Source organism: Paenibacillus vortex V453 (assembly GCF_000193415.1).
Taxonomy (GTDB): Bacteria; Bacillota; Bacilli; order Paenibacillales; family Paenibacillaceae; genus Paenibacillus_AQ; species Paenibacillus_AQ glucanolyticus.
Genome location: NZ_ADHJ01000025.1, coordinates 346,028 through 403,698, shown reverse-complemented (window position 1 = coordinate 403,698; position 57,671 = coordinate 346,028). Strand labels below are relative to the sequence as shown.

Sequence of the window (57,671 nt, the reverse complement as noted above, 5' to 3'; positions counted from 1 at the left end):
CCAATATGGTTAAAATTATTGAAAACGAAGATTTCGACGTGTTCTACTAGTGATAGAGATATAATTCGATCCGACTCTTGTAAGCGTTTACTTAAATATTTAAATATGAGAAAAAAAACGAAAGATTGGACAAGTTAATTTGAGGATGTATCAAAGCGCCGTTCTTTATCTTAAAGATGGCGTTTTTGTATGCGTAAATTCAGGCGGAGTTCTAATTGTGTCTTACGAGAACTGGAATGAGAACGAATTGCTATCGGTTAGGATTTCTGGACATAGTTCGGGAGTTCTAATACCTTTCTTTATGTAGACCCACGGAGTGCCGATTGAGATGGGGCGGCCCCTGACGGGCGGTTTACCCTCGACCCCTGCCAAGTTTTTCCGATCTCAATGTGCGTACACAGTGGGGCAGCAAGAAGCTGAGTAATGAATCATGTTTCACCTATTTTAGAATGCTTACTCTACTTAGAGATATTTGTGGTAGAATATTACTATAGTTCCGATTCAGATTTAGGTCTTGGTGCCTAATTTTTAATATTGATTATAGTTTTTTTGATGAGCATTAATTCAAATTTTAGTTTGAAAGGAATGTTGAAAATGCATATATCCAATATTAAAATCAAGGGATTTAGAAACTTTAATGAAGCAAATGTAAATTTAAAACAAAAGTCGCTTATAATTGGCTCAAATGACATTGGAAAATCAAACTTAATTTATGCCCTTAGACTACTACTTGATAAAAAAATATCTGACTCAGATTTAGAACTAAAGGATTCGGATTTTCACGTATATGATGAAAGTAATAATGAGATTTTTATACAAATCAAATTCGAGAGTGTTGTGGAGGATTGTGTAATAGGGAAAGTGGGTAAATATGTTAATTCAGAAGGCGAGCTTTTTCTTGCTTATGAGGTAAAGAGGGGGGAGTCTGGAGAAAAAAGCTATCAATTTTACATTGGTCAGCGGGAAGATGATCTACAACCTATAGAATCTCGTTATTACTTAAAAGTTTTGAATATGGATTATATTGAAAGCAGTAGAGAACTTAATTCATATATCAGAAAAGAGAAGAAAAATTTGCTTTTAGAATCTAGGAAGCAACGAACTAAACAAATAGTACAATCTGATGATAAAATAACTAAAAAGATTGAAAAGTCAATAAATATCTTGAATAACAGAATAACGAAATTATCATACATAAATAGTGCTACAAGTAGTTTAAATGATGAATTATTGAGTCTATCATTTCATCATATTGCTAGTACGATTGATTTTGATACAGGTGGTATAGATGTTGAAGATTTTATAAATAGTGTTAATCTTGTTTCCAAGGTCAATGGGAAAAGTTTGTCTGTTGGAGGAGACGGACGTAACAATCAAATTTATCTTGCACTAAGAACTGCAAAAAACAGAATTTTGGACGATACTCCATTAGAAGTGACTATTTGTTGTATTGAGGAGCCAGAAGCCCATTTGCATCCACATCAACAGAGAAGATTATCAAAATATCTAGTTGAATCACTCAGAAGCCAAGTATTGATAACATCACATTCACCACAAATAGCAAGTGAATTTTCTCCTGATTCAATAATTAGGCTCTACAACGAAGCTGATTCTTCAACTCAAGCGGCTAATGATGGATGTAGCACTGGACTGGAAAAATCAATTATTGAATTTGGTTATAGATTAAATATTGTTCCCGCAGAAGCATTCTTTTCTAATGTTGTTTTACTTGTTGAAGGGCCTTCAGAAGTATTGTTTTATAAAGCATTAGCCGCAGACATTGGCATTGATCTTGATAAATATAATATCTCAATTTTGATGGTTGATGGTGTAGGGTTCGAGCCTTTTGTTAATGTTTTAAATAGTCTAAATATTAGTTGGGTAGTCAGAACTGATAATGATATTATAAAAGTTCCACACAAGGACTACTATTACTATTCAGGGATATCGCGTTGTTTAAAGATTGTGGAGAATCATTGTAGTTATGAAGATACAGACCCCATAACTCAATTAATAAGTACCAAAAAGAATTTGCTGGGAAATGTTAATTCAAGAGAAAATTTAACTAAATCTGAAATAGAACTAGGTCAAGAGTTTATAGTTGCTTTAGGGGATGTAGATTTGTATTTATCTAACATTGATTTGGAGAACGATATTTTAAACTCACCCTTGCGTGAAGTGGTTGAAAATTATTATGGAGAAAAAGATTATGAAAGTTTGCTAATGAAAATGCAGAAAAGCAAAGCAACATTTATGTACGATTTTTTATATAAAAATCAAGGGGGATTAAAAGTTTTATTGGAGAACGATTTATCGCTTCCTTTAATTAGGTGCAAAGAAATTGTGGAGGAGATGTTTAATGAATCCGACACCAGAACAAAAGGAGATTATTGACTATACTGGACATATCGTAGTTATTGCTAATCCGGGAAGTGGAAAAACTTTCACAATATCACAGAAAATTATTAGTATATTAGGCGAATTAGAATTTTATCAAGGTGTTATAGCTATCTCATATACAAATAAAGCAAGTAGAGAGCTTGAGAAAAGGTGTTTGGGGAATGGAGCCGATAGGAAAAGCTCGTTCTTTGGCACAATGGATAAATTCTATATCACAGAAATTGTTTTTTCTTTTGGGAGACACATTTTTGGTACTCCTAAAAAAGAACTTGAAATCATTGACGTGAAGAATGAATTTTTCAAGGCATTTACGGGATTTGAGGATTTAGAATCTGAGAATGCAGAAAAGGATATTGATGCATGGATAAATAACAATTTTGCATCACTAGTTAAGTTATATGTAGAAGGTTATGTACTGCTTGAATCAATATCCAAACTTGCTCTGTATATAATTGACAATTGCATCTCCTGTAGAAAATATTTAAAGGCAAGGTATAAGTATGTATTTATTGATGAATATCAAGACTCTGGTTCTGACCAACATGATGTCTTTATTAAGTTAAAAGATTTAGGCATAATTTCTGTAGCGGTTGGGGATACAAATCAATCAATATTTGGATTCTCCAAAAAATCATCAGAGTTTCTAGTAAGACTAGCCCAGAATGCTGACTTTAAACTATTTCATTTAACAAAGAATAGAAGGTGTCACCCTTCGATTATTAACTATGCGAGCAAATTAATATCAAAGGGGTTCACGGACTATATTTCCTCAAATGAAACTCGTATATTTTCTAAATCCATCAATGGGGGAGAAAAAGAAACCGCTGAGTGGCTAAATGCTGTGATTCCTAAGGTTATTACACATTTCGGAGTCGAATCGAGAAATGAGATCGGAATACTTGTGAGAAATAGTAGAACAGGGAAAATGCTACAAAAAAATCTAACGCTAGAAAACAAGTTTTTTGGTAGTACTCCGTTTGATGGGAATAGGAGTCTTTGGGGAAGTATTTTTGAAAGTATTCTTAATTTTATATATGATGATTCTTTAACGAAGTATGAGTTAGTCGGAAATTATTTAGACATTGAGTTACAGGCAGGAAAAGCTAGAGAATTTATGCGTTTACTGAGTGCGGTCGAATGTTATAAAGATAATATATTGGAAATGCAGAAAAGTAGTCCTATATTCATTAAAATTGCAAGAATTATATACCCTCAAGCTGAAAATATAACTGCTGTAACGACATTGAATATTGTTCTTAACAGCCCTGAATTACTTGAGTTTTTTAAGCCTGCAGATAAGAATCAGATTCAAATTATGTCTCTCCATAAATCAAAAGGCCTTGAGTTTGAAGTGGTATTCCACCTTGATCTTCATAGATATGTTTTACCCAAAGAATTTAATGGGGAATATCCCGAAGCAATTCAAGATTTGAATTTGCACTACGTTGGCATTACAAGAGCGAAAAAGTGTTGTGTTCTATGTACAAGCACGGTAAGAGTAAATGGAAAAGGTGAAACCAAAACAGGCGACCCTTCAATATTTTTGCAATTGAACAGATTGTATCCTTTGAGAAGCCCATTCATGTATTAATAACGTGTAATTGATAAGCCTTTTAAGGAATCTACCTCGACATTGCTTATGAGACAGGTTCCTTTTTATACTTTTGGGTTAAAAATCCAGTTATTGTGCCTTCAACTCTTGGTGCTGAAGCATCAGATACAACGATTTTATCGGCATGCGGCAGCGCAGGGTAAATGACGGGCACGTATTGTGCTTCGATCCGCCGACCCTCGTTCAGCACATCAGATGTTAAAGGCTTACCTTGTGCATCCACGATCTGTGTGTCCCCATCGATGGCGAGCACCACGTATTCATATCCGTCAGGATTCGATGGTTGGCCGCTAATCGAAATTCTGCCATCTGTTTTCTCCGTAAGGATACCGTTAATGCCGGCCTCGGTTTCCTGTTCGTCATTGGCGGAATCCGTGTTCACCAGAATATAGTTTGTAGAGGATTGAGGAGGGAAACTTAACGCAACATATGGACCGTAGAAGGAACGAACGGTCATGCCGGCTTTCAGGTCACTTGCTTTCAGTGTCTTTCCATTTTGATCGATAATGGTCGTTTTGGGATCCGGATGAAGCCAAATGGTCTCTGCGTTGTCACCGTACACGTTGCTTCCTTCTACAAGAAAACCTCGTTCGTTTATTTCGGAGATGGTCCCGTCTATAGCGGCAAAGTCATGGTCCGAGACAATGATGGTAAGTGCAGCTCCTTGAGCCGGGAGGCTTTTGGTGATATTCGGGCTATAGAAAGCTTTAATGGCTTTGTTTTTATCTACGATGGTCTGAAGCTGGACTTTATTTCCCTGTGCATCCACGTATTTTAGTATCTTTGGAGATGGAAAGCTTGATTTCACGTTGATACGGTAGCAGCCAAGCCGCGGCCGGTAACCATAATCGATTTGCCTGTTTTGTCATTTACATAATCCGTAATGTAACCCAGGGTTCCAGGCACACGCTTCACCTGATTCACATTGCTGCCTTGTTCCGAATGGATGGAAGCAGGAGGAGCGCCCTGTGCACTTGCTGCGATCGGCAGTGCGGTCATGGCGAGTATCGTAGTGGTTGTTAGTACTTTGTAGATTTTGTTCATTGTTGGTATCCTCCAAATAAAAGATAATCCTAACGAGCCAGGATACAGCCAAGCGATATTTCAATTGGTAAATTGTACTTGCTGCACCACTATAGACGGGAGAAGGTCTCAAAGGTTGCACAGCTGCTGAAAAATCGTTCTGTAATTCCAACGGTCAAGTCCAGATAGACATAAAAAACCGCCCGAAGATAAGGCTTCGGGCGGTCTAATGGCTTATTAAGCTGCAGTCTTAGTTTCTTCTTGTTTAGGAGTGCGAATCAGCATTGCCAGCACCGTAATGATAGCTGTAAATACGAAAATCAAATTAAATCCAGGCTGAATGCCAAAAGCATCCGATATTTCACCGATCAAGAGTCCGACTACCGCGCCTCCGAGACCGGATGCAACATAGATAACGCCTTGCAGTGATCCGGCTTGCTTCGTCAGCTTGGAGGCGATGCCTTGAGCCGTCGGGAACAACACGGACAGGGCAAGTCCGAACAGCATCATTAAATAACTGGCATTCACAACCAGCAGACGGCCGAGAATCAAGGCGAGAAGGGCGAATACGGAGAAGCCGATCAAGGTGCGTCTCTCACCAAGCTTGTAGATGATGAACCCGCCTACAAAACGTCCAATGGTAAAGAGAAATGCAAAGCTGGCGATGATATAGGCTGCGGTTGAAGCTTTTTGCGCTGCATCCATCCCGGCAATGTCCAGCGACGTATAGAAAATCGGGAAGAAATTCAGGAAGCCGGCTTCCGCTGCAACATAGAACAGAATGAACAGAATGACATATAAGATTTGCCGGTCTTTAAACAACCTCGCGACAGACATTAAGCTGACTTTATCTTGCCCTTCAGTTGCAGCTCCCTGTTCGGGTTTAAACATCATGAGTGCAGCCAGAATGATGGCAATCACGACGGCTACACCAATGTAGAAGGCGCGCCAGCTGATGTTATGAGAGAAAATCGCGTTCAGAACGAGCGGAGTAACAATCATACCAACTCCGAACAGTGCATTGGCAAGGTTAAACACCACGCCGGACCGTTCTTTGAAATAGGTCGGAATCAATGTCGCAACCGAAACGGTCATGGACCCGATACCGACACCCACGATCAGATAGAATCCGAGAAAGAAGGCAACGGTATAAGCGGAGCCGGTACCAATTAAACCAATGATCATCAGAATGGTTCCGAGGGTCATAACCGCCTTGATTCCCTTGCGGTCGGCGAATATGCCGGCGACCAGACTGGCTAACAAAAATCCCACCTGAAAGACGGATACCATGATACCGACTTGACTGAGATCCAGATTGATATCCGTCTGAACTTTCTCAAGGATGAGACCCTTGGTGTTCTGAATTCCGCCGAGGACAAACATGGTGGCAAAGATGAGAAAGTAAATGATCGGACGCTGTATTTTTTGCATGTTAGTTCATTCCTTTCTCTCGATAGGTCTGTAAAGCCTCAAACAACTCGTCAGCCGCCCAGCCGTAACAGTAATACAACAGCTCATCTGCTGCGCTGTTCTCACCGGCTTGTACCGCTTCAATCAGATTCTGCGGCGAAATGTTCCACATCTGGATTCCGCTATAGATACGTGTATTGGGGTCGGACAGGCTGCGAACCTTGTTATTCTGATCCGCGACGAATTGAATGGGGAACCCTTCCTGCTTGAACATCTCATACGTCAGATCATAGGGAAGCGCAAAGAATCTTTTGAAGGCCTGGAATGCTTGTTCCTGCTCATCGGCGGTATGCGCCAAGTAATGGATCAAACCCTGTACATCGGCCCCGCCGCCCAGCTTATGGTAAGGAAAATGTTTCAATGCAGGTGAGCATTTGGTGATGCTCGCATAATCCTGGCCAAGCATCCAACTGTAAGCGGGTGGCCAGAGGTCCAGCCACAGCGTAAAGTCCTCGTTTACAGTTCTTACGCGTTCGATGAGACGTTCCACAAAGCCGGTTACACTCTGTTGTCGAAATGCGATCCATTCTTGAATCAGCGCATTGTTTTCCGCAAACGTGACGGCGTCATCGAATTTCTTCTCTGCGAAGAGCGTGATCCATTGACGCAGGTTATTCTTGAGCGCGCTTACATCAATGTGCTGTTCCTTCATTTTTCTCTCACAATGCGGACAGAAGCAGGTTAACAATCCTCTTGGATTCACTTCCTCTCCGCCCCAATCGGGATACCGGATCCGGTCGATCATGTAGGTGGTATAACCGTAACGTTGGCGGAGGTCAATCAGTGCTTGTTCCCAGAAGTCGATGACATCCGGCGCATTGGGACAGAGCCAGTGCGGAATGACTTGTCCATCCAGATCCGTAACCAGATTATGAGCAAGCAGAGGGCCTTCGAAATGACCATTCAGAATATTGAGCCATGGGATGATCTCGTAATGTTCCTCCTGAAGCGATTCCTTAATGATCATCAGGGGATCCTGTTCATCCCTAAGGCCGGGTTCTCTTCGCTGATCAAGCCCTTGATAGGAGGGGAGGATAGCATGCATGGTTCCTGTACCGAACACGACTTCATGTACGGCATTCCTTGGCAGGTTGCCAACAGGGTTCGGATTTCGTTCGAAGATGGTATTCACCTCCGGGAAGATATAGCGTACATCCTTCAGCTTGCGGATATACGACATGATCTGCGGCATACCTTCATCTAAAATATCATGCGGGTGCAGCTGAATTCCTGACATTGCTGATCACGCTCCTGTTAGTAGAGTTGTTTGTCTTTCATATATTGAAGTGAGGGATAAGCTTGCTTCAGCCCTAGAATGGCTATACCCTGGAGAGCCGACTGATGCTGCAAGGTCGAAATCTCGATGGCTACATTGGTTACATTCGAAGTATGAAGACCCACTTTAGCAGTCAGACTCTGGAGTGAGAGCGATTCGGTTACGCCGCCCATGAGCAGGATTTTCTCCGGATTCAGCAGGGATATAATATTCAGGATGCCCATCGCGAGATGCTCCTCAAATCGGGATACAAGATGTCGTGCCTGAATATCTCCTTGCAGAGCCATTTCGAATACTTCTTGTGCTGTGAGGTCCTTATGAAACATACCGTGTGCTGCAGCCTCCAAACCAGAACCGGAACATATGATTTCAAAATGTCCCTTGCCTGAAGGAGCATACAATTGGTGCTGCTGGAACAGCATGTAACCAATCTCGCCGGCTGCGTTCCGCGCACCGCGTATCACTTTGCCATCTATCAGAATGGCGGATCCGAGTCCGGTTCCAATTCCAATCAGTACGGCAGAGTTCAGATCCTGAAGGGCCCCGGCATACATCTCGCCAACGAGTGCGGCACGGACATCATTCTCAACTGTGACGGGAACATGAAATACGTTATGAAAGTACCGGCCAAGATCGATGTTCTTCCATTCCGGCAAGTTAGGCGAGCCTTCGAGAACCATGCCGCTGGAAGGGTCAACGATTCCTGGAGTGGCTATACTGATGAAGGCAAGGCGGGTTTCCGGTTGCCCGGATTGTTTAATGAATTCTTTGATATCGGCCGCCATATGCTCCAAAAATTCTTGACTTGTCTGGTGTTGATACGTAGCTACCGTATGCTTCGCAGTGCATTCGCCTGCCAGATTGAATAGTCCAAAATGGAGTGTGGTCCCGCCGAGATCAACGGCGATGCCGAAGGCAGCATGTTTGGCAAAATGAAGTCTCGTGCCGCGTTTGCTTAAATCAGCGTCATCTTTTTCGTCGTAGATCAATTTCTCTTCAATAAGTGTCTTGACGATATCCGATACGGTGGCTTTGGTAATTCCGGTCTGTTTGGCAATTTCGGTCCGGGCAATAGGCCCCATATCTTTAATGGTATTAAGCACAATCTCTTTGTTCATTCTGCGGATCGTGCTGGGCAGATGTACTTCCATTGGACGTGATCACTTCCTTTTTAGCATCAAAGTTTCTTTTAAGTTTACTATATAAACTTAAAAGGTGTGAAAAAGTACTCATAAACAAATTATTTATAGATTCGGATATTGTTAACCTCTTTATAAGTTTATATTATATCCTTAATGAAAACGATGTCAATGGAAATTAGTAAACAATAATTGGATGAAGATATGCTGAAGGATGCATAATCCCTAATTGATAGTTATTCTGATAACATATAATTATGGAATGAAGCAATGAATGAAGTAGATGGGAGTGGCAGCATGAAGAGAATGAAGCTGGAGCAATGGATGGATATCTGCAAGCTTATGAACGATAATTTGGGGCTGCCTATGCATTATTGTAATCCACATCGGAGAATTGAATACTCCTTAATGCCTGCCGGAATATCATCACAGGGCCAGAAGGAGCTTCAGGAGCGAATGATACAGCTGATCTCGAGTTCCCATCGTGGCGAAGTTCAGGGTCCATACATGCTGGGCACATCCCTGTTGGAAAATTTTATCGAAACACGAATCGAAGAAAATGGCGTTTATATGGGAAGTTTGATAGCCGGTCCGAGCATTTATTCACGCATCCGGAAGGATATGCTGGTTGGCTTGGCGCGTGATCATCGGATCACGGATAGAGATGCGCTTGAGCGTTATTACGATAGGCTTGTAATCATGGATAAGAAGAAGCTTCTTCATGCCGCAGCCATGCTGCACTACCTGGTCTATCACACCCGGATCGATATTACGGACGTCATGCAGCATAATCACGGGGGATCGCGATATCAGGGTCTGGGCGAAAATATAGATATTCAGGTCTCGGAGCAGCGGATCAATGTCTCCTTTCACCATGATCCGATCTATGAGAAGGAGCTGATGCAGCTTGTTACCGATGGACGTCCGGAGGAACTTGTGAACAAGTTGGAGCTCATTCAGACGACGGAGGGGATAGGAACGCTGTCCAGAACAAGCCATGTTCGGCATCAGAAGAATCTAAGCATCGTGGGGATAGCGCTGATGACACGTGCAGCGGTGGAAGGTGGCTTGCATCCAGAGATTGCGTATACGATGAGTGACCTGTATATTCAGCAAATGGAGGAGATGACGGATGCAAACGAAGTGAATACGGCACTTCAGCAGGCGATTTACGATTTTGCAAACCGGGTGAAGGAATGTAAAGAGGGTGATTTCTCGAAAGCCGTCGTGAAGTGCAAACAGTATATTTTTAACCATCTATATGAGGATGTCTCCCTACAGCAGCTGTCTCGCTCAGTGCATATGAATTCCAGTTATCTGTCCAGACGGTTCAAACAGGAAACCGGGGTGTCTATTAGTGAATATATACAAGGGCAGCGCATTGAGGAGGCAAAAAAATTGCTGGTCCTGACTGATCTGCCTATATCGGTGATTTATGCCCGGCTGAACTATCATGATCAAAGCTACTTTACGAAGGTATTCAGGAAGCTGACAGGCGTAACCCCTAAACAGTACCGTGAAGGCCGCAGGTTAAAGAGTACGCATTCAGGCGAGGATGACCCAATATAGTCTGCAATTATCATGATTGCGCTTTATAAAGAAAAGAAAATACCAAGATTCCAATGAAATTACAATAAAGTTAGGAGCAACCTTCATATAATAGGGTCAGCATTGAAAACTGTTTAATGTGGAGGCTGACGATATGAGTGAACAACGTGATATAGAGAAGATCATCAATCAGATGACATTGGAAGAAAAAGCGGGAATGTGCAGCGGGCTTGACTTCTGGAACCTAAAAGGGGTGGAGCGTCTGGGCATTCCATCGATTATGGTGACGGATGGACCGCATGGACTGCGCAAACAACGGCAGGGTGCTGATCATCTCGGCATATTCGACAGCGTTCCTTCCACGTGTTTTCCTTCCGCTGCCGGACTTGCCAGCTCATGGGACAGAGAATTGATCCGGCAAGTGGGTGTAGCGCTGGGAGAAGAATGTCAGGCAGAGGACGTTGCTGTATTGCTTGGACCTGGTGCGAACATTAAACGCTCCCCTGTGTGCGGAAGAAACTTTGAGTACTTCTCGGAAGATCCTTATCTTTCGTCGGAGCTCGCTGCGAGCCATATCCAGGGGGTTCAAAGCCAGGGCGTGGGTACGTCGCTCAAGCATTTTGCCGCTAATAACCAGGAGCATCGGCGGATGACAACGGATGCAGTCATTGATGAGCGTACGCTGCGGGAGATTTATCTGGCCAGCTTCGAAGGAGCCGTCAAGAAAGCGAAGCCATGGACGGTGATGTGTTCCTACAATCAGGTGAATGGTACTTATGCTTCGGAGAATCCAAGATTATTAACGGAAATTTTGAAGGATGAATGGGGCCATGAAGGGTTTGTGGTATCGGACTGGGGCGCTGTCAATCAGCGGGACGATGCGCTTGCAGCGGGGATGGAGCTCGAAATGCCTTCCAGCAATGGACTTGGAGAACGTAAAGTGATCGATGCCGTGCAGAGCGGGAAGCTGACAGAAGAAGCGCTGGATCGTGCCGTTGCCCGTATCTTGCGAATTATTTTCATGGCGATTGATCATAAAAAAGAAAAGGCAGTCTATGACCAAAAAGAGCATCACGCCTTAGCGAGAAAAGTTGCTGGCGAGAGTATGGTGCTCCTCCAGAACGAGGACCAGCTGCTGCCTCTTGGGCAAGACAGCAAGATTGCCGTCATTGGCGCGTTTGCTAAAACACCGCGATTCCAGGGAGGCGGCAGCTCCCATATCAATCCGACTCAGCTTGACACGCCTTATGAGGAAATCGTTGCACTGTCCGGACACGTGTCGAACGTGACCTATGCGCAGGGCTATCAGCTGGAGAATGACGCCGTGGATGAGACTCTCATCCATGAAGCGTTGCAGGCTGCACGCCAGGGGCAAGTGGCCGTGGTCATAGCCGGTCTGCCGGATCGTTATGAATCTGAGGGCTATGACCGCACACATCTTTCCCTTCCGGCGAATCAGACTCAACTGATTGATGCGATTGCGGAAGTGCAGAATAATGTCGTGGTGGTGCTGCTCAACGGCTCGCCCGTAGAAATGCCCTGGCTTCATCGAGTGAAAGCTGTAATTGAAGGCTATCTCGGTGGGCAGGCTGTCGGCGGAGCGATCGCTGATGTGCTGTTCGGGAAGAAGAACCCGTCCGGCAAGCTCGCAGAGACCTTCCCCGTTAAACTGAGTGACAACCCCTCGTTTCTGAACTTTCCTGGCGAAGGGGACCGAGTAGAATATAAAGAAGGGATTTTTGTTGGATATCGTTATTACGACAAAAAAGAAATGAAGACACTGTTCCCTTTCGGCCATGGGTTAAGTTATACCACCTTTGAGTATAGTAATCTAAAGTTCAGTCGAACGGAGCTGACGGATAACGAAACGGTGGAAGTGAGCGTAACGGTCACCAATACCGGTCATCTCGCGGGCAAAGAAATCGTGCAGCTCTATGTTCGGGATGTCGAGAGCTTAGTGATCCGTCCTGAGAAGGAACTGAAGGGGTTCGCCAAGGTCGACCTTGAGCCAGGCGAGCATAAGACGGTTAGTATTACACTGGATAAACGATCCTTTGCCTATTACAATGTTGAACTGAAGGATTGGCATGTGGAATCGGGAGATTTCGAAGTACTCATAGGCAAATCTTCGCAGGAGATTGTGCTGAAGGATACACTGCAGGTGCAGTCTACAGTGAGATTGGAACAGCAATATACACTGAATTCGACCATCGGAGAACTGTTAAGTGATCCTGTGACCGCGGAAACCACGGGCCAATTGCTGAAGAAATTCCAAGAAGCCAGTCCCATGTCGGGCATGGCGGAAGACGATTCCCATTCCGAATTGTTTGCAGCCATGATGAAGGATATGCCGCTTCGTAATCTCCTGGCCTTTGGGGGCGGGGCAGTGAAAGAGGAAACACTGCTTCAGCTGCTGGATGGATTGAATCGACGATGAAACTTCATGTCATTTTAATGTAAAAATCTCCTTTTTGAATCAATATGAAGGAATTTGATTCTTCTTAACGAACATACACAGAGTAATCTGTACACATAAGAAAGAGGGTGACCTGGCGTTATCAAGTTATACTTGTATACACGGCGACTCGCATTTGCCACTGTATTGAAGTGCCAAGGTAAGTTATAACACTTAAATACAACTGGAAGAGGAGTATGGCAAATGCATATCGTTACAGAAAGATTGGTTATTCGCGAGTTTGATCCGGGCGACTGGCAAGATGTTCTTCTATATACATCAGACCCCGTTGTGATGAAGTATATGCCGGAAGCGGTGTTTACGCAGGAGACAGTGAAGTTATTTTTGGCCGAAAACAGGGGAGATCAAGCTAGAAAATACGCGGTTATGTTGAAGATGGAACAGCAAGTGATCGGTCACATCGTGTTCCATCCCTGGTTCGGGGAGCTTACGTATGAAATCGGCTGGATCTTCAACTCATCCTATCAGAATAAGGGCTATGCCACGGAAGCAGCCAGAGCAGTGCTCCAGTATGGCTTCGAGGTACTGAACATACACCGGATTATTGCGACGTGCCAGCCAGAGAACACCCCCTCCTACCGCGTGATGGAGAAGCTGGGTATGAGAAGAGAAGGACATTTTAAGCAGTGCATTCCCCAAGGCGATGTGTGGTGGGATGAGTATTATTATGCGATGTTAAGGTCTGAATGGGAAACCATGTCATAGTTTTTTTGCGATAATATAATATGTGCCCAATATATCTCATGATTGACAATGAGATATATTGGGCTGTTTGATTTGTATCGAAAGGTTTGCCCTGGATATGAGAATGAGTATATGACATCGTTGAAAAGCGCCATGATCATGGCAGAAGACGTGGAGATGAAGGCCAGCCCTTCGCCAGCCTCCCGGAGCGACGTATCAGAGCAGGCGCAGGATAATCCCTTTTTTTAAATTACGGGAGATCTTCTATTATATTGGCTACAATCCGTTTCGCCATTCCGATGATCGATTCTGCGAAGAGAAGGACAAAAGTTATGACAGGCTGTCCAGATCAAGGGCCAGCATGTTTCGGCTCTCTTGTTCAGTGACCTTATCCAGATAGGATCCTGCCGATTCTTTGGATGCCAGAGCGCGCTCCTTATCCCCTAAGACCAGATAAGCACGGGCTTCCGCTTCATACCCGTATCCGATGTAGAACGGTTCGAGACTTGCGGATGAGCCAACGGTGATGCAGCGCTTGGCATAACGCAGCGCTTGATCGCCTTGCCCCACTACCGCATACACTCTGGAGAGCTGCCAATATCCAATCGAAAGGTTGCGCTGTGTATGATCTTCGACCCGGGTCCAATGCCAGAAAGAACTGTGACACATATGAATCATGTCCTCTTCTTCTTGGGGTGTACGCTGTTTGTTCTCTAAGATATCCCACACCTGATTGAAGCAGTCCATTGCAAATTGTTTATGGGTATTTGGATTCTGATTATCCATACCGTATTCCTCCAATATTGGGTGATTTCATAAGGCGGGTAATTGAATCGTAAAGGTTGTCCCATGATCAGGCACGCTCTCCACGTTCATCGTTCCGCCGTGATTGTGAATAATGTTCTTGGTTATCATGAGACCGAGTCCCGTTCCTGTATCTTTGGTTGTGAAAAAAGGCTGTCCCAAGGATTGGATCTGCTCAGGAGTCATCCCAATCCCTTCGTCCTGCACTACAATTTGAACATTGTGGCCGCTGCGCAGCATGTCTACGGTGATGGTTCCCCCTTGATTCATCGCTTCCATCGCATTTTTCAGCAGATTGATAAAGACTTGCTTAAGCTGATTGACCTCACCCTGAACGGATATCGGGACATCCGGGTAATGAGGAATGATTTCGATATTTTTGAGTGCGGCTTGAACCTTCATCAGTGTAATAATCTGCTCCAGAATCGGCAGTACTTCGATTGGACCGCTGACATGAACCCCTTGCGGCTTGGAGAGCACCAGCAGTTCGTTGACAATCAGCTCAATGCGTTTAAGCTCCGATTCAATAATTTCAAAATATAGCTCGTTGCTGCTTTCCGAAGATCGTAGCAGCTTCACGAATCCGTTAATGGATGTTAACGGATTCCTGATTTCATGGGCGATTCCTGCGGCCAGCTGTCCAGCGGTCGTTAGCTTCTCAGACTGCATTACGCGGTCCTCTTCTATCCGCTGCTCGGTGATGTCTTTGAAGATGCCCAAGGCGGCTGTATCACCTTCATAATGGACCATTATCGTGCAGCCGCTGACAATCTTCTCTTGCCCGTCCAGGCAGCGGATCAGATAGTTGACGCTTCCAATAACCCCATCTTTCTCATATCGCATACGGCGCTTGATCAGGTCATTATGAGACGATACATCGACCACTACATCTGTTGAAATGCCAAGAACATCACGGGGATGCGTGGCTTTTACCATTCTGAGCGCTGCGGGATTAACGTACTGGACAATACCCTTCTTGGTGATGAGTACTGAGAGGGGGAGAATCTCCAGCAGCTGCAGGAATGTATGTTCTTTCTCGAAGAGTTTCTGTTCCTTCTGTTCGAGCCGCTCCATAAGCTGACGGTGCAGGGTTCGATCCTCAAGCTGTACCCAGTACGACTTGGGATTCTTCTCCGTATCCAGCTCAATCCCGGTATGTATGTTGAGGTAGAGCATGTGCTTCTCTGGATGATGATAGGTATGTTCAAAAGGGTTTATGGATTGCTGATGATCTTGAGACGCCTTTACGTTCTGAACGATACAATTCAATAGCATGCGTATGCTTTCCGCTTGCTGCGCCCCGGCAGTTAACGCTTGCTGCGTGTAACCCAATAGATCACTTAGTGCCGTATTGGCCTTAAGTAGAGTTCCATCAAGTGAAACAATTGCCATTCCAATTACAGCTTGTTCAAAAGCAAAATCAGGATTTTGGTTGGGATAGGGCAGCACTGCAAGTCTCCTCTCAAATATCTGCAAGGATCGAAGTTACCCATATTATATGTTGGTCCCTATCTTTCATCAATCCTATTCTATTGATCTTTCGCTTTGGCTGTCCGCCATACAGAAAAGGCAAGGCAACAAATCCTCCTTGCCTTTTTCTTAGAGCAACTTACTGCTCAACGCGTGTGAAAGAACAGATTTCGCAGGACCTTTTCAAAGGATAGCTTTAGCTCCTCCGAAATGGGTGCCATCGGCAGACGAAGAGTGTCATTAGAGATGAGCCCTTGCTTGGCGAGCAGCCATTTGAGTGGAGCGGGATTAGATTCTGCGAACAGCTTCTGAATACACGGAATCAGCACTTCAAATTCCAGTTCAGACCGAAAATAGTCCCCTTGGGCAGCTAATTGATACATGCGAATGTAGGCCTCGGTATTCACGTTGGCAGACGCCAGAATCCCGCCGGAAGCGCCATGATACAGCATTTCCTGGAAGTGAATATCATCCCCGCAAAGAACAGGCTTCGAACGATTCTGTGATAATTCCTTCATTAACTCCGTACTTGAGGTGCTATCCTTCATGCCAATCACACCAGGCAGATCCATGATTCTTCTTATGGCATCGACCGGCAGCCGGATACCTGTACGCGAAGGAACTTCATATAAGATAACCGGTATACCGACCTCGGACACTTGACGGAAGTGTTCCATGATCCCTTCTATTGAAGGACGGCTGTAGTAAGGTGTGACTACCAATACGGCATTGGCACCGATAAGCGCTGCCTGTTCCGTCCGTTTCACGCTGGAGACCGTATCGTTCGTTCCTGTACCGATGACCAGCGGCAATTGCCGCTTGCCCAGAATTCTCCGGGTTTCACCTGTAAGCCGAACAACCTCCTCCCACGTAACCGTTGGCGCCTCGCCGGTGGTACCGTTGATGACCAAACCCTGAATGTCATGGGTTAACAAGTTCTCTACATAACGTTGATACGAAATAAGGTCCAGCTCATAATCCTGTGAAAAGGGTGTAATGACAGGCACATAAATTCCATGCAGCTGCTGCTCATTCAACATGGCCCTTCCTCCATTTCATTGGTTGTGGTTATACTGTATCATGGCAATCAGAATCAGTGTTATCTATAATAATAGATAATTATTATCAATATTATTGATAAGGAGAGCGAGATGGAACTCATCTACCTGCAAACATTCAAGGAAGTGGCGGATCGTCAAAGTTTCACGAAAGCTGCGGAGGAGTTAGGATATGCTCAATCCAGCGTAACCACTCAGATTCAGAAGCTGGAGAAGGAATATGGCGTCAAGCTGTTTGAGCGATACGGCAAAGGTCTGCGGTTGACGAAGTCCGGAGAGGAGCTTCTGAAGTATGCAGTTCAGATGCTGGACCTGTTCCAGCAGTCGAAGGAAAAGCTGACCAAACAAGGCGGGGGCACCGTTATCGATAGGGACCATCGACTCGTTAGCCGCTTATTTTCTTCCGCCGGTCGTACATCGGCTGAGACATCAATATGAGGATCTTTCCATTCGTTTGCAGCCAGATCGTGAAGACCGCATTGTGAGTAAAGTGAGGGAAGGCGAGTACGATATGGGTCTCATGCTGGAACATAACCCGTCTGATTCATCCTTAACATGGATTCGAATCAGGGAGGAACCTCTATTACTGGTCGCTCACCCGAATCATCCTCTTCATGTTCATCCCGTCATTAAGCTTGAACATCTGGCTGATGTAGAATGGATTATGACCGAGGATAGCTGCAATTATCGTATCATGCTGGAAAAGGTCCTTCGTGCCCGCGGCGTTCCCTTACGTATAGGATTGGAATTAGGCAATCCCGAAGCGATTAAGCGCTATGTCATGTCCGGTTCGGGGATTTCGTTGTTGCCCCGCATGGTAGCCGAAGCGGAAATCAAGCGGGGAGAGCTGGCTGTTCTTCCCTTTATCCATCCGGATATCCGACTGGATATACAGATGGTGATACATCCTAAGAAATGGATCTCGCATGCGCAGAGAGATTTCATCGATATGATGATATCCAAACCCTAGAAAAAGCTCTGTTCGATGATATTGCATTTAAGGGAAAGATTAAGTATGATTTAGCTAACAATGTATAGGTTTATGTGTGACTGGCGTAGCATGGGGGACCATGAGGGAGCACATGGATGACAACGGCCGTACGCCTGGGCAGAGGTAAGGGAAGCTTATTTCCCTTACCTCTTTTATTATTCTAATGACTTCTATCATCTCTGAAACTATGAAAAAAAGGGGATATCACAACGATGTTGAAAACGAAGAAAATACTGCTGCTAGGATCAGGAGAACTGGGAAAAGAGGTTGTCATCGAGGCACAGAGACTGGGCGTTGAAACCATCGCCGTTGATCGTTATGCCGATGCTCCCGCCATGCATGTCGCCCATCGCAGTTATGTCATTGATATGCTGGATGGGGATAAGCTGCGCGAGATCATAGAGCAGGAGAAGCCGGATTTGATCGTTCCCGAGATTGAAGCACTGGCAACGTCGGAGCTTGTGAAGCTGGAGGAAGAGGGATACCGCGTTATTCCTACCGCGAGAGCCGCGAAACTGACGATGGATCGGGAAGGCATCCGCCGACTGGCGTCGGAGAAGCTGGGGCTGCCGACTGCGGGTTATCGGTTTGCCGATACGTATGAGGAGTTTGTTCAGGCTGTGCGGGAGATGGGATTTCCGTGTGTCATTAAACCGCTTATGAGCTCTTCCGGAAAAGGCCAGAGTGTCTGCCGCTCAGTAGATGAGATCGCGTCCTGCTGGAATATTGCCATGGAAGGCGGCCGGGTGCAGAACGGGAGAGTGATCATTGAGGAATTTATTACGTTTCAATCCGAGATTACACTTCTGACGGTTCGCTCTGTGAGTGGGACAAACTACTGCGCGCCAATCGGGCATATCCAGGAGAGTGGAGACTACATCGAATCCTGGCAGCCGCATAACATGTCGGAAGAGCAGATTGAGGAAGCCAAAGGTATAGCAAAGGCGATTACCGACGAGCTTGGCGGGTTCGGATTGTTTGGGGTAGAGCTGTTCTTGACCGAGAATAAAGTGTACTTCAGTGAAGTATCTCCAAGGCCGCATGATACCGGCTTGGTTACGCTTGTCACACAAAACCTGTCCGAATTTGCGCTTCATGTACGTGCCATTCTCGGGTATCCGATACCCGAGATCGAATGGATCACGCCTGGAGCCAGCCGGCCGTTGAAAGCACCGAAAGAGCTGGAACATTATACGGTTACCGGTGCTGAGCGGGCACTTGCCGTTCCGAACACTCAGCTGCGCATTTTTGGCAAGCCTGTAACCAAGGTCGGAAGACGCGTCGCGGTTGCGCTGTCCACGGCCAGCCATGTAGAAGAGGCACGTTCACGTGCAAAAAAAGCATGGGAGATGCTTGCTGTAGAAGAAGTTTAAACGCTTAAAGTGTAACCCTTCTTGCTTGTCCCTCTTGATCATGCTCTAAGGTCAACCGGCACTTCCCGGTTGGCCTATTTCTATAGGAAGCAGCCGCGAGCATCCGTTTCGCTATTGCCGTGCCGTGGTGCCGAGACGAGTATATGTAATTTAAAAATTAATAATAAATATGCAGAAATTTACGATCGTTCATGATAAGATACACAGGAATACGATGGTCCACATCCCGATAATCCCATCATTTGGGGCCTTATCACGGGATTCATTTCAACATATAAATAGAACGCTCTACAGGCATAGGAGAAATAACATGAGAGATATGTACACAGGGAAGTCCGATCAAGCTGATCGTGATGTTTACGATACCGCTCTTAATCGGTAATGTTTTTCAGCAATTTTACAATATGGCAGATACACTCATCGTGGGACGGACGATTGGGGTGGACGCACTTGCAGCCGTAGGTTCGACAGGCAGCATTTTGTTCTTTGTCATCGGTTTTGCTCAAGGCTTGACCGCAGGATTGTCCATCATAACGGCTCAGCGCTTCGGTGCAAAAGATATCGCAGGTATCCGTAAAAGTGTCGGCACGAGCATCTGGATCAGCCTTGTCTTCACCATTTTTCTAACCGTTGTCAGTGTGATGTTTACGAGACCGGTGCTTGAGATGATGAATACGCCGGCTGAAATATTGGATGATGCCTACTCCTATTTGATTGTTATCAACTGGGGTGTTGGCGCAGCCGTTCTGTTCAACTTGTTGGCCAATCTGCTCAGAGCGCTAGGGGACAGCCGAACGCCGCTGCTCTTCTTAGTGGTTGCAAGCATTCTGAATATTGTACTGGATCTGCTGTTTATTCTTGTATTCAAGATGGGCGTAGCAGGAGCAGGACTTGCGACGGTTGTATCACAGCTGTTCTCCTGCTTGCTGTGTCTGATCTATATTCACAAAAAAGTACCGCTGCTGCAGTTCAAGAACGCGGATTGGTCCATAGACTGGACATTTATCCGCCAGCATATGTGGATCGGCTTTCCCATGGGCTTCCAAGCCTCCATCATTGCGATCGGAGCCATCATTCTTCAAATTACGCTGAATGGACTCGGTGCAACCGCCGTAGCAGCATACACCGCAGCTCAGAAAATTGATATGCTCGCGACCCAGCCTATGAGCTCCTTTGGCATTACGATGGCAACGTTTGCGGCTCAGAATTATGGGGCAAACCGAATAGATCGAATCAGGCTGGGGGTTAAACAGTGCATTTGGCTCTCGGGATCGTTCAGCATCGCCGTGGGATTGCTGGTCATATTCGCGGGTCCTGCCGCGGTCAGTCTGTTTGTCGGTCAGGGTCAGGAGGAATTGCTATCGCTCAGCAGGCTGTACTTCTTATCGAACGGAAGCACCTATTTACTCCTGTCGCTGTTGTTTATATACCGCTTCACCCTCCAAGGCTTGGGACAGAGCTTTATTCCAACGGTGGCAGGCATTATGGAGCTGATCATGCGCGTTCTGGCTGCCATCTTCCTGACCGCACAGATCGGTTTCCTCGGTGCAAGCCTGGCTAATCCGCTGGCATGGTTAGGTGCAGTCATCCCGCTCGGCATCGCCTATTATATGAGTATCAAGAGGTTGAGCAAGCCCGCTGCATCTACATCGATACCGGTTCATGCTTAAAGAACAAGATTCAATGGATATCGGAGAACGAATGATGACTCTAGGAACAGGAATCCACCTGTTTGATCAGAGGCACATTCGTTCTTTTTTTGTAACTTTGTAACGGCTTGAAAAAAACGTAAAAGTCAGACATTCCAAATTGCAGGACGGCGATGTAAGATCTTTTTAGATCCATTAAGACTATTAACGGACGAAAACAGGAGGGGTCGCATTGTATAAAGTGCTGTTAGTGGATGATGAAGCCGATGTGCGGGAAGGGCTCGTTCAGGAAATACACTGGGGAGCATGCGGATTCACCATCGAGGGTACGGCGGAGAACGGAAGAGAGGCTATGGAACTTGCAGAGCGACTCGAGCCGGATGTTGTCATTACTGATATCAGTATGCCATTTCAGGACGGACTTCAGTTAGCCGCATGGCTTCGGGAGCATCAGCCGCTATGCAAAATTGTCATACTGACAGGCTACGATGAATTTGATTATGCCCGCCAAGCGATTACGCTCCGTGTGGATGAATATTTGCTTAAACCATTCTCTGCGGACAGCTTCATGGAGCTATTGCATAAGATCAAAGACAAAATCGATAGGGAGGTTGCCGAACGCGAGGATGTAAGACAGCTGAAGGAGCATTACCGCACAAGTCTGCCCTTGCTTCGGGAATCGTTCCTAGCATCGCTGCTCACCCGTAAATTACCCCGTACGATTATCGAGGAGAAGACTCGAAACTATGGGCTTCCATCGAATGGAGCCTGCTATTTGGCGTCGGTATTGGCCTTGTATCCGGCGGCTGAGGATAAGGAGAAGATTTCTTCAAGCTCGCTGCGCCATTCAGGCGATCTGGATTTAATGCTGCACGCCATGTTGAACATAGCCAAAGAACTCATGGATCCTCTTTCTTATGGAAGCGCATTCATCTATCAGGATAGCATTGTGTTATTGACTGCGAATGACGGGCGTGAGGATGAGGCATGGTTTAACGATCTGCAGGTCACTCTGGACCGTCTATTAAAAAGCGTCCTTCACTACTTGAAGCTGTCGGTTACGATAGGCGTTGGCTCCAAGGTTCGGCATCTGTCCGATCTCAAGCATTCCTATCAAGATGCTCTACTGGCACTGGATTACAGACTGATTCTCGGTGCCGAGAAAGTCATCTTCATTGATGATGTGGAGAGCCCGAGGCAGGAGGGAGTTCGTCTGGATGAGCTGAAGGAGCAAGCTCTGATTCGTAATCTGAAGCTGGGTACTGCGGAAGAGTTGAGTGAAGCGATTTCGCACATATTTGATGAGCTGATTGGTGCCTCCTGCACCATTCATGAGGTTCAGGTCTACCTGCTGGAAGTGGTCACTTCCATATTGCGAACAGCCAAGGAATCGGGAATTGAAATGGAGGAGTTGTTCGGGGCAGGGTTTCAGCTGCACGCTGAAATTTTTAAATTTTCCGGACTGGAGGAAGCCAAAGCGTGGCTTCTTGACATCAGTTTGACCATCCGCAAGCATATTTCCAGCTCCAGACAGCACTCCTATAAAGACATCGTGGAGAAGGCGCTTCAATATACCCGGGAGCATTACGTGGATCCCGAGCTTTCTCTGCAGAAGCTGTGCATGCAGCTGCACATCAGTACAGGCTATTTTAGCGGCGTGTTCAAAAAAGAGATCAAAATGACGTATGTTCAGTATTTAATGCAGCTGCGCATGGAAACGGCGAAAGAGCTTCTGCGTTCTTCGGATCTGAAGGCTTTTGAGATTGCAGAGCGCGTTGGTTATGCCGATCCGAATTATTTCAGCTTCTGCTTCAAGAAGCAGGTTGGTATATCACCCAAGGAATACCGTGCGCAAGCGAGGGGGTAGGACACAGGTGAAAATCACGTATTCCAAGCGATATTCGGCAAAGCCGGCCATGCAGCGCTGGGTTAGGCGATTTCGCACATACAGCATACAATCCATCATCATGTGGTCGTTCTCCGCATTTATTCTGCTCATTGTGGTTGTCGTAGCCGTGCTGCTCTTCAACAAATTCTCGCGCTCGGCAGAGCAAAGCGTATTTCTGAATGCCCAGCAGATTGTCGATCAGGTTAGCTATAATCTGGAGGATTATGTGGATGGAATGGCGCAGCTGTACCGGGCTATCGAGGATAATATGCTCGCGGACGGGCAATGGGACGATGAAGAGGTGACCCAACAGCTGGATACGATCATGCGAAGCCGGGATGATATCGTCTCCATCGCATTATTCAATGAGCAGGGCGAAATGCTGCGGAACCATCCGGCCGTGCCGGTCAAACCAAGCGCCCGGGTGACGGAGCAGAGCTGGTTTCACTCGGCCATGAGGGTGTCGAATACATTTTGAGCTTCTCGCTGCCCCATGTGCAGAATCTGTACGACAATACGTTTCAATGGGTCGTCACAATGAGCAAAGGCATTACGGTCGTTCATAATGGGGAGCCCATGTACGTCATCCTGCTCGTGGATATCAATTTCAAGAAAATTGATGAGCTTAGCAGCCGTATCAGTTTAGGGAAGCGGGGGTATGCGTACATCATCGATGAAGGCGCCGGGAATATCGTGTACCATCCCCAGCAGCAGTTAATCTATATGGGGCTTCGGAATGAGAGCGTGGAGAGGGCGCTCACATCCTCCGACAGCTACATTGACGAATCGGACGGGATCAAGCGGCTGAACACCGTGAAGTCGGTGGTTAACATTGGTTGGAAAATCGTTGGTGTGTCTTATCTGGACGAGATCATGACCACCAGAGAAGAGGTCAACCGCTATCTGGTTCAGGTTGTCGCAATCGTTCTGGTGCTTGCCATCGTCGTGTCGCTGATTCTCTCCGCAATGCTTACACGCCCTATCCGCCGGATGGGCAGAACCATGAAAGCGGTGGAACGGGGCGATTTCAATGTAGAGCTTCCGATGCAGGGGCCGCTCGAAGTCATGCAGCTGTCCAGCCGATTCAATCTGATGCTGGACAAGATCAGACAGCTGATGCAACAGATTGTGAAGGAGCAGGAATCCAAGCGAAAGTATGAACTGGAAGCATTACAGGCGCAGATCAACCCGCATTTTTTATATAACACCTTGAATTCGGTTGTCCGCATGGTGGGCATGAGCAAGAAGGAGGAGGTCATTACGATGATTACCTCCTTGTCGAAGCTGTTTCGCTTGAGCCTGAGCAAAGGAAAAACATCCATCAGCGTACAGGAAGAGCTGGAGCATGCAAGGCATTATTTGACCATTCAACAGATGAGTACTATAAACAGAAGTTTGATTTTACAATCGAGGCCGATGAAGCGTCACAGTCTTGTTATACCCTCAAGCTGGTGCTTCAGCCTTTAATTGAGAACGCTATCGTGCATGGCATCGAGTATTTGGTGGATCAGGGACATATTTCCGTAACGGCAGCCGTACGGGGAGACGTGTTGGAACTGACGGTTGCGGATAACGGGGTGGGGATGGCTCCCGAGGTCGTTGAAGGAATTTTGGACGATGAATGGCCTGAGCAGAATCCCGCCAAATTTGTCAATACGGCCGGCTCCGGTGTAGCCGTTCGAAATGTTCACGATCGTATCCGGTTGTATTATGGGCATCGGTATGGTCTGGAGTTTCAGAGTGAGCTGGAAGCGGGCACGACCGTTCGCATTCAGATTCCTGTCATTCACGATAATATCGAGGAGGTGCGCGAGGATGATTAAGAGAATTACTTCAATTCGGTTACCGCATGTCCCGATCGTCTGTTTCATTGCGGTTTTCTTATCACTAATGTTCTTAACCTCATGTTCTTCAGAGCCACCCTTGGATGAGGAGAGCGAACTGCGGCATATTGCGCTCGTAGCACCCGTACACGCCGAAGAACAGGGCGATGCCATCCGTTTGGGTGCCGAAGCGGCTGCCAAGGAATACAGGTTTGAGCTGGATTATATCGCCCTTGAGCCAAGTGACGATGAAGCGGAGCAGCTTCAAGTCTCGCTACAGGCATTGGAGAGAGGCACTTCTGCCATATTGGTTGACCCGGCATCCGAAGCTGTGCTGAAGGACCTCGGCGTGAAGGCTTCAGCAGCGGGGATCCCGGTGATTGCATTAAATGATGCCCGCATGAATACAGGTGTGATGGCCGCCATTGCAATCAACAACGAAGCGGCAGGACGCCAGGCGGGGCAGCAGCTCGCAGACCTGCTTGGAGGAGCAGGCATAGTGGCCATCCTTCGATCGGACAGGGAAGATCCGGACTTAATTGCTCGCGAAGAAGGCGCCAAGCAAGTACTGTCGAATATCAGCGGCATTCAAATTGCGGATGGCGCCGCATGCGGCAAGCGTGAGGATGCTTGCTGGCAGGCAGCCAAGCAGCTGCTTGACCGGGATGCCATCGACGGGATTCTGGCACTGGATATTCAGGCATCCCTAGGTGCTGCCAAAGAAGTTGCTCGGCGCAAAGAGCAGGGGAGGATCAAGATTGTCACATTTGGCAGCGATCTGGAGCAGCTGCAGCTTCTTCAGGATGGCGTCATTCACAAGCTGGTGGTACAGAATGGCTTCAGCACAGGTTATTTGGGAGTAGAACAGGCGGTGAGAGTATTGGACGGCTCCAGATATGACAAGCCGATCGTGCTTGAAACCAAGGTCATTGATGCGGATAACATGTTCTGGATGGATAATCAGAAGGTGTTGTTTCCATTTGTGAAGTAATTCCACAACTGTAAAAAGTGATGAGGATTTTGATAGAAAACATGAGGATTTTGAATTCGAATGTGCCATCCGTTACGGCATAATGGCGATAGACAGTGAAATGCGGCAATGGATGGCCGTACACATCGCTGATCATCGAATGAATCAGGGAGGTCAACCCAGGTGAAGAAAAAATGGTTGTTTGTCCTTATGGCGGGCATGATGCTGACCACGGCGGCATGCAATAACGGCGGAAGCAGTTCAACCGGCGGTGAAAGCAAGGGAAGTGAAGCAGCGAGCGGAAGCACGCCCCAAGTGGGGGTGGCGATTTACAAATTTGACGATACGTTCATGACGGGTGTGCGTAATGCAATGTCCGACGCGGCTGATGGCGTGGCTAAGCTGGATATCGTGGATAGTCAAAATGCACAGCCTACCCAGAATGAGAAAATCGACCTGTTTATTTCAAAAAAATACAGCTCCATGATCATCAACCCGGTGGATCGGACAGCTGCCGGCGTCATTATTGATAAGGCCAAGACGGCTAATACACCGGTTGTTTTCTTGAACCGGGAACCGATCGCAGAGGATATGAACAAATGGGATAAGGTGTATTACGTAGGGGCGAAGGCGGAGGAATCCGGCACAATCTCCGGTCAGCTCATCGTGGATTATTGGAAGGCGAATCCGAAGGCAGACAAGAACGGGGATGGCAAACTCCAGTATGTGCTGCTGCAGGGCGAACCGGGCCATCAGGATGCGGAGCTGCGAACCAAATTCTCCGTGCAGGCGATTCAAGATGCAGGCATCGAAGTGGAAGCGCTTGCGGTAGATACCGCGATGTGGGACCGCGTAAAGGGCCAGGAAAAGATGCAGGCATTCCTCGCATCCCATGGCGACAAGATTGAAGCGGTTCTCGCGAACAATGACGATATGGACGCTGGGAGCCATTGAAGCATTGAAGGCAGCGGGATATTTCAGCGGCGACAAATACATGCCTGTTGTCGGCGTAGATGCAACGGCCCCTGCAATCCAGGCGCTTGAAGACGGCACACTTCTCGGTACGGTGCTTAACGATGCAAAGAGCCAGGGAAAAGCTTCAGTAGCGATTGCTGCGGCACTCTCCAAGGGAGAAACGCCGAACAAGGATAACACCGGCTTTGACATTACCGATGGCAAATATGTCTGGATCGCTTACAAAAAAATAACGAAGGACAATATCGCCGACGCGAAATAATGGCAGGGTTATATGAAAGGGGCAGCGGCTATTCGTAGCGTTGTCCCTTTATATTCGGCTTTTTTTGGCCCGGCAGGCGAAGGAGGTATCCAGGGATGACAGAATCGTACGTACTGGAGATGCGGAATATATCGAAGGCTTTCCCAGGAGTTCAGGCGTTGAATGATGTGACATTCAAGGTAAAGCCTGGCACCGTGCATGCTCTCATGGGTGAGAACGGGGCAGGCAAATCAACGCTGATGAAGTGTTTGTTCGGCATTTTACAAGCCGGATGCCGGCGATATTTATTTGAATGGCAGCAAGGTAACCATTAACAGCTCCAAGGACGCGTTAAATTATGGAGTATCCATGATCCATCAGGAGCTCCATCCGGTGCCGCACCGCAATGTGATGGAGAATATATGGCTGGGCCGATTTCCGATGATGGGTTTCTGGCCTTTCAAATTTGTGAATGAGAAACAGATGGCTATCGATACGCTCCGGCTGTTCCGTGAGCTTGATATCGATGTTGATCCCAAGGCAAGGACGGGTGCGCTCTCTGTATCCAAGATCCAGTCGCTTGAAATCGTCAAGGCCGTGTCCTACCACTCCAAGGTGATTGTGATGGACGAACCGACCTCATCTCTGACGGGTAATGAGGTGGAGCATCTGTTCAGCATTATGAACAGGCTTCGGTCGCAGGGCGTGTCGATTGTGTATATATCGCACAAGATGGAAGAAATCCTGCGGATATCCGATGATGTGACCATCATGCGTGATGGCAAATATGTCGGTACCTGGCAGGCAGGTGAACTGACAACCGATTTGATTATTACCCGCATGGTGGGGCGGGATTTGACGGAGCGTTATCCTGAACGCACGAATGTTCCCGGAGATACCCGGATGAAGATTCACAATTTGAGTTCCCCGAATCCGAAATCGTTCCAGAATGTGTCCTTTGAGCTCCGAAAAGGCGAGATTCTGGGCATTGGCGGCCTGGTTGGTGCGCAGCGGACGGAGCTGATTGAAGCCATGTTCGGGCTTCGTCCGATCGCCTCCGGAACGATATCGATTCACGGCAAGCAGGTGAAGATCAAGTCACCTTCCGATGCCAAGAGAAACAATATGGCACTCTTGACGGAAGAGCGGAGAGCAACCGGCATTTTCCCGGTTCTCTCGGTTTACGAGAATACGGTCATTGCCAATCTTCGAAGGTATCAGAATTGGGCATTTCTGTTGAATGAACGTAAAGGAATGGAAGATGCCCGAAGGAATGTGGAGAAGCTGAGAACCAAAACGCCGTCGGTGAATACCCAGATTCGGAATCTGTCCGGCGGCAATCAGCAGAAGGTGCTGTTGGCAAGATGGCTGCTCACGGAGCCTGAGATTCTGCTTCTGGATGAGCCTACCCGTGGAATCGATGTCGGTGCGAAGTTCGAGATTTATTCCATCATTACGCAGCTGGCCAAGCAAGGGAAGAGCATCATCATGATTTCCTCTGAAATGCCCGAGCTGCTGGGGATGTCCGACCGGATCATGGTGATGAGTGAAGGGCGGATGACGGGAATTCTTGAGGGGCATGAGGCTAGCGAAGAGGAAATCATGCGGCTTGCCGCACAGCAGCGGTCAGCTGATCCAGGAGGGGAAGATCGATGAATACGCAAGTCATCGTTAAAGTTAAAGATTATTTGGCGCAGCGCGCCATATTCGTTGTATTGATATTGCTCGTGATCGGGATTGCCGTAGCAGATCCTAACTTTCTGGCCTTCTCCACATTGAGGGATATTCTGCAGCAATCCTCTACCAGGTTAATTATCGCGCTTGGCGCGGCATTCATTCTGATTACTGGCGGGGTGGATCTCTCGGCTGGACGGGTCGTAGGTTTAAGTGCCGTTGTATCGGCATCGATGCTCCAAACGGATGTCTATGCCAACCGTTTCTTTCCGGATCTCCCTCAGGTTTGGGTCTTCATGCCGATTCTTATCGGCATCTTGGCGGGGCTTATCGTTGGTTTAATTAACGGTTTCATTGTAGCCAAGCTGCATGTGCCGCCATTTATTGCGACACTCGGCACGATGGTCGGCATTTACGGCATCAATTCCATCTATTTTGATATGGAGCCGAACCAATCCCAGCCGATTGGCGGTTTAAGGCCCGATTTTACCGTGTGGGGAAGTGGATACATCGATTTCGGTGGTGGATACTCTCTTCCGTACATCGTTATTATTGCCGTGTTTGTGGCTTTTGTCTGCTGGGTTATATTCAATAAAACCCGGCTCGGCAAAAATATGTATGCCATTGGCGGCAACGTTCAGGCTGCGCATGTATCCGGCATTAACGTAGCCCGAAATCTCATAGCGATCTACGCCATCTCCGGGGCGCTGTATGGAATTGCCGGCGTGCTGGAGGCTGCCAGAACCGGGGGTGCGACCAACAACTATGGCAATATGTATGAGCTGGATGCCATTGCCGCGTGTGTGGTAGGCGGCGTATCCACTGCCGGGGGTATCGGCACGGTTCCGGGCGTGATGGCTGGCGTGCTTATCTTCGGTGTCATCAATTACGGCTTGACCTTTATCGGTGTGAGTCCTTATTGGCAATTGATTATCAAAGGACTTATTATTGTAGCAGCGGTTGCCTTTGACATTCGAAAGTATATGGCAAAAAAATAAAGGAAAATGCAGCCGCTGGAGTATATCCCGCGGCTTTTTTAATAATCATCAACTACAGGAGGTGCTGTCATGATTACGGATCAGAAGCGACTGAATATCGGTGTGCTGGGCTGCGGTCCCATATCGCAGTACGGGCATTTTGAAGCTTGCAGAAGAGCGCGCAACGCAAGGCTGTACGCCATATGTGATGTGGCTGAGGATTTGCTCAGGAGGATGGCCGAAATCCATCAGCCTGCGCAGACCTTCAACGACTATGACAAGATGCTGGCCGATCCGGATGTAGACGCGGTCATCATTGGCATCGCAGACCAGTTTCATGTTGAAGCTGCACTTAAAGCCATCGAAGCAGGCAAGCATGTTTTGGTTGAGAAGCCTCTCGGTGTCACCGTAGAGGAGTGTGAGGAATTGCTGCGTAGAGCCGAGCATTCCGGGTCTGTGGTACAAGTCGGCAACATGAAACGATTTGATCCGGGAATCGCTTACGCCAAGCAGTTCATGGATCAAGAGATGGGTGAACTGCTGGCTGTGAAAGCATGGTATTGCGATTCCACCTACCGTTACACGGTCACGGAGAACGTGCAGCCGATGGTGCAGCTGAGTCCGAACGCATTGAGACCGGAAGGCAATCCGAAGCTCGATAAACTGCGATACTTCATGCTCACCCATGGCAGCCATCTGGTTGATACGGCGCGCTTTTTAGGAGGAGAGATGGTCAGTGTTACGGCTTGGAACACGCAGAAATTCGATGCATATAACTGGTTTGTCACGGTTCAGTATGCCTCGGGTGCTATCGGACATCTGGATTTAACGGTTGCCGTGCGGATGGACTGGCATGAAGGCTTTCAAATATACGGCGAACACGGAAGCATTCTCGGCAAAACCTACAATCCGTGGCTCTTTAAGTCAAGCGATGTTGAGGTGTTCTCGGCACGTGACGGCTGTTATCACAGACCGCTTGGCGAAGACGCGCATTTTTTCAAGCTTCAGGTTGAGGGCTTTGCAGATACGATTCTGGACCAAGCACCCATGAAGGGGGCCAATCTGGAGGATGGCGTTGCCGCCATGCGGGCGATGGCGGCGATTGCAAGATCTGTGGAGAGCAAGGAGACGGTGAGGCTGGCTGATGTAACGGGAGGTGTATGAGGCATGAGGCTTGGCATCTTCTCCAAGACGTTTCACCGACCGACATTGGATGGGAATTTGGATGCAGTCATGGCAAGTGGACTCGATATCATACAGTTCAATCTGTCATGCGCTGGTCTCCCGTCTCTGCCGGATGCAGTGGATATGGAGATGGCGGTCCATATAAGGGAAGCGTGTGAGAAGCGGCATCTTCAAATGGCTGCAGTCTCCGGTACCTTTAACATGATTCACCCGGATCGGCAGAAACTGCGGAACGGTGTTCGCCGGTTTCGTCATTTGGCCGCGATGTGCCATGCCATGGGAACATCGGTCATCACCTTGTGCACAGGCACAAGGGACCCGGTCAATATGTGGAGAACGCATCCGGATAACGATACGCCGGAAGCATGGAATGATCTGCTCCTGACGGTGCGGGAGGTTGTGAATATCGCGGAGGAATTCCAGCTTGACCTCGCTATTGAACCTGAGCGGGCCAATGTGGTTAGCGATGCCGTCAGATGCAGGCAGCTGCTGGATACCATCGCTTCAGCCCGATTAAAGGTCGTGCTGGATGCGGCGAATTTGTTCAGGCCGGAGGAGGAGAAGCCTTTGGCCGATGTTCTGGAACAAGCATTGTCGCTGCTCGGCGAACAGGTCATTATCGCGCACGCGAAGGATTATTCGACCGCTGACGGGCTGAAATATGTGGCTGCCGGAACCGGTGAGCTGGACTACGGAGCTTACTTGAGGCTGCTGCAAGATTATCATTTCAAGGGACCGCTTATTCTTCATGGATTGTCAGAGAATGAGGTGCCGAAGAGTGCTCACTACCTGAGGACCCGAATGGCTGCAGTTCAAAGAAACGGATGAGGGGATTGTTACAGTAGCCAGGCCCATGGTATTCATGGTCTTTTTTGGCGTGTCCTCACTAGATCTTCACAAGTTTCAGTTATCATGAATTTTTATGTTAAAGTGGACGTGTACTGAGAAAGCACTCGATAAGGAGAAACAACCATGAAGACCATATTAGTCGTGGACGATGAGCCGAATATTAGAGAAGTTCTTGCTTCTTATCTGCTTAAAGAACATTATCTGACACTGGAAGCGGCAAACGGTTCCGAAGCATTGGGATACATGCGTAAGCAGGCTGTGGATCTTGTTATATTGGATCTGATGCTGCCGGATATGGAGGGTGAGCGGGTATGCCAGGAAATTCGAACGTTCAGCTCAGTGCCGATTATGATGTTGACGGCAAAAGTGACCCAAAGCAGCAGGATTGGCGGGTTTGCGGCCGGTGCGGATGACTATATTGTAAAACCTTTTGACCCCCGCGAGGTGATGGCAAGAATCAAAGCCGTCTTAAGACGGGGGGATGACAGCAAGCTGCTTGCAGATGTAATTGTATATCACCAGGGGCGGCTTGTGATCAATTCGTTGAAGCACGAGGTAACCTGTGATGGACAGGTCATAAATTTGACGCCCAGCGAATATAAACTGCTGCTCTTGCTGGCCAAGTATCCACAGCGGAATTTCTCGCGCGAAGAGCTGGTCGATCGGGTATTAGGCTGCGATTTTATTGGGGATATCCGCATTATTGATCAGCATATCAAGAATTTGCGGCAGAAGATTGAGCCCGATTCAAGACAGCCCCAATATATCATCACCGTCTACGGATTCGGCTACCGCTTTGGAGGTGAGGTGTCTTGAAGCAGCGCCTGGATCTAAGGCTTGCCGCCATTATCATCAGCATCACCGCAGGGATTCTGATCGTGTTTACCGTCACCAATATTGTGACCAACCATTATCATATAGCCATGTACCAGCAGCAGTCGAATGGGCATCACGGAATGGACGAGCTGAACGAACATCTGGAGCAGGCGCAGATGCAATCCATTATTTTGACATGCTTGCTGTCGATAGCGGTGGCCTCCATCATAGGTATTTATGTGGCTAGAAGGATATCGGCTCCCCTAATCCAGATGAAGCAAGCAGCTGAGATGATGACGCAAGGGAAATTGGATATCAGGGTGGATACCCGAGGAGATGATGAAATCGCGGGACTCGGTTCTTCGCTGAATGAGCTGGCTGTACAGCTGCAGAAGCAGGAGCAGCTTCGGAGAAACATGACGCAGGATATTGCCCATGAGCTGCGAACGCCGTTAACTACCTTGAAGAGTCATACCCGTGCGCTGGAGGACGGCATATGGGAGCCGACAGCCGATCGCTTTCGAACCTGCCTGGAAGAGATTGACCGATTGATTGATCTGGTTACTGAGCTTGAAGATCTGCATGATATGGAATCACCCGAGTTTCAGTTATCCCGATCGGAACAGGATCTGGCCAAGATTATAGAGAGAGCTGTGACCGTGGTAAGGGCCGCGTACAATGAAAAACAAGTGGATCTGCGATACGTGCATCAACCCGGCGATTTGCCGATAATCGCTAAAGTAGATACGGACCGGATGCTTCAAATCTTAATCAACGTGCTCAGTAACGCACTGTACCACACACCGGCAAGCGGGAGGGTCCTGACTGATCTAGTGGACGAAGGGAATACGGTTCAGATTCGTATTGAGGATTCAGGCCAAGGCATTCCAGCTTCCGATCTGCCGTATATATTCGAAAGGCTTTATCGGGGAGATAAATCAAGGAACCGGTTAAACGGTGGAAGCGGAATGGGACTTGCCATCGTCAAGCAGCTTGTTGCAGCTCACGGCGGAGATGTATGGGCTGAAAGCGGGAAAGAGCAAGCAGGTGGAAGCTGCTTCTATATTCGGATACCCAAGGAAATTCCCGTCGATTCCAGCAGACAACAACAGGAAGTATAGAAGCAGGGGTCATCTATATAAAAAAAACAGCAAGCGCTCTGCTTTAAGCAAGAGCGCTTGCCTGTTTTCTTACTTCAACCCTTTAAGATTGATTAACGGACAATACCTCTCGATATTGGGAAGCTGCTGCAACCATGTTGCGCAGGGCAGCTACGGTTTCATCGCGCCCGCGCGTTTTCAATCCGCAGTCGGGGTTGATCCAGAACAGTTCGGGATCCAGTACGGACAACGCACGCTTAATCATCTGGGTCATCTCATCGACTTCCGGAACGCGCGGGCTGTGAATATCGTAAACGCCAAGGCCGATGCCATGATCATACGTATGCTCCTCGAAGCTCCCGATCAGCTCGCCGTGACTTCGTGAAGTCTCGATGGATATCACGTCGGCATCCAGGGCGCGAATGGAATCGATAATGTCATGGAATTCGCAATAGCACATATGGGTATGAATTTGGGTTGTATCCTTCACGGATGAGGTGGACAGACGGAATGCCTTCACTGACCAATCCAGATATGCCTGCCAATCTTCACGCTTAAGCGGCAATCCTTCACGAAGCGCCGGCTCGTCAACCTGGATCATCTCGATGCCTGCTTGCTCCAGTGCGTTAACCTCAAGTCGGAGAGCCAGGGCGATCTGATAAGCGACCAATTCTCTTGATATGTCGTCGCGAACGAAGGACCAGTTCAGGATCGTGATCGGTCCGGTTAACATCCCCTTGACGGGTTTCGAGGTCAGGCTCTGTGCATATACGGTTTCCTTCACGGTCATCGGGTTTACGAACTCAACGTCTCCATAGATGACGGGAGGTTTGACGCAGCGCGATCCGTAGGACTGAACCCAGCCGTTAGCTGTAAAGGAAAACCCATCCAATTTTTCTCCGAAAAATTCCACCATATCAGTCCGTTCAAACTCCCCGTGAACGAGAATATCCAGGCCGATGTCTTCTTGAATCTCAATCCAGGCGCGAGTTTGCTCGGCGAGGAAGGTTTCATACTGCTCGGCAGACCATTCGCCGCTTCTCCAGTTCTTCCGGGCCTGCCGAACTTCGGTCGACTGCGGGAAACTTCCGATGGTTGTGGTAGGGAGGAGCGGGAGATTCCATTTCTTCTGCTGGGCTTTGCGCCGCTCTTCAAACGACAGCGCTCGAGTCGGATTCAATCCGACAACCTTGGACGTTTCTTTCTGTACCTGTTCGTTATTCCGCAGCGATGATTGATTCATGGCGGCTACGGCCTGGTTATGCTCTTTCAGCTGCTCGGAAACGGACTCAATCCCATTATTGAGCGCGCTAGTGAGCAGCGTCAATTCGTCCAGCTTCTCATTGGCAAAAGATAACGCCTGGCGAAGTACGGGGTCCAGCTTATCCTCATAAGCTGTGGATACGGGAACATGGAGCAGGCTGCAGCTCGGCTGTATCACATATTGAGAAGGCTTCACCTTTTGGGAGAGGGTGTCCAGCAATTCCAGCTTGGCATCGAGATCTGAACGCCAGATGTTACGACCGTCGATAAGACCAACCCCCAGTACCTTATCCTCAGGAAACCCGTGCTTGAGAAGCTGTTCGGTATTACCATCCAGGCCGTGTACGAAATCAAGCCCGATGCCTTGCACAGGCAAGGAGATGATCTCTACATAATGGCTGACCGAATCGAAGTAGGTTTGGAGCATGATCCGGATCGCCGGAGCCGCTGCATGAAGTTTTTTGTATACGGATGATACAAGCGCCAATTCATCTTTGGCTAATGAAGTAACCAGAATCGGTTCGTCGAACTGCACCCACTGAACACCTTCATGCTCCAGCTCCTTCAGGATTACCGCATACAAATCCGTGAACTGGTCCAGCAAGGACTCGAATTGATCCGGGGTGTAGCCTTTAGACAGCTTAAGGAAGGTATAGGGACCGACAAGAACAGGTTTACCTTCGATACCTAGCGAGGATTTGGCTTCACGGTAAGCTTCTAGCGGCTTGTTGACCGTAAGATGTGGTTTGGCATCCTGAAGTTCCGGTACAATGTAGTGATAGTTCGTGTTAAACCATTTGGTCATCTCGCACGCAGCAGCACCTTGACTGCCGCGAGCCATGGCAAAGTAGACACTCAGCGGTACAGGATCACCATCGTACTTGAAACGCTGTGGCACCAAGCCAAACATCACCGACATGTCGAGCATATGGTCGTACATTGTAAAATCATGAATCGGAATAAGGTCGATGCCTTTCTCCTGTTGAATGCGTAAACGGTCCAACCGAATGTCGTCCAACTTGGATAGAAGTTCGTGTTCCTCAAGCTTGCCGCTCCAGAAGGATTCCAATGCTTTTTTCCATTCGCGATTTGCTCCGATTCTCGGATAGCCGAGATTGCTGCTTTGAACATTTGCCATCAATATCTTCGCCTCCACCAACATATTTAAATGACTGAATAAAAAAAGACGCCTTTACCCCGATCATAATATCAAGGGTAAAGACGCCTCCGTTGTGTACATACGGATGCTGCGATCTTTAACACCTCCCTATCTCCCGTAGGTAAGCAGTGTTGTCAGAATAGGCAGGTCTCCTGGCTCCAGAATCAAGGTCTGCCATGGCCTTCCCGATCAAAAGCTGATCAGTGGCATCATCCGATGGCAAACTCCTCTGTTACAGTGGCGGGACCGCGTTGGTGTTGCACCAAACTTCCCTTTTAAGCTGAAATTGAAGAGGCTTCAACATCAGCACCTATTCCCATTAATTAAATTTGATTGCTGAGTATCAAGGTACAATAAATTCCATAATTATGCAACCTATTTAAATGGAGGTTGTCTTACGCAAAAAAACCGGATCAGAAGATCCGGTTTTTCCACCCCATTAACTTGGCAGCGGCCTCAACATAATAGTAATCGCCATAGATCAGGGAGACGTTGATATTTTGGTCACCAGGCCAATGGCCTGTTGCCTCTTTCAGTATGCCTTCATAATTCGGATCATCCCATTCAGCGTAACGAGTCGTCAAGGAGTCGATGATGCGTAAGGCACTTCTGCGGTACACCGCGCTTTCGGTTTGCGGTACCTGATCTGCGAGCTCAAGCAAACCCGAAGCAGCGCAGGATGCCGCTGACGTATCTCGGGGTTCTGCCGCAATGAAGAGAGATTCAGCTGATTGATGGGTTGCTGCTGTTGCGGGTGTTTCCAGCTTCTCGGGTTCCGCACGAAAATCCCAGAGCGGTATGGAATCCTCCTCAAGGGACGCGACAAAGAAATGCGCCACGCGTTTCGCGGCGTCCAGATATCGGATATCACCGGTATACCGGTACGTGTTGGCCATGCCATGCAAGGCCCAGGCAGCGCCCCGGCTCCAGGCGGATTCGGGTCCCAGTCCTTGTCCTCCGAGCGCTTCCATGAATTCCCCGGTGAACGGATCAAACCGACAAATGTGCCTAACGGAGCCGTCCGGTCTTATAAAATGCTCCACTACCGTATTGGCCTGCTCTCTGGCAATATGCGCATATCTCGGATCACCTGTCTCCTCGGAGGCCCAGAACAGGAGGGAGAGGTTCATGGTGGAGTCAATGATGGACCAGCCTTCATTCCCGTGATTCCAGGAGGTAGGTTTCACCTGATTCCAGGCACGTATAAACCGTCCCGCAGGATTGTATCTTCCAGCCAGCAGGGTAGCGGCCAACACCCCTCTGCGCCTGGCATCCTGATCCCCGGTCAGCTTATATTTGATTACGGCCGTCGGCAGAAACTGAAAGCCTACATCATGATGAAAGTTGCTCTCTGCAATAATGGCCTGCTCAAGTCTCATGTCCCATTCCCAAGCCCATTCCTTATACTGCGGCTGCTTGGTCATATCATACATAATCCACAGCATCCCCGGCCAAAAACCGGAGGTCCACCAATCGATCCGGGTGGAATCATAGATCCCGTTCTTGGTTGCATGGGGAACCTTGTCTGCCAGCTGCTCCGCCATGCGTGATAGTTTGGCCTCGAGTCGTTCCCATAATAACGAATAGGATGCGATCGCTTCCTGCTGTTGTCCGTTCATCGTAACCCTCCCAGAACTTATGGTATAGATCGGCTGATGTCTCGTTTCTGCTGAGACCTATTGTTCCATAGAAAGGCGATAAATTCTATACGCGGAGCAGAAGAACTATTGAAATAACAAGCCGATCCTAAAAAAACACAAGCTTTTCGAAGCACCTAAAAAAAACACAAGGGAAGCGATCAACTTCCATTGCTGCCCGTACCTGAAAACTTATAGGATAAGGATATTCATCACATCCATTTCATAAGGAGGCGAAAGCCGTTGCCGCAAATTACGATTAAAATGTATGAGGGACGCTCGGATGAGCAGAAGAGCGAAATCATTGATGTTTTTACAAGAGAGTTGTCCCGTATTATTGATCGTGAACCCGAATTCATCAGCATCCAGTTTGACGAAATTCCGATAGATGATCATGCACCGGCCAATTTGAGAAACAAGAGGTGAGCACAGATGGCCGAACCAACAAAAGCAGTAAGCAAGGCGCTGCCGGGAAAATATACCAAGCGCAAAAACATATTAGGCTTCATGTGGAAATACAGGGCACTGTATTTCATATCCCTACCAGGTCTTCTGTTCTTCGGATTGTTCAAGTATGTTCCGCTTATGGGCTCTGTCATCGCATTTCAGAATTATAATCTGTTTGCCGGCGTGACCCAAAGTCCATGGGTGGGTCTCGAGCACTTTGAACGAATGTTCCAGCATTACGATTTCTTGAAAATATTACGCAATACGCTTCTACTGGGCACGTACGACATTTTGTTTGCTTTTACAGCGCCTATTGTTCTGGCATTACTCCTTAATGAGGTTCGCCAAGTCGTTTACAAGAAGATTGTGCAGACCATTTTCTATGCGCCGCACTTTTTATCATGGGTCATTGTAAGCGGTATCTTTGTTGGCATTCTGTCTCCATCATCCGGGATCGTGAATGTGATGCTGGGCTGGTTCGGCATGGAGCCGATCTATTTTCTTGGAGAGGATTCCTATATTCGTTCTGTGCTGGTGGGCTCCGGATTATGGAGGGACGTCGGATGGGGGACCATCATCTATCTTGCGGCGCTTGCAGGTATCAACCCGGATCTCTACGAAGCCTCCGATATTGACGGAGCGGGCAGATGGCGTCAGACCCTCAGCATTACGCTGCCGGCATTGCTTCCTGTTATTACGATCCTGTTCCTGCTCAAGATTGGGGATTTCATGGATTATGGATTTGAACGCGTCTTTGTATTTCAGAACCCGCTTAACATTCAATCCAGCGAGATTCTGGATACGTACATTTATAAGGCTGGCCTGCAGCAGCTTCAGTACAGCTATGCAACAGCCATCGGGGTGTTCAAATCCGTTGTCGGCTTGTTCCTGATCTCGATAGCAAACACCATCAGCAAGAAAGCGACCGGCGAGTCGCTGTATTAGAGGGGAGTGACATCCAACGTGAAATATGACAGTGCAGGCAGAAAAATGTTTCTTGTATGCAACTATATTATCCTTACCTTTCTTGCACTCACCATGCTGTTCCCTTTTCTCAACGTGATCGCTCAGTCGTTCAGCAGCCCAGGTGCTATCGACCGGGGAGAGGTCATGTTCTGGCCGGTGGAGTTTACGTTCGCTTACTACCAGCATGTATTCAATGACGTCTCCATTTGGAGAGCTTTTGGAATCAGCGTTTATATTACAGTGTTCGGGACCTTCATTAATCTGGCTGCTACTGCCTCACTGGCGTATCCACTGTCCAGACCCGAGTATGTAGGCAGAAAAACGATCATGATCATCATCCTGATGACGATGATTTTCACGGCGCCGCTGATTCCGCAATTTATTCTGATGCGTGAGCTGAATCTGGTGAACACGCTCTGGTCGTTGATGCTGCCAACAGCAATCAGTGCATTCAATCTGTTTGTGCTTCGAACCTTCTTCACCCAGATTCCGAATGAACTGATTGACTCGTCCCGTATTGACGGATGCAGCGAGGTCCGCACATTATGGAGCATCGTGCTTCCGCTGTCGAAGCCGGCATTGGCGACGGTAGGCATATTCTACTCGGTGACCAACTGGAACAAATACATGGATGCACTCTACTATATCAACGATCGAGCCAAGTATCCTCTGCAGGTGAAGTTAAGAGAGCTGCTCGTGAACGAAGGATTGACCGATACAGGCAACCTAGCGTTTGAAGCAAGCTCCCAGTCCGTGCAAGGCATCCAGATGGCGGTTATTCTGGTAGCCACGGTGCCCATCATTCTTCTGTATCCGTTTCTGCAGCGGTTCTTCATTCATGGGATGATGATCGGGTCGATCAAAGAATAATTCAGTGGAGTAGTCCAAAGCGTGATCCTAAAAAAACGACAAACCGAGCCAAAGACATTCCTTGTTCCCGCCCTGACGGCTCTCTATACTGATATTAAGTTTGAAAGCGCTATTATGAGCGACTATATTAGCTTGAAAAGAGGGGTAATCATGAGAAAAAGGTGGACGCGCGCGCTCACGGCAGGTCTTGTTCTGACCATGCTTGCTGGCTGTGCGGGCAACAATGGAGGCGACGCCGGGACCCATGCCGGTGGCGGTAAAACAGAAGGCGGGGAAGCAGCGGGAGCAACAAAATTCTCCATCTCGATGCGGACGCTCAACGTATCCTACGTGGAGAAGAATGCGGATATCAACAAGGATAAATATGTGCTGGAGCTGGAGAAAAAGACGAATACGGACCTTGATATCCGTCTCATTCCACATAATGAGTACCAGGATAAAATGGTGCAGATGTTTGCAACGAACGACATTCCGGATGTGGTGCAGGGAACTGGCGGAATCAGCGGCCCTGAGCTGGCTGGCGCTGTCGAGAACGGAGTGTTTCTGCCGCTGAACGATCTTCTGCAAGAGCACGGGCAGGATCTGCTCAAGTTTATCCCGGAGGAAGCCTGGAAGCGGATGACGGACTCGAAGACAGGCAACATTTACGGGATTCCCGAAATTCTCTCCAATCCATCCAGACGGGCAACATGGATTCGTACCGACCTGCTGGAGAAGGTGGGCAAGGAAATTCCGACAACGGTTGAGGAGACGATGGACGTACTCCGCGCGTTCAAAGAAGCCGGGGTGGAGCAGCCTTATGCCGGTCGCCAGAACTTCAAATATGCCGATACCTTCTTCGGCGCTTATGACGTACTGGGCTATCTGAACCAGTTCAAAGTGTTCCCGGACGGGAAGGTAAAGCCTACCTTCTTCGACGAGGAGAATATGAAGCAAGCGATTGGAATCTATAAGACAATGCATGAAGAAGGACTGATCAGCAAGGAATTTGCCACGATCGAGAGCGCTGATTTCAAGTCCATCGTAACGAGCGGTAAAGCTGGCATGTGGTCCATGAATGCGAATGAGCTTCCGATCTGGGGAACCCAGCTCACCGAGAATGTACCGGATGCCAAAGTAGCTCTGATTCCATCTCCGGTAGGACCTGATGGCAAGGGGGGCTATGCCCATTATAATCCGGTCACCCGTTCTTTCTTCATTAACGCCAAAGCGAAGGATAAGGCGGAGGATATCGTGAAATTCTTCAACTGGATGGTCAGTGAAGATGCGGAATTGTTCTTCAGCTTCGGGATTGAAGGCGAGGATTATCAAGTAACCGATGGCAAGCCGGTCTTTGAGGTTCCGACGGATGCCGCCGGCGCGGATAAAATGCGGTATTTGAACTACTGGCTGTGGCTGGTGCAGGATACAACGTACAACAAGCGCGTATCCGAGCTGTCCGATTCCGGCAAGGAACTGATCAGTGCCTTTGATAACATGCTATCGAAGGAAGGTCGCCGCGGGATCGAGTTTGATCCGAGACTGGAAGCGATGGTTAAGTACCCCGAGCTGAATCCGAAATCGGATGAACTTCCGCCTCTGATCCTGGAACATGTCCTGCGCATGGTATACGGCAGGGAGCCGATCGAAGATTACGGCAAGGTGCTGGAAGAATACCTGTCCAAAGGCGGCAACGAGATTATTGAAGAAGCAACGAAACGATTTAACGAAAAAGAAAACGCTTTCGAATAAGCAGAGCATGTTTTAGTATAGTGTTGAAGAATGACTCCTCTGCTTGAATCAAGCAGAGGAGTATCTTGCTAAAGCTAAACTACTCTCGCTGCTTTCGAAAGGGGAACGGGTAATGTACCGCATTCTGGTCGTTGATGACGAACCTATGATAAGAATGGGCTTGGCGAAACTGATCACCCAGGCGGATCCTTCGATGATTCAAGCGGATACGGCCGAGAACGGCATTGAAGCATTGGAATCGATCCAGACGACACGACCGGATTTCATTTTCACGGATATCAAAATGCCAAAGATGGACGGCCTGGAGCTGAGCAAGCAGCTTTATGAGAAATATGGCGACATTACGGTGGTGGTTATCTCCGGTTACGGAGATTTCGAATACGCTCAGAAATGTATGTCGTATGGGGTTAAGGAGTATTTGCTTAAGCCTGTGACCAAATCGGTGGTACATCACACGATGAATAAACTGATGTCGGACCGGAAATCGATGCAGGAGAAACAACGAATGTATTTCCCTCTGTCCAAGCTGGAGAATTGGCTGGAGCAGCTGGAGCTCGCCGTATGGCATTTGCAAATGAATGACATCCAGGCCAAACTGCAGGAAATTGAGGATTATTGCAATGAGCGCAGGCTTGAAGCCATTCAGCTTCAGGAATTGCTGGATGAGCTCTACGCGAAGCTGATCAAGCAACTTAACGGCAGGGATGTGTATTCGTTTGAGTCTTTGGCAGGAATGCCCGAATCGGAAGCTGGCGTGAAACGCAATACCTTTGAGGATTTCCGCCAGGCAGTGGATCAGACGGTGAAGCTCATTCGGGAGAAGCGAAAAGGCAATGCCAAGGAGCCTGTTGAAGAGGCAAAAGCTTACATTGAACGCAATCTGTCCCGGGATCTCTCGCTTGACGAGGTTGCCGATATGCTCGGACTCAACCCGTCTTACTTCAGTCAGCTGTTCAAACAGATGACGGATGAGACCTTTGTCCACTACCGGATACAAAAAAAGAATGGAGAAGGCGAAGAAACTTCTCGCCATCCCGCACTATAAAATAACGGATATATCGTTCGAGGTGGGGTATGCGGATCATCCCCATTTCACGAAAACCTTCAAGAAGGTAACCGGGTATACCCCCTCTGAATACCGGGAGCTGCTGGGGATCGAATGATGCGGAGGAGTTTGTCCCGTCAAATTTTTCTGTATTTTTTTATCGTTGTATTGTTCTCGCTTACCACGGTCGGCGTTTTCTTCTACATGAAATCATCTGAAGCGATTGATGAGCAGGTAGAGAAGTATATGACCACCGTGATCACGAACGCCGCAAGACAAACGGACAATCATCTGCAAATGTTTGAGCGGATCAGCAATACAATTCTGCTGCAGGATACCGTCAAGAAATTTCTGGATATGGACCCTAGCGACAGCTACGAACACTACAGGTTCACGAATCTCATCCGCAAGGATGTCTTTCAGAAAATTTTCATTCAATATCCGACCCAAACGCACATGATGTATATTCTGGGATTTCACGGCAGGTCGATTTTTGATCAGAATCAGAATTTCTCCGCGATGTCGATTGATCCCACCGATCGCCTCCGGGAATTGATGAAGAAGACTCCGGAAAACGGGGAATTTGTCATCCTGAAGACCAGCTTGCTGGAGCAGGATCGGGATAGCGTGATTACCGTTGCGCGCAAAATCCGGGGGATGAATTCGTACGAGGTAAAGGGCGTGCTTGCGGTTGAGTTCAATGAAGATCAACTGTCCAGCTTATGGAACGGCGTTGATCTGGGAGAGCAGGGCTTCTTCTTCATCCTGGATCGCGAAGGTGAAGTCGTTTATGCGCCCGAGCATGTGGATATGGACGGAATTACGGCAACGGATCTGCCGGAGCGCATTATTGCGAAGGGCGACAACCGCTTCATTGAACCGGTGCTTGGCGACAAAACGATGATCATCTCGCGCCAGTCTGAATATTCGGGTTGGAGTCTTGTCATTATGATGCCGCTGGAAGAGCTGCGTGCTCCCATTTCAGGGATTCGTTCTACCACCATTATTGTAGGTTTGGTCACGTTGATTATTGCGCTCATCCTGGCCTACAGATTTGGCAAATCGATCGTGAATCCTATTCGCAATCTGAAGAATGGCATGAGGCAGACAGAGAAGGGGAATTGGACGCATATCTCTGACGCAAAACCGCGGGAGGATGAAATCGGCGGCTTGATTCATAGCTACAATCTCATGGTCAGCCGGTTATCCGACATGATCGAGCAGGTGTACGATACGGAGCTTCACAATCAAAAAACGCAGCTGGAGCTGCAGGATATACAGCTTGAGCGTCAGCGGGCAGAGTTTCAGGCGCTGCAGCTGCAGATCAATCCGCATTTCCTGTACAACACACTGGAGACGATCAATTGTTACGCCATCGTCCAGGATTCGGATGAGATCTCGGACATGGTGGAGGCCATGGCCTTCATGCTCCGTTATTCCATTCAGACCAATCTGGAGGAGATCACGATTGCGAACGAGCTTAACCATGTGCGGCATTACATGATGATATTAAAGCATCGCATCGGGCGCGACTTTGAAATCGAGGTAGCCACGCCGCCAGAGCTCTTGCTGGAGAAAATGGTCAGGCTCTCCCTGCAGCCCATCGTCGAGAACATATTCCAGCATGCCTTTCCGGAAGGAATAGAAGCATGGCATTATATCCGCATTGACACGCGGATTGAGCAGGGTAATCTGCTGGTCATGGTGGAGGACAATGGGGAGGGCATTGCAGACAAGAAGCTTCATAATTTGCGCAAGAGGCTGGAGGAGAACCGTCTGGTCGATGATGATGACGGGATGCACGTCCGCCGCAGGGGCGGCATCGGCATCGTCAATGTTCATCGGCGCATCCAGATGGTCTATGGCGAAGAATACGGGATCACGGTTCACAGTTCGCCGGATCAAGGCACAAGAATTGTCATGACTATGCCGCGTATGGAAAGAGTGCGCGAACAAGACAGCAGGCTGAAACAGCTGCAAACCTAATCAGGAGGGATCGACATGCATATTAACTTATCGGGAAGTATTGCTCTGGTCACAGGTTCGAGTGGAGGGATTGGCCGCGCGGTCGCGTTGATGCTGGCAAGAAGTGGAGCCAAGGTGGCGCTGAACTATCTGAACAGCAAGGAAGCCGCAGAAGAAGCTGTTGCCGAGATCAGAGGTTTTGGCGGTGAGGCTCATGCATTTCGCGCAGACGTTACGCATGTGGAGCAGGCAGAGGCACTTGTAAGCGAAGTCGAGAAGGCTTTTGGCGGACCGGTTACGATTCTGGTTAACAATGCAGGGCATTTGGTTCAGCGCCTGTCGAATGCGGAAATGACCGAGGAGCTGTACAACAAGGTAATGGATGTCAATATGAAGAGTACGGTATTCGTCAGCAAAGCGGTCATCCAAGGAATGAAAGCGGCGGGCACCGGTCGCATTGTAAACATGACGTCGGTAGCCGCTCACAATGGCGGCGGGCCGGGAGCGAGTATTTATGCAGCCAGCAAGGCGGCTGTCCTCAATTACACCAAAGGGCTGGCGAAGGAGCTTGCTTCCAGCGGAATCCATGTGAATGCCGTATCGCCGGGCTTTATCGGACAAACGGCGTTTCATGCTACTTTTACCCCGGATGATGCACGAAAGGCAACGATTCAGGGCATTCCCCTCGGCCGTGAAGGAACTCCGGATGATGTCGCAGGCACCGTGCTGTTCCTTGTATCGGAACTCTCTTCTTATATAACTGGGGAGACGATCGAGATCAACGGCGGCATGTTCATGCGATGAGGGAAGGGATGAAGGTGGCGGCGAAGTTGGGCTCCTATGGGTGGGGCGAACGCACAGTAGATATTCTTAAGGCTGAGCTTGATCAAGTTATCGAACGTGCGCTTGATATTCCCGTTGATCCCGGCGGATGGTGGCACCAGTATGTGTGCCCGCGCCATCATACGGAGCTGGTGTTTGATCCGCTTGAAGCCGATGGAAGAACATTCCTCTGCCCTTACGGATGTGAATGGGAAGGGGAGCCCTATCGGGGAGCGTGGCTTGTGTTCAAGCATCAGGCCATGGCCCGATATGTTCTGCAAGCTGCCGCGGTTTATGCCGCCACGGGAGAGAGGGCATATGCTGAGCTTGGAAAAAGACTGATCATACGGTATGCAGAGCAGTTTCCGCTGTATCCTGTACATCCGGAGGCGCAGCCCTGGATGCTGAAGGGGAGGGCGTTCCATCAGGCTTTAACCGAAGCCATATGGGCCACAACACTGCTTCGCGGTTACCTGCTTTTGCGTGATGAGGGTGTTCTGCTTGATGGAGCAGATCAGCAGAAGATGGACTCATTCCTCCAGATGCTGGAGAGCAGCATGACGGAATACCATCACATTTTGACCCAAGAGCGGGGGGATCCCGAGAACAATTACACAGCGTGGTTGATTGCCGCCCTGTTTTGTATTTATGCGGTGCGCGGCGAATCCGATAAGCTCAAACATCTGTTGGAGAAGGAGGGCGGCCTGCGGCAGCATCTCACTATAGCCGTCCGACCGGATCAGCTCGAATTCGAAGGCAGCATTTACTATCACGTATTTGTCCTCCGCGCTTATCTGATTGCTGCCGAGATGGGAGACAGGATGGGGGAAGGGCTGTATTCCCTGAGAGGGGAGCAAGGTCAATCCATGCAGGGCATGCTGACGGTATTGGTTCGGTTGGCAGACCAGAACGGAATGCTGCCTGCTCTTCACGATGGTCCCTACCGAAGGGTTCCCTATGCGCGTGAAATTGCCGAGATTGTGGAGATCGGTTTATCGGTATATGGAGATCAGGGCTATCGTGGACTGTTAACCCATGTATATAGGGAAATGAACGGTGACAATGGCAGGATCGGCATGCTGGAAGCCCTGCTGTACGGTGCGGGCAGGTGGGATGGAAGAATCGGAACGGCCGCTCCGGGCGTGAAGGATGTTCATGATGGGAGACGAGGAGAGGGAAGGGAGGTACAAGGAGTATGGGAAGCATTCGAGGCCCCGGAAGCCTCGAAAGCATCCAAGGCGCTCGAAGAGCCCGATGAGCCCGAAGCGTTTGAAGCATCAGAAGTTCCCGAAACATCTGAAGCATCTGAAGCGCCCGAAACAGAAGAAACATCTGAGGTGTCAGAAGCATCCGAAGGCCGAGGCGTTGCAACGATGGATCCGACCGCTGGTGCAGTGCCTTCTCTGGTACTCCCGGACAGCGGGTTCGCACGGTTAAGGACTAACGATACGAGTGGAATCCAAGCGCTTGTTGATTTTGGTCCTCATGGAGGCGCGCATGGTCACTTCGATAAGCTTAATCTAATGCTTCATGTGGGGCATCACCCTCTTTCCCCGGACCGTGGTACGGTCCCTTATGGATCGGTACTGAAAAAAGAGTGGTATCCCCATACCGCCAGCCACAATACCGTGACAGTGGGTGGGCGCTCCCAGCTTCCGTCGCAAGGCAAGTGCATGGCGTACCAAGCGGCTTCGGACTGGTCGTATATTTGGGTCAGGGCTGATCAGGCCTACGATCAAGGCGTTCTGGACCGGCATCTCCTATTGACGGAAGACTGGCTGTTGGATTGGTTCGAAGTTGAATTGGAAGAGCCTCAGGCCATCGATTGGTGGTTTCATTATATAGGCAGCGGGAAGGTGAGCGGGGGGGCGGATGCGGTCAGAGACCCTGGAACTACCAATTTCGGAAGTCAGGATGGGTATGCGTATATAAAAGAACACCGCAGGCTCCTTATGTCTAAAGACAGCCTTCAGTTGGATCTTCATATCGCCCGAGCGTCGGGTCCTTTAGCGGCAGTATCTTTTGTCCCCTTCGAGGGTATGGTGTGCTCCCAGGTGGAGTCACCTGGAATTGCGGATGATCCCACCCGCAGGATGGAAGGCATACGGCTTCATCGGACGGGTTCCAGCGCCCGCTTCATTGCCGTTTACCGAAGAGGCGACAAGCCGGTCACACTGACATGGAAGCCATCAGGGGATGGGGAATCGCTCAACTTATCCGATGGAACAACCACAAGGAATTTTGGTATGACAAAGAGCGGGTTGAAGGAGAGGATACTCGATGAAAACCTTGTTTGAACCGAAAAGCGGACTGCTGTCCGTACCGTATCAACCAGACGAAGAGACGAAACTGTTAGAGAATCCTCCCCGTTTCACCTGGATGCCAGGACAGCTTGAGAATGATCGGTACATGCTGCAAATCTCGTCTTCGCCTTCATTTGAAACGGAAGTTACAACGACGATAGCACCGATCCCCTACAATTTGTATACGCCGGATCATGCTTTGGAGCCCGGTACCTATTATTGGCGCTATGCATTGCTGATTGGCGAGCAAGCCGGTTATACAGCCGAGGATGGCAATAGCTGTTCTTCATGGAGTCAATCCCGCATGTTTCATGTACCGGAGGGGCTTCCAAAAACTCCTTTGCCTGGCCGGGCGGCGCGGTATGAGGGCACGAATACCGGACATCCGAGGCTGTGGCTGGATGCGAGGGGGGTGGAGGAATTTCGCGAGCGACTGCGCAACGATGATGACTACTGCGGCTGGCGGACATTCTACGAGAAATCGGTGGTGCCATGGCTTGATAAGCCGTTAATTCCAGAACCCGAGCGCTACCCGGGCAACAAACGCGTCGCGAAGCTGTGGAGAAAAATGTACATGGACTGCCAGGAAGCGCTTTATGCCATCCGGCATTTAAGCGTGGCAGGGGTTATTTTGCAGGATAAAACCATGATTTCCAAAGCGAAGGCTTGGCTGCTTCATGCCGCGAGCTGGGATACGGAAGGTACAACGTCAAGAGATTACAACGATGAAGCCGCCTTCCGCATGGTCGGTGCTATCGCGTGGGGGTATGACTGGCTCCATGATGTTCTGAGCGCTGATGAGATTGATCTAGTCAGAGGGGTCTTGCTGCGGCGTACGGAGCAGGTAGCCTTTCATATTATGGAGCGATCGAAGATTCATCATGTGCCTTATGACAGTCATGCGGTTCGATCGTTGTCTTCCGTGCTTGCGCCCGCCTGTATCGCCATGCTTCATGAAGAGGTCCGGGCACAGGCATGGCTGGATTACACATTGGAATACTATGCTTGTCTCTATTCACCTTGGGGTGGAGAAGATGGAGGGTGGGCCGAGGGGCCGCTTTATTGGACGACCGGCATGGCTTTTGTGATTGATGCGCTGAACCTCATTCGTAATTATGTGTCGATTGATTTCTACAAACGTCCGTTCTTCCGGCGAACGGGGGACTTTCCACTTTACTGCAGCAGCCCGGATACGATTCGCGCCAGTTTCGGGGACCAGTCCTATCTCGGTGAGCCGGTCAGTCTGAAGACCGCGTTCAATATTCGCCAGTTTGCAGGTATTACCGGAAACGGGCATTACCAGTGGTATTTTGAACAAGTTGCCAGGGCGGATACGGATCCCGATACTAAATTCTACAATTACGGCTGGTGGGATTTCCGGTTTGACGATATGCTGTATCGGCATGATTATCCACAGGTAGAAGCCGTTCCTCCTTCCGTTGCGGTTCCCTCTGTCTTAGACCACACTTCGGAATCGAAGGACGGATCACTTCAAGCCGTCAAGTGGTTCCGGGATATCGACTGGGTGGCGATGCATCACCGGATGGATGATCCGGATGAGCATATCATGTTTTTGGCCAAGAGCAGCCGCTATGGCTCGATGAGTCACAGCCATGGTGATCAGAATGGCTTTCTCCTGCACGCCTACGGCGAACCTCTAGCTATTGAGAGCGGTTACTATATCGCCTTTGGAAGCTCGATGCATATGAACTGGCGGAGACAGACGCGCTCCACGAACAATATTCTCATTGATGGCCACGGACAGTATGCGGGAAAAGACAAGGTGCTCTGCATGGAAGCGGGCGGGAAGGTTGAACGCGTGGACGCTTCCCCGGGTTATGGTTATACCCGAATGAACGCAACGCAGGCTTATCGGGAGAATGTTCCTTACCTGGAGCGATATGTTCGCGAAATCTACTTCTTTGATGAGGATTATTTTGTTATTGTGGATACGGTAGACCTTGTTAAACTAGCCAGCATCGAGTGGTTATTCCATACCCTGAACCGGATGAAGCTCTCAGGGCAGACCTTCCGGGTGATGGGCGACAAAGCAGAGATGGAAGGGCGCTTTGTATACAGCTCATCCGGCGATTTATCACTGCATCAGCATAATCAATTCACGGATGTCGAGCCTGAAGAGATCGAGGGGCTTGATAACCAGTGGCATCTGCACGCCAAGACGAAGTCGGCCCAAAGCCATCGGATTGCAACTCTCCTGGTTCCCATGAAGAAGGATGAGAGCAAGTACGTTTCGTATTTCCTGGATGATCAGGACCACGGCGTGCATATTTATTTTACGAATGGAGACGGGAAGACGAGGAAGGTCGAGGTTCCTAAGGCGTACTGAGCTTTAAAGCTGATGTTGTATTGAAAATTCAAAGAGACTTAAACTCCAGCCAATTTTGATGGGAGTTGAGTCTTTTTTTGCATGCATGATTGGTGCATATTCGCTATGTTCCGAGTTCGGAGAGAGGCTTGCGAACTTAGGACTACTATGGCTCTCAGGAGTATATTGACTTAATTCAGTCTTGCCTGGGAGGGTGTCATGCCCTTGTACTGTTTGTACAGCTTGGTAAAATAATTCGGATTGCTGCAGCCGACGATACCGGCAATTTCCGTGATGGTCCATGTCCGTTCACGAAGCAGCCTCTCCGCTTCATTCATTCGGGTCAGGTTGACGAAATCAACGAAGGTGCGTCCCGTTAAACGTTTGAACATTTTGCAAAAATGAAAGGGATTCAAGCCGACCTGGGCTGCGGCATCCTCCACCGATAATTTCTCGCCGATGCTGGACTCGATCCGATGGATCAGTTGTTTATACCGGTCCCGATTCACAAAATACGGCTCCACTGTCTTCTCAGCCAACTGAACTGGAGAAAAGATGCGCGAGAGCAGGACGAAGAGGGTGTACAGCTTGGACTTGACAATGAGCTGGTAGGCTGGGCGGCGTGAGTCCAGTTCATCGATAATTTCATCCAGCATTGGATAGCAATCTGCACATGCAGGCTGGCTCTCGGCTGGCTTCACCGGGAAGCGCAATCGCCCTTCCATAAAGGGGGCGACATAGCGGGCATGGATCGGGTCATGAAGGAACTCATTGAAGAGGGACGCATTCACCACCAAACAATCAAATGATACGTCGCCGTCCTCAAGGGCATATCCCACATGCAGGCTGCCGCCAGGAATGATGATCACATCACCGGCTTGTACAGGATAAGGGGTTGTATCGATATGGAAGACGGCATGTCCCTGGCGCATGTATATGATCTCAAAGTGCTCATGCCAGTGGAGATACAGGACACAGTCTTTCGCGGATGCATTCGAACAGACGTTGTGGAATACCTGGATTGGATAGGATTTATAGTCGAGTCTGGTATTCTCGTGAAGCTCTTTGGGATTGGACATAGGAATTCACCTCAGACCGCAAGATAAGAGTGGTATTGCACAAGGTTATATAGAGATATTGTTAAGTTTCACTATTATAATGAAGTAACTTCATTTACATTAAGCCAATATCGGAGTGATTTCAACCGTAAATACGATGAATTGAAAACGGTTTATAACACGATAACTTGGATCAGGGGGAGTTTTGCAAACATGACCACAGCGTTTAAAGTTGTTATTGCAGGATGCGGCAGCATGGCGAATACATGGGCCGATTATGCGAAGGGACGAGGGAATGTCGAGATTGTGGGGCTTGTCGATATCCAGGAGGATTTTGCAAAGGCATTTGCAGATCGGCATGAACTCTCTTGTCCTACGTTTACGAATATTACGGAGGCCCTTAATTCGACTGAAGCCAATGTAGTATTCGACGTCACCATTCCTGCCAGCCATTACGGGATCAGCACCGCAGCGCTTCAGCAGTGGGTGTCATGTCTTCAGTGAAAAACCTTTAGCGGAAACAATGACAGAATGTCTGGACATCGTCAGGCTTGCCGAGATGTCAGGCCTTACGCATGCCGTGATGCAGAACCGCCGTTTCGACCCGCGAATACGGGCCTATAAGGACTTGATTGACAGCGGAGCGATCGGGAAGCCGGGCTTTAGTCGGGGCGGATTTTTTCCTCGGTGCCCATTTTGGCGGATTCCGGGATCTGATGGACAGTCCGCTGCTGCTTGACATGGCGATTCATACCTTCGATCAGGCTCGAATGATCAGCGGAGCCGATCCGGTGTCTGTGTACTGTCAGGAGTTTAACCCGCCCGGCTCCTGGTATGCCGGGAATGCGATGGCCCTATGCATATATGAAATGTCGGACGGCTCCGTGTTCAATTATCGGGGGTCCTGGTGTGCCGAAGGCGCTCAGACTTCCTGGGAGTCGGCATGGCGGGTAACCGGAGAGAAGGGGACTGCCATCTGGGACGGTCATGATGAGATTTATGCGGAGATTGTGGCGAGCGGGGATCAAACGGGCCATTTTATTCGAAAATATGAGCGGGTAGAAGGGACTCAGCCCGTTATGGAAAAGACCGGTCATCACGGCTGCCTGGACAATATGTTCAACGCGCTTGAAGCGGGTATCAAGCCGGAGACCGACTGCAGCGACAACGTTTACAGCATGGCGATGGTGCTCGCTGCCTTGGAGAGCGCGAAGTTAGGGCGGAAAGTGATGATTGCCGACGTTTATGAATGGGCAGCGTTAGGGTATACCTATTTCATAACCCGAAATAAATATGATCAAAGAAGAACGTTAAAGCCATCGCGGAAGCGCGGTGGCTTTTGATTTTTCGGTGAAACTTAAAACAAGAATTCATGCGCTCGGAGTGGAGCTAATGGTTATTGTCGGGTGGGCAAAAAAATTATATCCACGAGAGGATAAATGATTCACTTTTGTACATGGATATCGACTGTACTGGCTTCGGTCTAGCTTAAGTTTGAAGGAAGCTGCTGAAAAAACGCTTTAGTGTTTGTTTCGTTCGATATATAATGTTTCTATAGGTTCATTTAATTTCATTTAGGTTCATTTAATGTCACGAACAAGGAGAGAATATCATGCCAAGAATCAAGATCGAATGGCTGAATTGTGATGATGCTGTCAGGGTGGAGAAGTATACTGACTCACACAACTCGGATGGAAGCGTGATGGAGCGGGAGGAAGAGGGATTCACTTATCTGGCTTGTCAGCAGCTGGAGTACGCCGCTGGCGACAAGTATAGAATTACGTTAGAGCACCCTAATCGATACTTGGTCGTTCAGATGGATGAAGCGCTTTATCCGTCTCTGGTATATGTAAAGGGAAACGTCTGGGAATACGAGCTTCCATTATCGTATAAACAAGCGTATCCCGAGAAAGCTTTTGTCGGAGTGAAACATTATGTCACTGCCCGGTATGCAACTGACTGCGAGATTAGCCAATATCGGAATCTGGCCTTGAATGCCCATGATCAGAAGCATGATTCCAGCGCATTTCCGCATGCTCACGCCAATGTAGAAACCAGGAATGATCCAACCTTTTTTGCGCGCAATGCAATCGACGGCATTTACGCCAATAGCAGTCACGGCTCATACCCGTATCAATCCTGGGGAATTAATCAACAAGCGGATGCGGAGCTGACCCTGGATTTTGGAAGAACGGTTGAGCTGGATCGGCTGGGCCTTGTATTGCGAGGCGATTTTCCTCATGACAGCTGGTGGAGGGAAGTGACGGTTGTTTTCTCCGACGGTTCAGAGGAGCGGCTGCATCCCGTGAAGAGCCGAAGCATCCAGTATTTTGACATTCATCCCCGCAGGGTAGAGTGGTTGGTGCTTAAACGCTTAATCAGAGGCGATGAAGCGCTTTATCCGGCATTAACCCAGATTGAAGCTTTCGGGAGAAATGCACTCTGAGCCGAAGAAAAGCGCTAAAAAAAATCTTGAAGTTCGTACATGTAAAAATGATCCGAGTTGAACGGGAAAGCATATCCGCATGAAGGTCGCCCTATTGGCGGCTTTCTTATTTTTTACGATACAAGTTCTTGATAAGTTCTTGCCCCCCGGCACTTGGATAGCACCGTCCTTGACAACCATTTGCAGGAGAACACTTGTCGTCTGTTGAATATATCGGAAACTGCAATAAATATTAGGCGTATTACAAGTACACCTTAGCCGCAGGAGGAGAACATCAACATGAAGTCGATCACCGTTCAGAGCCTTACGGACATGTTTCATCTGGAAGTGCTTGCAGGTGCTAATTGCATGGACCGCTTGATTACCCGTCCACAGACGCATAGACCGGGACTGGAGTTTGTCGGGTATTTTGATTTTTTCCCCATGGAGCGAGTACAAGTACTCGGCCGCAAGGAAATTAACTATTTATTAACGCTAAGCATAGAAGAACGGAAGCTGCATATCGGGAATATTGTCAAATATCACCCGCCGTGCTTTATTGTGACGTCCGGCCAGCAGGAGATTCCTTATCTGACCCTTTTCTGTGATCAGGAGGGCATTCCGCTGCTTCGGACAGCAGAGACAACAACCGAGTTTATTGCCAAGCTGGACAGCTATTTAGTGAAGACATTGGCACCGGAGATGTCGATCCATGCGGTATGCGTGAATGTATCGGGCATCGGCATTCTGCTCAGGGGAAAATCCGGGATTGGCAAAAGCGAGACCGCCCACACCCTTATCCGAAGAGGCCATCGATTCGTGGCAGACGATATCGTGGTTCTCAAAAAGCTTAGTCCGACAACTCTTCTCGGTACGCATAATGTGACCACTCGCGAGTTCCTCGCGCTCCGAAGCATCGGTCTGATCAATGTTGTACGCCAATACGGGCGCACGGCGTTTCAGGACGAGACGCGAATTGTTCTCGATATCGAGCTGTCTCCGTGGCAGGACAATTCACTGAACAATGAGCTGGAGGCCGTGCCTCAGTTCACCGAATACCTGGGTATTCAAATTCCGCATATCGAGGTTCAGCTTCAGCCGGGACGCGACGTAGCCAGCCTGATCGAAGCGGCGGCTAACAATTGGTATCTTAAACAACTTGGTTACAGTGCCGCAGAAGACTTCATGAAACGCGTTGAAAACGAAATGCAGTCATGATGGATATGAAATAAGCAAGGATAGATCATTTAATATCAAGCCAAATGATAAGAAATCGTATATTCTAAATTTAATAGGCTCGTCTGACCTAGGCAGACGGGTCTTTAGCATGTAAATAATGGTAAGATCTAATAGATAAGAGTGTATAAGCTGAGGAGGGATAGATGATGAATTCGACAGAAAACCAAGGAAGGCCCAATGTGCTGCTTATTACGGTTGATCAGATGCGTTATGACTGCCTCAGCATTGCTGGTCACCCTGTCGTGGAAACGCCTAATCTGGACGAACTCGCAAGGACTGGTGTACGATTCAGCCGTGCGTATTCTGCTACCCCCACCTCGCGTGCCTGCGAGAGCAGCCATATTCACCGGCCAATCGCAGCGGGCTCATGGGCGTGTTGGTTATCAGGACTCCGTTCCATGGAATTACAAGGAGACGCTGCCGGGGGAATTGGCCCAAGCCGGTTATCATACGCAGTGCATCGGCAAAATGCACGTTTACCCCGCACGCCACTTGATGGGGTTTCATAATGTCATGCTTCATGATGGTTACCTGCATCACAACCGCAACAACCACAGCATTCCGGTGCAGCAGCATTACGACCAAGTCGATGACTATGTACAATGGCTCCGCGAGAGGGTGCCTGGTGCGGACATGATTGACCTTGGTCTTGACTGCAATTCATCAACCGTTGCCCGCCCATGGCATTTGGCGGAAATGCAGCATCCAACGAACTGGGTGGTGACGCAATCCATTGATTTTTTACGGCGACGGGATCCTGGGAAGCCGTTCTTCCTGTGGATGTCTTTTGTCAGGCCCCATCCTCCGTTCGACCCCCCGCAGGCATACTTGGATCTGTATGAGGATGCTGACTTACCGGAGCCGCCGGTTGGTGATTGGGCAAGGACGGAAGACCCGGAATTGGCAGGATACTCCCCTATAACTGGACGTGGATTGGTTCCGAAGCGCCGTCTGCGCAAAGCGATGGCTGCCTACTACGCTCTGATCACGCATCTCGATCATCAAATCGGCCGTTTTTTGCAGTCGCTGAATGAATATGGAGAGCTTCACAACACGGTGATCCTGTTTACATCCGACCACGGGGAGCTGCTGGGAGACCACCATTTGTTCCGAAAGTCTCTTCCGTATGAAGGGAGCACCCATGTTCCGTTTATTGTCAACGACCCTGGTAATCGATTAGGCTTAAAAAGGGGCGCGGTTTCGGATTCTGTTGTGGAGTTGCGGGACATCATGCCCTCCCTTCTGGAAGCAGCCGGCGTGCCTGTACCAGAAACGGTGGAAGGAAAGAGCATCTGGAGACTCGCATTAGCAGAGAATGAGGGCCAGATCGATCCCGCTTGGCGTCAGCATCTGCATGGTGAGCATGCTCAGGGGGCTCAGTCCCATCACTGGGTAACCGACGGGAAAGAGAAATACATCTGGTTTTCCCAAACCGGGGAGGAGCAGTTCTTTGACCTGGTACATGATCCAAAAGAGCTGCACAATGCCATTGCCGATGAGGGTTGCCAAGAACGTATCCGTCATTGGCGCGTGGTTCTCATGCAGGAGCTTGATGGACGTGAAGAGGGTTATACGGATGGCGAACGGTTAATCACGGGCAAGAAGCCGATAACCGTATTGTCCCATATCCATGGTATTGCGCAAATATAATCGAGGCTATAAAAGGAGAAAAAAATGCTAACAACACAACAGCTGAAAGATATTGAACAATTGCAAAAAGAGTGTGAAATTCATGATCATGTGCAATTAAAGCTAAACTGGGAAATGCTTGAAGCACGTGAAGCGGACCCGCTGGATTTTTTTCATTATGAGCATGACGAACTTGTAGCGTTTATAGGCTTGTATCCTTTCGGTTCTACAGTTGAAGTATGCGGCATGGTGAAGGTGAGTGAGCGTCGAAAGGGGCATTTCACGCGCTTGTTCCATCAAGCAATGGAGCAAGTCAAGCTCAACGGATACAGGAGAATCTTGTTGAACGCACCGGCAGGATCAGAAGCCGGCCGAGCATTCTTGAATAAACTGGGCGCTGAGCATGCATTCTCGGAATATCAAATGGAGTGGCAGGAAATGACTCTTCCGGAAACGGATGATATTAATCTGAGGCAGGCAACATCGGAAGACTACGAAATGAGTGTACGGTTATCCGTTGAGGCGTTCGGATTGGATGAAGAAGACGCCCGGGCGACAGAAGGCAATTACCTCACGGATAAATCGGATAACCTGATGATTGATGTGAACGAAGAAGCGGTAGGCAAAGTTCGGGTAAGCCATAAAGAGGGACAGGCGTGGATTTACGGATTTTGTATCTTGCCGAAACATCAGGGCCAAGGTATAGGCAGAAAAGTGTTGTGTAAAATCGTTAAACAACAGAGCTCGGCCGGATATTCGGTGCACTTGGAAGTCGAAACGAAAAACGGTCAAGCACTGGGGTTATACGAATCGGTAGGATTTAGAGTAGTGCACGCACAAGATTACTATCATTATCCATGTGGATAATCTAGAAGCCGCCGTGCAGGCGAGCGGTTAACCATGTTAATAGGCCACATTAAAGGATCAAGTCGCTTGCGTAATGAAGCAAGAACTTGATCCTTTTTTAATCCACTTATTAAATTCAAAACCGCTAGCAATCATAGTGTTCCAAGCCACTATTTACGTATTTTATCTTTATAAGCTTTGGCATATTGGTCCGCTGCAAAAATGGCATCTGCAACATCATCTGCCGAAACGTTAAATGCATTATGGATGGTTTCACCCTTAGTAGTTGCAGCATGTGCCACCTTCATGATATCTTCTCTCGAAGCGTTTTTTAGATGAATATCCTCTAGTGTAACCGGCAGGCCTAAACTAATATAAAATGCGATATAACGTTCAATTTCCTCTAAGGAATGTTGTTCTAACGCTAGTTGAACCAGCGTTCCAAATGCTACTTTCTCCCCATGAGACA

41 protein-coding genes, 5 pseudogenes and 2 riboswitches (1 of these 48 cut by a window edge) are annotated in these 57,671 nt (G+C 48.5%); of the genes and pseudogenes, 34 read left to right on the top strand and 12 right to left on the bottom strand.

Annotated features, from left to right (window positions below):
* The first annotated feature begins 552 nt into the window (after positions 1-552).
* Positions 553-2,394, top strand: a complete 1,842-nt coding sequence (locus PVOR_RS16720; protein ID WP_234972992.1) for an ATP-dependent nuclease — start codon at positions 553-555, stop codon at positions 2,392-2,394.
* Positions 2,360-3,991, top strand: coding sequence for a UvrD-helicase domain-containing protein (locus tag PVOR_RS16715; RefSeq protein ID WP_006210572.1), 1,632 nt, complete (start codon positions 2,360-2,362; stop codon positions 3,989-3,991). The genes PVOR_RS16720 and PVOR_RS16715 overlap by 35 nt, the downstream gene beginning before the upstream one ends.
* Positions 3,992-4,037: 46 nt before the next feature.
* Here the strand turns inward: PVOR_RS16715 and PVOR_RS16710 are convergent, their stop codons facing one another.
* The 5 genes from PVOR_RS16710 to PVOR_RS16695 all read right to left on the bottom strand — a co-directional run bounded on the left by PVOR_RS16710 (position 4,038) and on the right by PVOR_RS16695 (position 8,932).
* Positions 4,038-4,820, bottom strand: a complete 783-nt coding sequence (locus PVOR_RS16710) for a hypothetical protein (RefSeq protein WP_160164006.1) — start codon at positions 4,818-4,820, stop codon at positions 4,038-4,040.
* A complete protein-coding gene (locus tag PVOR_RS29230) occupies positions 4,817-5,056 on the bottom strand; it encodes a hypothetical protein (RefSeq protein WP_006210570.1) in 240 nt (79 codons plus the stop codon). Before PVOR_RS29230 ends, PVOR_RS16710 begins: the two co-directional genes overlap by 4 nt.
* A 216-nt stretch (positions 5,057-5,272) precedes the next feature.
* Positions 5,273-6,466: an MFS transporter gene (locus tag PVOR_RS16705; RefSeq protein WP_006210569.1), complete on the bottom strand. Its 1,194-nt coding sequence runs from the start codon at positions 6,464-6,466 to the stop codon at positions 5,273-5,275.
* Between the two features lies 1 nt (position 6,467).
* Positions 6,468-7,742 carry a hypothetical protein gene (locus PVOR_RS16700; RefSeq protein WP_006210568.1) on the bottom strand — a complete coding sequence of 425 codons (1,275 nt, stop codon included), beginning with the start codon at positions 7,740-7,742 and terminating at the stop codon, positions 6,468-6,470.
* 17 nt (positions 7,743-7,759) lie between these two features.
* Positions 7,760-8,932 carry an ROK family transcriptional regulator gene (locus tag PVOR_RS16695; RefSeq protein WP_006210567.1) on the bottom strand — a complete coding sequence of 391 codons (1,173 nt, stop codon included), beginning with the start codon at positions 8,930-8,932 and terminating at the stop codon, positions 7,760-7,762.
* Positions 8,933-9,217: 285 nt separating this feature from the next.
* Here PVOR_RS16695 and PVOR_RS16690 point away from each other — a divergent pair, with 285 nt between their 5' ends.
* From PVOR_RS16690 to PVOR_RS16680, 3 genes are all read left to right on the top strand, one after another.
* A complete protein-coding gene (locus PVOR_RS16690; RefSeq protein ID WP_006210566.1) occupies positions 9,218-10,489 on the top strand; it encodes a helix-turn-helix domain-containing protein in 1,272 nt (423 codons plus the stop codon).
* Positions 10,490-10,622: 133 nt separating this feature from the next.
* The gene (locus PVOR_RS16685; RefSeq protein WP_006210565.1) at positions 10,623-12,905 is read left to right on the top strand and encodes a glycoside hydrolase family 3 C-terminal domain-containing protein; all 2,283 of its coding nucleotides are present in this window, start codon (positions 10,623-10,625) and stop codon (positions 12,903-12,905) included.
* A 222-nt stretch (positions 12,906-13,127) separates the two neighbouring features.
* A complete protein-coding gene (locus PVOR_RS16680) occupies positions 13,128-13,649 on the top strand; it encodes a GNAT family N-acetyltransferase (RefSeq protein ID WP_006210564.1) in 522 nt (173 codons plus the stop codon).
* A gap of 309 nt (positions 13,650-13,958) precedes the next feature.
* Here PVOR_RS16680 and PVOR_RS16675 read toward each other — a convergent pair whose 3' ends face one another.
* From PVOR_RS16675 to dapA, 3 genes are all read right to left on the bottom strand, one after another.
* Positions 13,959-14,414 (bottom strand): hypothetical protein, encoded by a 456-nt coding sequence (locus tag PVOR_RS16675; protein ID WP_006210562.1) that lies wholly within the window; start codon positions 14,412-14,414, stop codon positions 13,959-13,961.
* A 27-nt stretch (positions 14,415-14,441) separates the two neighbouring features.
* Entirely contained in the window at positions 14,442-15,881 is a 1,440-nt protein-coding gene (locus PVOR_RS16670; RefSeq protein ID WP_006210561.1) for a PAS domain-containing sensor histidine kinase, read from the bottom strand.
* A gap of 167 nt (positions 15,882-16,048) precedes the next feature.
* Positions 16,049-16,942 carry a 4-hydroxy-tetrahydrodipicolinate synthase gene (dapA, locus tag PVOR_RS16665; RefSeq protein ID WP_006210559.1) on the bottom strand — a complete coding sequence of 298 codons (894 nt, stop codon included), beginning with the start codon at positions 16,940-16,942 and terminating at the stop codon, positions 16,049-16,051.
* 111 nt (positions 16,943-17,053) lie between these two features.
* On the opposite strand from dapA, the gene PVOR_RS32830 reads away from it, so the two are divergent.
* From PVOR_RS32830 to PVOR_RS16600, 14 genes and pseudogenes are all read left to right on the top strand, one after another.
* Positions 17,054-17,398, top strand: coding sequence for a LysR family transcriptional regulator (locus PVOR_RS32830; protein ID WP_327196556.1), 345 nt, complete (start codon positions 17,054-17,056; stop codon positions 17,396-17,398).
* A complete protein-coding gene (locus PVOR_RS16660; RefSeq protein WP_327196557.1) occupies positions 17,328-17,930 on the top strand; it encodes a LysR family transcriptional regulator substrate-binding protein in 603 nt (200 codons plus the stop codon). The genes PVOR_RS32830 and PVOR_RS16660 overlap by 71 nt, the downstream gene beginning before the upstream one ends.
* Positions 17,931-17,996: 66 nt before the next feature.
* Positions 17,997-18,077, top strand: a riboswitch (ZMP/ZTP riboswitch).
* Between the two features lie 86 nt (positions 18,078-18,163).
* Positions 18,164-19,324 carry a phosphoribosylglycinamide formyltransferase 2 gene (gene purT, locus PVOR_RS16655; protein ID WP_006210558.1) on the top strand — a complete coding sequence of 387 codons (1,161 nt, stop codon included), beginning with the start codon at positions 18,164-18,166 and terminating at the stop codon, positions 19,322-19,324.
* 353 nt (positions 19,325-19,677) lie between these two features.
* Positions 19,678-20,994, top strand: a complete 1,317-nt coding sequence (locus tag PVOR_RS16650; protein ID WP_006210557.1) for an MATE family efflux transporter — start codon at positions 19,678-19,680, stop codon at positions 20,992-20,994.
* Between the two features lie 211 nt (positions 20,995-21,205).
* Complete coding sequence (locus PVOR_RS16645; protein WP_006210556.1) at positions 21,206-22,840, top strand: response regulator; 1,635 nt, start codon at positions 21,206-21,208, stop codon at positions 22,838-22,840.
* Between the two features lie 49 nt (positions 22,841-22,889).
* A pseudogene (locus tag PVOR_RS33035) lies at positions 22,890-24,684 on the top strand (cache domain-containing sensor histidine kinase).
* Complete coding sequence (locus PVOR_RS16635) at positions 24,677-25,675, top strand: substrate-binding domain-containing protein (RefSeq protein ID WP_006210555.1); 999 nt, start codon at positions 24,677-24,679, stop codon at positions 25,673-25,675. Before PVOR_RS33035 ends, PVOR_RS16635 begins: the two are co-directional and overlap by 8 nt.
* 189 nt (positions 25,676-25,864) lie before the next feature.
* Positions 25,865-26,891: pseudogene (locus tag PVOR_RS16630) on the top strand (galactose ABC transporter substrate-binding protein).
* Positions 26,892-26,986: 95 nt separating this feature from the next.
* Positions 26,987-28,526: pseudogene (locus PVOR_RS16625) on the top strand (sugar ABC transporter ATP-binding protein).
* Positions 28,523-29,542: a galactose/methyl galactoside ABC transporter permease MglC gene (gene mglC / locus PVOR_RS16620; RefSeq protein ID WP_006210554.1), complete on the top strand. Its 1,020-nt coding sequence runs from the start codon at positions 28,523-28,525 to the stop codon at positions 29,540-29,542. The pseudogene PVOR_RS16625 and the gene mglC overlap by 4 nt, the downstream one beginning before the upstream one ends.
* A 69-nt stretch (positions 29,543-29,611) precedes the next feature.
* Entirely contained in the window at positions 29,612-30,685 is a 1,074-nt protein-coding gene (locus tag PVOR_RS16615) for a Gfo/Idh/MocA family protein (RefSeq protein WP_006210553.1), read from the top strand.
* Between the two features lie 3 nt (positions 30,686-30,688).
* Positions 30,689-31,534 (top strand): sugar phosphate isomerase/epimerase family protein, encoded by an 846-nt coding sequence (locus tag PVOR_RS16610; protein ID WP_006210552.1) that lies wholly within the window; start codon positions 30,689-30,691, stop codon positions 31,532-31,534.
* Positions 31,535-31,678: 144 nt separating this feature from the next.
* Complete coding sequence (locus tag PVOR_RS16605; RefSeq protein ID WP_006210551.1) at positions 31,679-32,371, top strand: response regulator transcription factor; 693 nt, start codon at positions 31,679-31,681, stop codon at positions 32,369-32,371.
* On the top strand, positions 32,368-33,492 hold the full coding sequence (locus tag PVOR_RS16600; RefSeq protein ID WP_006210550.1) for a sensor histidine kinase: 1,125 nt from the start codon (positions 32,368-32,370) through the stop codon (positions 33,490-33,492). Before PVOR_RS16605 ends, PVOR_RS16600 begins: the two co-directional genes overlap by 4 nt.
* 82 nt (positions 33,493-33,574) lie before the next feature.
* Here PVOR_RS16600 and metE read toward each other — a convergent pair whose 3' ends face one another.
* On the bottom strand, positions 33,575-35,872 hold the full coding sequence (gene metE / locus PVOR_RS16595) for a 5-methyltetrahydropteroyltriglutamate--homocysteine S-methyltransferase (RefSeq protein ID WP_006210549.1): 2,298 nt from the start codon (positions 35,870-35,872) through the stop codon (positions 33,575-33,577).
* 146 nt (positions 35,873-36,018) lie between these two features.
* Positions 36,019-36,222, bottom strand: a riboswitch (cobalamin riboswitch).
* A gap of 84 nt (positions 36,223-36,306) precedes the next feature.
* Positions 36,307-37,512: a glycoside hydrolase family 88 protein gene (locus PVOR_RS16590; RefSeq protein WP_006210548.1), complete on the bottom strand. Its 1,206-nt coding sequence runs from the start codon at positions 37,510-37,512 to the stop codon at positions 36,307-36,309.
* Between the two features lie 261 nt (positions 37,513-37,773).
* On the opposite strand from PVOR_RS16590, the gene PVOR_RS16585 reads away from it, so the two are divergent.
* The 10 genes from PVOR_RS16585 to PVOR_RS16545 all read left to right on the top strand — a co-directional run bounded on the left by PVOR_RS16585 (position 37,774) and on the right by PVOR_RS16545 (position 50,026).
* A complete protein-coding gene (locus tag PVOR_RS16585) occupies positions 37,774-37,956 on the top strand; it encodes a tautomerase family protein (RefSeq protein WP_006210547.1) in 183 nt (60 codons plus the stop codon).
* A gap of 6 nt (positions 37,957-37,962) precedes the next feature.
* The gene (locus PVOR_RS16580) at positions 37,963-38,922 is read left to right on the top strand and encodes an ABC transporter permease (RefSeq protein ID WP_006210546.1); all 960 of its coding nucleotides are present in this window, start codon (positions 37,963-37,965) and stop codon (positions 38,920-38,922) included.
* 18 nt (positions 38,923-38,940) lie between these two features.
* Positions 38,941-39,813: a carbohydrate ABC transporter permease gene (locus PVOR_RS16575; RefSeq protein ID WP_006210545.1), complete on the top strand. Its 873-nt coding sequence runs from the start codon at positions 38,941-38,943 to the stop codon at positions 39,811-39,813.
* 150 nt (positions 39,814-39,963) lie between these two features.
* The gene (locus PVOR_RS16570) at positions 39,964-41,544 is read left to right on the top strand and encodes an extracellular solute-binding protein (RefSeq protein ID WP_006210544.1); all 1,581 of its coding nucleotides are present in this window, start codon (positions 39,964-39,966) and stop codon (positions 41,542-41,544) included.
* Positions 41,545-41,656: 112 nt separating this feature from the next.
* Positions 41,657-42,589, top strand: a complete 933-nt coding sequence (locus PVOR_RS16565) for a response regulator transcription factor (protein ID WP_234972990.1) — start codon at positions 41,657-41,659, stop codon at positions 42,587-42,589.
* Positions 42,549-42,707 carry a helix-turn-helix transcriptional regulator gene (locus PVOR_RS31900; protein WP_006210542.1) on the top strand — a complete coding sequence of 53 codons (159 nt, stop codon included), beginning with the start codon at positions 42,549-42,551 and terminating at the stop codon, positions 42,705-42,707. Before PVOR_RS16565 ends, PVOR_RS31900 begins: the two co-directional genes overlap by 41 nt.
* Positions 42,704-44,575: a cache domain-containing sensor histidine kinase gene (locus PVOR_RS16560; RefSeq protein ID WP_006210541.1), complete on the top strand. Its 1,872-nt coding sequence runs from the start codon at positions 42,704-42,706 to the stop codon at positions 44,573-44,575. The genes PVOR_RS31900 and PVOR_RS16560 overlap by 4 nt, the downstream gene beginning before the upstream one ends.
* 15 nt (positions 44,576-44,590) lie before the next feature.
* On the top strand, positions 44,591-45,358 hold the full coding sequence (locus PVOR_RS16555) for an SDR family NAD(P)-dependent oxidoreductase (RefSeq protein WP_006210540.1): 768 nt from the start codon (positions 44,591-44,593) through the stop codon (positions 45,356-45,358).
* An 8-nt stretch (positions 45,359-45,366) separates the two neighbouring features.
* On the top strand, positions 45,367-47,673 hold the full coding sequence (locus PVOR_RS16550) for a heparinase II/III domain-containing protein (protein ID WP_006210539.1): 2,307 nt from the start codon (positions 45,367-45,369) through the stop codon (positions 47,671-47,673).
* Entirely contained in the window at positions 47,657-50,026 is a 2,370-nt protein-coding gene (locus tag PVOR_RS16545; RefSeq protein ID WP_006210538.1) for a DUF4962 domain-containing protein, read from the top strand. The genes PVOR_RS16550 and PVOR_RS16545 overlap by 17 nt, the downstream gene beginning before the upstream one ends.
* A 170-nt stretch (positions 50,027-50,196) precedes the next feature.
* On the opposite strand, the gene PVOR_RS16540 is transcribed toward PVOR_RS16545, so the two are convergent.
* A complete protein-coding gene (locus PVOR_RS16540; protein ID WP_006210537.1) occupies positions 50,197-51,084 on the bottom strand; it encodes a helix-turn-helix transcriptional regulator in 888 nt (295 codons plus the stop codon).
* A gap of 192 nt (positions 51,085-51,276) precedes the next feature.
* On the opposite strand from PVOR_RS16540, the pseudogene PVOR_RS16535 reads away from it, so the two are divergent.
* The 5 genes and pseudogenes from PVOR_RS16535 to PVOR_RS16515 all read left to right on the top strand — a co-directional run.
* Positions 51,277-52,304 (top strand): annotated as a pseudogene (locus tag PVOR_RS16535) (Gfo/Idh/MocA family protein); the annotation flags it as partial.
* A gap of 371 nt (positions 52,305-52,675) precedes the next feature.
* Positions 52,676-53,509, top strand: a complete 834-nt coding sequence (locus tag PVOR_RS16530) for a hypothetical protein (protein ID WP_006210536.1) — start codon at positions 52,676-52,678, stop codon at positions 53,507-53,509.
* 279 nt (positions 53,510-53,788) lie between these two features.
* Positions 53,789-54,706: an HPr(Ser) kinase/phosphatase gene (gene hprK, locus PVOR_RS16525; protein WP_006210535.1), complete on the top strand. Its 918-nt coding sequence runs from the start codon at positions 53,789-53,791 to the stop codon at positions 54,704-54,706.
* A 164-nt stretch (positions 54,707-54,870) separates the two neighbouring features.
* Positions 54,871-56,377: pseudogene (locus tag PVOR_RS16520) on the top strand (arylsulfatase).
* Between the two features lie 24 nt (positions 56,378-56,401).
* Positions 56,402-57,223, top strand: a complete 822-nt coding sequence (locus PVOR_RS16515; RefSeq protein WP_006210533.1) for a GNAT family N-acetyltransferase — start codon at positions 56,402-56,404, stop codon at positions 57,221-57,223.
* 149 nt (positions 57,224-57,372) lie between these two features.
* Here the strand turns inward: PVOR_RS16515 and PVOR_RS16510 are convergent, their stop codons facing one another.
* Positions 57,373-57,671, bottom strand: partial view of a glycerol dehydrogenase gene (locus PVOR_RS16510; protein WP_006210532.1) — the 3' portion only. It continues 811 nt past the right edge of the window; the window shows 299 of its 1,110 coding nt (coding positions 812-1,110); its start codon lies off the right edge, out of view; its stop codon occupies positions 57,373-57,375.

Excerpts from the sequence above, each read along its gene's own strand:
- PVOR_RS16685 (WP_006210565.1), top strand. The coding sequence starts at position 10,623 with ATGAGTGAACAACGTGATATAGAGAAGATCATCAATCAGATGACATTG.
- PVOR_RS16720 (WP_234972992.1), top strand. The coding sequence starts at position 553 with ATGAGCATTAATTCAAATTTTAGTTTGAAAGGAATGTTGAAAATGCAT.
- PVOR_RS16695 (WP_006210567.1), bottom strand. The coding sequence starts at position 8,932 with ATGGAAGTACATCTGCCCAGCACGATCCGCAGAATGAACAAAGAGATT.
- PVOR_RS16650 (WP_006210557.1), top strand. The coding sequence starts at position 19,678 with ATGTTTACGATACCGCTCTTAATCGGTAATGTTTTTCAGCAATTTTAC.
- PVOR_RS16515 (WP_006210533.1), top strand. The coding sequence starts at position 56,402 with ATGCTAACAACACAACAGCTGAAAGATATTGAACAATTGCAAAAAGAG.
- metE (WP_006210549.1), bottom strand. The coding sequence starts at position 35,872 with ATGGCAAATGTTCAAAGCAGCAATCTCGGCTATCCGAGAATCGGAGCA.
- dapA (WP_006210559.1), bottom strand. The coding sequence starts at position 16,942 with ATGTTGAATGAGCAGCAGCTGCATGGAATTTATGTGCCTGTCATTACA.
- hprK (WP_006210535.1), top strand. The coding sequence starts at position 53,789 with ATGAAGTCGATCACCGTTCAGAGCCTTACGGACATGTTTCATCTGGAA.
- PVOR_RS16680 (WP_006210564.1), top strand. The coding sequence starts at position 13,128 with ATGCATATCGTTACAGAAAGATTGGTTATTCGCGAGTTTGATCCGGGC.
- PVOR_RS16570 (WP_006210544.1), top strand. The coding sequence starts at position 39,964 with ATGAGAAAAAGGTGGACGCGCGCGCTCACGGCAGGTCTTGTTCTGACC.
- PVOR_RS16560 (WP_006210541.1), top strand. The coding sequence starts at position 42,704 with ATGATGCGGAGGAGTTTGTCCCGTCAAATTTTTCTGTATTTTTTTATC.
- PVOR_RS16590 (WP_006210548.1), bottom strand. The coding sequence starts at position 37,512 with ATGAACGGACAACAGCAGGAAGCGATCGCATCCTATTCGTTATTATGG.
- PVOR_RS16615 (WP_006210553.1), top strand. The coding sequence starts at position 29,612 with ATGATTACGGATCAGAAGCGACTGAATATCGGTGTGCTGGGCTGCGGT.
- PVOR_RS16545 (WP_006210538.1), top strand. The coding sequence starts at position 47,657 with ATGAAAACCTTGTTTGAACCGAAAAGCGGACTGCTGTCCGTACCGTAT.
- PVOR_RS16715 (WP_006210572.1), top strand. The coding sequence starts at position 2,360 with ATGAATCCGACACCAGAACAAAAGGAGATTATTGACTATACTGGACAT.
- PVOR_RS16610 (WP_006210552.1), top strand. The coding sequence starts at position 30,689 with ATGAGGCTTGGCATCTTCTCCAAGACGTTTCACCGACCGACATTGGAT.
- PVOR_RS31900 (WP_006210542.1), top strand. The coding sequence starts at position 42,549 with ATGGAGAAGGCGAAGAAACTTCTCGCCATCCCGCACTATAAAATAACG.
- PVOR_RS16530 (WP_006210536.1), top strand. The coding sequence starts at position 52,676 with ATGCCAAGAATCAAGATCGAATGGCTGAATTGTGATGATGCTGTCAGG.
- PVOR_RS16555 (WP_006210540.1), top strand. The coding sequence starts at position 44,591 with ATGCATATTAACTTATCGGGAAGTATTGCTCTGGTCACAGGTTCGAGT.
- PVOR_RS32830 (WP_327196556.1), top strand. The coding sequence starts at position 17,054 with ATGGAACTCATCTACCTGCAAACATTCAAGGAAGTGGCGGATCGTCAA.
- PVOR_RS16605 (WP_006210551.1), top strand. The coding sequence starts at position 31,679 with ATGAAGACCATATTAGTCGTGGACGATGAGCCGAATATTAGAGAAGTT.
- PVOR_RS16675 (WP_006210562.1), bottom strand. The coding sequence starts at position 14,414 with ATGGATAATCAGAATCCAAATACCCATAAACAATTTGCAATGGACTGC.
- purT (WP_006210558.1), top strand. The coding sequence starts at position 18,164 with ATGTTGAAAACGAAGAAAATACTGCTGCTAGGATCAGGAGAACTGGGA.
- PVOR_RS16705 (WP_006210569.1), bottom strand. The coding sequence starts at position 6,466 with ATGCAAAAAATACAGCGTCCGATCATTTACTTTCTCATCTTTGCCACC.
- PVOR_RS16565 (WP_234972990.1), top strand. The coding sequence starts at position 41,657 with ATGTACCGCATTCTGGTCGTTGATGACGAACCTATGATAAGAATGGGC.
- PVOR_RS29230 (WP_006210570.1), bottom strand. The coding sequence starts at position 5,056 with ATGAACAAAATCTACAAAGTACTAACAACCACTACGATACTCGCCATG.
- mglC (WP_006210554.1), top strand. The coding sequence starts at position 28,523 with ATGAATACGCAAGTCATCGTTAAAGTTAAAGATTATTTGGCGCAGCGC.
- PVOR_RS16580 (WP_006210546.1), top strand. The coding sequence starts at position 37,963 with ATGGCCGAACCAACAAAAGCAGTAAGCAAGGCGCTGCCGGGAAAATAT.
- PVOR_RS16550 (WP_006210539.1), top strand. The coding sequence starts at position 45,367 with ATGAAGGTGGCGGCGAAGTTGGGCTCCTATGGGTGGGGCGAACGCACA.
- PVOR_RS16635 (WP_006210555.1), top strand. The coding sequence starts at position 24,677 with ATGATTAAGAGAATTACTTCAATTCGGTTACCGCATGTCCCGATCGTC.
- PVOR_RS16690 (WP_006210566.1), top strand. The coding sequence starts at position 9,218 with ATGAAGAGAATGAAGCTGGAGCAATGGATGGATATCTGCAAGCTTATG.
- PVOR_RS16700 (WP_006210568.1), bottom strand. The coding sequence starts at position 7,742 with ATGTCAGGAATTCAGCTGCACCCGCATGATATTTTAGATGAAGGTATG.
- PVOR_RS16540 (WP_006210537.1), bottom strand. The coding sequence starts at position 51,084 with ATGTCCAATCCCAAAGAGCTTCACGAGAATACCAGACTCGACTATAAA.